A 57671-nucleotide genomic window follows, 5' to 3' on the forward strand; every position below is an offset into this window, starting at 1 on the left:
ATCGCCGATGGTAGTGTGGGGTTTCCCCATGTGAGAGTAGGTCATCGTCAAGATTAAATTCCGAAACCCCTATCTGCGTATGCAGGTAGGGGTTTTGTTTTTGTGCTTTAAAAACCTTGAACGCGGTCCCCTGATTTCCTGTAGGAGCGAGCATGCTCGCGAAGAACGCCAGGACACCACGGGGACCCAGACAGCCCGCGTAATCGTTGACGTTCTTCGCGAGCATGCTCGCTCCTACATACACATGAAGCAAGGCGCCTTCAATGCTAAAGTCGTCCATCGATTTTGCATTTTCCAGGAAGCCTTTATGCCGGATGCGACACCCCTCAGTGCTGGATTCATGGTGGTCCACGGCAACCGCCTGGACGAATTGCGCAGCCTGGTGGTCAGCTGGATGCGCCGCTACCCGCTGGCTCCCCTGGAAAACGAAATCGCCCTGGTGCAGAGCAACGGCATTGCCCAATGGCTGAAACTGGCCTTGGCGGAAGATGCCGAAGAGGACGACATGGGTGGCTGCGGAATCGCTGCGGCCATTGATGTTCAACTCCCCGGCAGTTTCATGTGGCAGCTCTATCGCATGGTCCTTGGGCGTGACGAAATCCCGGCCAAATCCCTGCTCGATAAGGCTCCGCTGACCTGGCGCTTGATGCGCCTGCTGCCACAACTTATTAACCAGCCACACTTCGAGCCCCTGCAGCGCTTCCTGACCCACGATGCCGACCTGCGCAAACGCTATCAGTTGGCCGAGCGTCTCGCGGACCTGTTCGACCAATATCAGGTGTACCGGGCGGACTGGCTCGAAGACTGGGCAGAAGGTCGTCATCAATTGCGCAACGGTCGCGGCGAAGCCAAAGCCCTTACTCCGGCCAACTGCTGGCAGGCAGAGTTGTGGCGCGCCCTGCTGCTGGATGTGGGGGCAGAAGGCATGGCGCAGAGCCGCGCCGGCGTCCACCAACGGTTTGTCGAACGGATCAACAGCCTCGACGTGGCACCCCATGGATTGCCCTCACGAGTGATCGTTTTCGGCATTTCCTCCCTGCCGGCCCAAGCCCTGGAAGCCCTCGCCGGACTGGCACGATTCAGCCAGGTCCTGCTGTGCGTGCATAACCCATGTCGTCACCATTGGGCGGACATCGTCGCCGATAAAGACCTGTTGCGGCATCAATACAAGCGCCAGGCACGCAAGAGCGGTATGCCGGTGGTGATCGATCCGCAGACCCTTCATCAGCATGCCCATCCGTTGCTGGCAGCATGGGGCAAGCAGGGGCGCGATTACATCAGTCTGCTCGACAGCTATGACGATCCCAACAGCTATCGCTCGGCATTTCGTGACGGGCGCATCGATCTGTTCAGCGACAGCCAGCCACTGAGCGTGCTCAACCAGTTGCAGGATGACATCCTCGAGTTGCGGCCGCTCAACGAGACCCGGGAGCGCTGGCCGGCCGTCGATCTGCAGCAGGACCCGTCGATCCGTTTTCACATTGCCCATAGCCCTCAGCGCGAAGTCGAGATTCTCCACGACCAACTGCTCGCGCGCTTCAGTGCCGATCCACACTTGCGTCCTCGGGATGTGATCGTGATGGTCCCGGACATCGACAGCTATGCACCGCATATACGTGCGGTGTTTGGCCAGCTCGACCGCCATGACCCGCGTTTCATTCCGTTTACCCTGGCAGACCAGGGCCAGCGAGGTCGCGATCCATTGCTGATTGCGGTCGAGCACCTGCTCAAGTTGCCGGACAGCCGATTCCCGGTCAGCGAGATTCTCGATTTGCTCGACGTGCCAGCATTACGGTCGCGTTTCGGCGTCGAGGAGCGCGACCTGGCGACACTGCACCGCTGGATCGAAGGCGCGGGCATTCGTTGGGGCATGAATGCCGAGCAGCGAGCCGGACTGGGGCTGCCCCACGAGCTGGAGCAGAACAGCTGGCGTTTCGGCCTGCGCCGGATGTTGCTCGGCTATGCCGTCGGCAGCGGCGAAGCCTGCGAAGGAATCGAACCCTACGATGAAATCGGTGGTCTGGATGCAGCACTGATCGGCCCCTTGGTGGCCCTGCTGGATGCGCTGGAAGTCGCTCACCAGGAACTCTCCCAGCCGGCACCGCCCAAGCAATGGGGCATGCGCTTGCAGGCATTGATGCAACTGTTCTTCCAGGCCAGCAGTGAGCACGACGACTACTTGCTGGCCCAACTTGAAGAGTTGCGCGAAACCTGGCTCGACACCTGTGAATCAGTCGGCTTGCACGACCCGTTGCCATTGACCGTCGTGCGTGAAGCCTGGCTTGCCGGTCTTGACCAGGGCCGCTTGTCCCAGCGCTTTCTCGCCGGTGCAGTCAACTTCTGCACCTTGATGCCCATGCGCGCCATCCCGTTCAAACTGGTTTGCCTGCTGGGCATGAACGACGGCGATTATCCGCGCGCGCAACCACCGCTGGACTTCGACCTGATGGGCAGTGATTACCGCCCCGGCGATCGCTCCCGCCGTGAAGACGACCGTTACCTGCTGTTGGAGGCGGTATTGTCGGCGCGTGATCAGCTCTATATCAGTTGGGTTGGTCGCAGCATCCGTGATAACAGCGAGCGTCCCGCATCGGTACTGATCGGCCAGTTGCGTGACCACCTGGCCAGCGGCTGGCGAATGCCTGATAGCGAAGAAGACTTGCTTGAGGCGATGACCCAGGAGCATCCGCTGCAACCCTTCAGCGCCCGATACTTTCATGAGGGAGATGAGCTGTTCAGCTACGCCAGCGAGTGGCAAGTCCTGCATCAGGCTACGCAGCAACCGGTGCAGATCGAAGTGCTTGAGCCCCATGTTCAGGATGAGCCGCTCAGCCTTGGTCAGCTTCAGGATTTCCTGCGCAATCCGGTGCGGCATTTTTTCAGCCAGCGCCTGAAGGTGTTTTTCGAAGCGGCTGAAGTGCCTTTGGCCGACGAAGAGCCATTTGTCCTCGACGCCTTGCAGCGCTATGGCCTCAGCGCCAGTTTGCTCGACGCAGCCCTGGGCAATATGCAGCAAACCGATCAGGCACTGAAGGCGCAGGCCAAGCGTCTGCAAAATAGCGGACTGCTGCCCATGGCCGGGTTTGGCGAGTGTCTGCAACAGGAATTGATCGAACCATTACCCGACCTGCTGCAGCGCTATGAACAGCTGCTGACCCTATGGCCAACAGCGCTCACCAGTGCCTTGCCGGTCAGTCTCGAGCTGCAAGGCTTACGCCTTGAGGGCTGGCTCAGCGGTCTGCATCAACGCGATGATGGTGGTTTGCTGTCCATTACTACCATCCCCAACAGTATCGGTTCGATCAAGTCGCGCAAATGGCATCGCCTCACCCGGCCATGGGTCAATCATCTGGCGGCTTGCGCCAGCGGCATGGCGATGACCACGGCCTTGGTGGCCAGTGATGACAGCCTGCTGCTCGGCCCGCTCGAAGAGAGTTCGGCGCGGCGGATTCTCGGTGACCTGCTGCTGGCCTGGCAATCGGGGATGCGCCAGCCGCTGCCGATCGCCGTCAAGACAGCCTTCGCCTGGCTCGGTCAGACCGATCCGCTCAAAGCCGAGGCCGCTGCGCGCAAGGCCTATGAAGGCGACGGGCTGACGACTGACGGAGAGCGTCGCGAAAGTCCGGCACTGCTGCGTCAGTTCACCGATTACGCTGCCTTGACCGCCGATGAGACGTTCTCCGGCTGGTGTGATGCGCTGTACCGCCCGCTGCTTGAAGCCCCATGGCGTTCATTGACCGGCGAGGAGCCGCGCTGATGACTACGAAGACACCTCTGGCGCTGGCATTCCCGCTGCGTGGCAGCCAACTGATCGAGGCCAGTGCCGGTACTGGCAAGACCTTCACCATTTCCGCCTTGTATCTGCGCCTGGTCCTTGGCCATGGCGGCGAGCCCACGGGTTTCGGCCGCGAGTTGTTGCCACCGCAAATCCTCGTCGTGACGTTCACCGACGCCGCCACCAAGGAGTTGCGCGAGCGTATTCGTACGCGGCTGGCTGAGGCTGCGCGATTCTTTCGCGAGGAGACACCGGCACCTGACAGCCTGATCACCGAGTTGCGCGAGCAGTACCTTCCCGAGCAGTGGGCCGGGTGCGCCAATCGGCTGGACATCGCGGCCCAATGGATGGACGAAGCTGCTGTATCAACCATCCACGGTTGGTGCCAGCGTATGTTGCGCGAACACGCATTCGACAGTGGCAGCCTGTTTACCCAGACCCTGGAAACCGACCACAGCGATCTGCTCGGCGAAGTCCTGCGCGATTACTGGCGACTGTTCTGCTACCCGATGCAGGGCGATGCCTTGAGCTGGGTGCGCAACAACTGGGGAGGTCCTGCGGCATTGCTGCCACGGATCCGCGCGCTGTTTGCCAGCGAGCGTGACACCCTCCAGGGAAAAGAACCTGCGGAGCTGATCACCGAGTGTCTGCAGGAGCGCCGCGCCGCGTTGATTGAACTGAAAATGCCCTGGCGGCAGTGGGCTGACGAGTTGCTTGCCATTTGTCATCAGGGCGTCGCCAGCAAGAGCGTCGACGGCCGCAAGATGCAGGCACGTTATTTCGAACCCTGGTTCGAAAAGCTCAAAGCCTGGGCCGAAGACGAAGCCCTTGAACAACTGGACATCGGTACCGGCTTCTCGCGCCTGACGCCCGACGGCATGGCCGAAGCCTGGAAAGGCGAAGCCCCTCGCCATCCGGGTCTGGATGCGATGGCTGCACTCAAGGCCTGTCTCGATGGACTGCCGACCCCCGACGCCGCCGTACTGCAGCATGCCGCCCGATGGGTCAGTGGTCGATTCGAGGAGGAGAAACGCCGCCGCGCGGAAATGGGCTTTGACGACATGTTGCTGCGCCTGGACGCAGCCTTGCAGTCCGACGGCGGTGAGCGCCTGGCAACTCTGATTCGCGAACAGTTTCCGGTTGCGCTGATCGATGAGTTCCAGGACACCGACCCGGTGCAGTACCGGATCTTCGAGAGCATCTACCGGATTGAGGACAACAGCCCGGAATGCGGGCTGTTCCTGATCGGCGACCCGAAACAGGCGATCTACGCCTTCCGTGGCGCCGACATCCATACCTATCTGCGCGCCCGCCAGGCGACCACCGGCCGCCTGCACACCCTGGGCACCAACTTCCGTTCCAGTCATGGCATGGTCAAGGCGGTGAACCATGTGTTCGAGCGTGCTGAAGTTCGTGATCTGGGACGCGGGGCTTTCCTGTTTCGCGAGCGCGATGGCGAGAACCCGGTCCCGTTCACCCCGGTTCAATCCCAGGGCCGCAAAGAAGTCCTGCAAATAAACGATCAAGCAGTACCGGCCCTGAACGTCTGGCACCTGTCGTCCGAGCAGCCGCTATCTGGTGCGGTGTACCGACAACAACTGGCTGCTGCCTGCGCCAGTGAAATCACCGCATTGCTTAACGGCGGTCAGCAGGGGCAAGTGGGCTTCGCCCAGGACGGCAAGGTTTTTCGGGGCCTGCGCCCGGCGGATATCGCGATCCTGGTGCGCGACGGCAAGGAAGCCCAGGCCGTGCGTGCCGAACTCTCCACCCGAGGTGTGCGCAGCGTCTACCTTTCGGACAAGGATTCGGTGTTCGCCGCCCAGGAGGCTCACGACCTGCTGACCTGGCTCAAGGCCTGCGCCGAGCCGGACGTGGAGCGGCCACTGCGGGCTGCGCTGGCCAGCGTCACCTTGAACCTGTCGTTGTCCGAACTGGAACAGTTGAACCAGGACGAACTGGCCTGGGAGTCGCGGGTCATGCAGTTCCGCGGCTATCGCGAGCTGTGGCGCAAACAGGGCGTGTTGCCGATGCTGCGCCGCTTGCTGCATGACTTCTGTCTGCCTCAGGCGCTGATCGCCCGCCATGACGGCGAGCGGGTGCTGACGAACCTGCTGCACCTGTCCGAACTGCTGCAGCAGGCCGCCGCCGAGCTGGATGGCGAGCAGGCCCTGATCCGCCATCTGTCCGAACATCTGGCACTGTCCGGGCAGGCAGGCGAAGAACAGATCCTGCGTCTGGAAAGCGACGAACAACTGGTCAAGGTCGTGACCATCCACAAGTCCAAAGGGCTTGAGTACCCCCTGGTATTCCTGCCGTTCATTTGCTCGGCGAAACCGGTGGACGGCAGCCGGCTGCCGTTGCATTACCACAATGCCGACGGCAAGGCCCAGGTGACGTTGAAGCCGACGGCGGAGTTGATTGCCCTGGCCGATGAAGAGCGACTGGCCGAAGATCTGCGCCTGCTGTATGTCGCCCTGACCCGGGCGCAACATGCCTGTTGGTTAGGCGTGACCGACCTCAAGCGTGGCAATAACAATGGCTCGGTGCTGCACCTCTCGGCACTGGGTTATCTGCTCGGTGGCGGCGCACCATTGGCCGAATCCACAGGCCTGCGGCGCTGGCTGCAAGACCTGCAACAAGACTGTCCGGCAGTGGCTTGCAGCGAGATGCCCGAAGCGACGGGCGCGCAGTACCAGCCACCGCAAAACGCTGCTGCATTGCTGGCTGTGCGGGTGCCAAAACGCAAGGCCAGCGAAAACTGGTGGATTGCCTCGTACAGCGCTTTGCGCATCGGCGACACCCTTGGCGTCGGCAGTGACGAAGCGCCCGAGAGCCCCCGGGCGCAGAAGCTGTTCGATGATGAACGCCTCGACCCGCAGGCGCCCAACGAAGTACTCGCCGGCGGTGCGGATATCCATCGATTCCCTCGTGGCCCAAACCCCGGGACCTTTCTCCATGGCTTGCTCGAGTGGGCCGGGGGCGAGGGGTTCAACGCCACGCCGCAAGAGGTGGAAGACGCTATCGCCCGGCGTTGTAACCGTCGTGGCTGGGAGGGCTGGATCAGCACGCTGAGCGAGTGGCTGCAGCATCTGCTCAAGTCGCCGTTGCATGTCGGTAGCGGTCAGCCGCCCGTGACGCTGGCGCAATTGAGCCAGTACCAGGTGGAGATGGAATTCTGGTTCGCCAGCCACAAGGTCGATGTGCTCAAGCTCGACGCGCTGGTGTGCCAATACACCCATGGTGGCGTCGCCCGGGTGGCCGCTGAACCGGTGTTGCTCAACGGCATGTTCAAGGGTTTTATCGACCTGACGTTCGAGCACGACGGCCGCTATTACGTGGCTGACTACAAATCCAACTGGCTCGGTGTCGATGATGCCGCCTATACCGCACAGGCCATGGAACAGTCGATTCTCGACAACCGATATGACCTGCAATACGTGTTGTACCTGTTGGCCCTGCATCGCCAGCTCAAGGCGCGTCTGGCCGATTACGACTACGACAGGCATGTCGGCGGTGCGTTGTACCTGTTCCTGCGGGGTACGCGCGCACCGGGCCAGGGCGTGTATTTTGCCCGCCCGCCAAGAGAACTGATCGAGCACCTGGACCGGCTGTTCCAGGGCAAGCCGCAACCCAAGGCGGAACCTGCCTGGGAACAGGGAGTACTGCTATGAGTCGTTCATTCGCCGATTTGCTGCCGACGTCGCTGGCAGACGAAAGCCTGGCCGACCTCGCGCCGTTGAGCCGCGCCGACGACCTGCTGCTGTTGCTCACCCGTTGGGTCGAGCGCGGTTGGTTGCGTGCACTGGACAAAGCCTTCGTGGCCTTCCTGCATGAACTGGCGCCGGAGGATGATCCGCTGGTGCTGCTGGCCGCTGCGCTGACCAGTCACCAGTTGGGTCATGGGCATGTCTGCCTGGACCTGTTCGAGACGCTCAAAGAGCCGGACTTCGCCCTGTCGCTGCCACCGGAGGGCGACCTGCAAGGCGGTGCGATGCTGTTGCCTTCGCAATTGCTCGAGACCCTGGACGGCGCCCATTGGTGCAAAGTCCTGGCGGCCAGTGACCTGGTCGCTTTGGCGGCAGACAGTCGGGACGCCGTGCAGCAACGGCCATTGGTGTTGTCGGGAAAACGTTTGTACCTGCGGCGCTATTGGGCGTATGAGCGACGGATCGATGTCTCGCTGCGCGAACGCCTGAGCGGGCACGAAGAGACGCCGAACGACTTGCCCCAACGCCTTGCGGGCCTGTTCGGCCCGGCCCGGCCAGGTGAGGTAATCGATTGGCAGAAACTCGCCTGCGCCCTCGCCACCCGCAGCGCCTTCAGCATCGTCACCGGCGGCCCGGGAACCGGCAAGACCACGACAGTGGTGCGCTTGCTGGCACTGCTTCAGGCGCCGGCGGTGGAGGCCGGCAAGCCCTTGCGCATTCGCCTCGCCGCGCCCACCGGCAAAGCGGCGGCGCGGCTGACGGAGTCCATCAGTCAGCAAGTCCAGAGCTTGAAAGTCACCGAAGAAATACGCGAAAAAATCCCGTCGGACGTCACCACGGTCCACCGCCTGCTCGGCAGTCGACCGGGTACTCGACACTTCCGCCATCACGCGGGCAATCGTTTGCCACTGGATGTACTGGTGGTGGACGAGGCCTCGATGATCGACCTGGAAATGATGGCCAACCTGCTCGATGCCTTGCCGGCCCATGCGCGCCTGGTGCTGCTGGGTGACAAGGATCAACTGGCATCGGTGGAGGCGGGTGCGGTGCTGGGAGATCTGTGTCGCGACGCCGAGGCCGGTTGGTACAGCCCGCAGACTCGTCAGTGGCTGGAGGCTGTCAGCGGTGAAAGCCTGCAAGCCAGTGGTTTGCAGGAGGACAACCAAGGCACTCATCCATTGGCCCAGCAGGTGGTCATGTTGCGTCATTCGCGGCGATTCGGCGAGGGCAGCGGTATCGGCCAACTGGCCCGCTGGGTCAACCAGCAGCAGCCCGAAGAAGCCCGCAAGTTGCTCGCTGCGCGCAGCCACGACGACGTGTATTCGTTATCCCTCAAGGGCGAACAGGATCGGGCGCTGGAGCGCCTGTTGCTCGAAGGCCATGGTGAAGGGCCGCAAGGTTATCGGCACTATCTGAGCCTGCTGCGCAATCAGCGCCCGGCGCTCGACAGCCCGCTGGAAGACGCGCGCTGGACCGACTGGGCCCGGGACGTATTGCAAGCCTTTGACAGCTTCCAGTTGCTCTGTGCCGTGCGCAAGGGACCCTGGGGCGTCGAGGGGCTGAACCAGCGAGTCACCGGCGCATTGCTCAAGGCGCGATTGATCGACAGTGACCAGCAATGGTACGAAGGCCGCCCGGTTCTGATGACCCGCAACGACTACGGCCTGGGGTTGATGAACGGGGATATCGGAATCGCCCTCAAACTTCCGGAGCGTGAGGGCCCCGAGGCCGGCAAGCTGGTCCTGCGAGTTGCCTTCCCGCGCAATGACGGCCAGGGCGGGGTGCGCTTTGTCCTGCCGAGCCGGCTCAATGATGTCGAAACCGTGTACGCCATGACCGTGCACAAATCCCAGGGCTCGGAATTTGCCCACACCGCATTGATCCTCCCCGATGCCCTGAACCCGGTGCTGACCAAGGAGCTGATCTACACCGGAATCACCCGGGCCAAGAACTGGTTCACCTTGATCGAACCGCGCACAGGGGTGTTCGAAGAGGCGGTGAGGCGCAAGGTCAAGCGCTTGAGCGGGTTGATGCTGGAGCTGGGCGCCGACTGATCGGCGAACAGCATCTCCCGGTCGCCATTGACTCCAAAGGGTGGATTGCGAGCGATAGAGAGCGGCCTGTGTAGCCGCTCCAGACTTGATGAAGGACTATGGGAGCCTCACAGGCTCCGATTTCCAGAATGGTCCAGGAGGGCAAGGCCAACCCCACCTTCGATGTAATCCTCTAATGCATCTATGCCCATGGGGCGACCAAAAAAATACCCCTGATAGTTACGGCAACCCAAAGCCGCCAGCATGTCACGCTGCGCTTGCGTTTCAACACCCTCAGCGATGACCGACAAGTTCATGCTGTTTGCCAATGCGACCACCGTTTTGGCGATTGCCGCATCGTTGGGGTCCACCAGGATATCGCGAACAAATCCCTGATCGATCTTGAGCTGGTCCAGCGGTAGTCGCTTCAAATACGACAGGGAGGAATAACCGGTGCCAAAGTCGTCCAGCGAAAAGCCAACGCCGATGGTTTTCAACGCATTCATCTTGGCAATCACATCCTCCACGTTGGAGGCCAGCATGCTTTCAGTAATTTCCAGTTTGAGGCGATGAGGATTGGCACTGTAGCGCTTGAGTACAGACCGTATTTCTTCGACAAAGCCATCCTGATTGAACTGCCGGGTACTGACGTTGACGGCGATGCTCAGGTGCGAGAACCCGGTTCGATTCGCCCATACGGCCAACTGGTGACAGGCCATTTCCAATACCTGCTGTCCTAGCGGAAAAATCAAGCCAGACGCCTCTGCCAGTTGAATGAACTCTGCGGGAAAGATCAGGCCACCGCGCGGGTCTTTCCAGCGCACTAACGCTTCCACGCCTGTAACGCGACCTTCTTCCGTGACCTGCGGCTGATAGTGCAAAACGATTCGGCGTTGCTTGATGGCCTCGCGTAAACCTTCCTCCATTGCGATTCGAGCGCTGACGTCCGCCTGCATCTGGGGGTCGAAAAAGCGTATGACGTTGCGTCCGCAGGCTTTGGCCTGGTACATGGCCAACTCGGCGCGTTTCAAGGGCTCGCTTGCATCCTCAGTCTGCTCGCCAAACAGGGTAATGCCTATGCTGCAGGTTCGATGCAGGGTGGACGAATACAGTTCATAAGGCTGCGCGAGTTCGCGCAGGGTTTTTTCGCCAACGGTTTCAGCATGGCTCGCTGCCTCTTGGGGATTGGTGCTCAGGCTTTCCAGAATGAGAGCGAATTTGTCGCCTCCCAAGCGAGCGACGGTGTCACCCTCCTGCACACACCGCCTCAATCGCTGAGCGATTTCACTCAGAAACAGGTCACCTCGGCCGTGCCCCAGGGTTTCGTTGATGGATTTGAAGTCATCGAGGTCGACAAACATCAATGCCCCCACCCATTGATGGCGAGCACTCGAAATCAGTGCCTGCTCCAGCCGATTCGTAAAAAGTCTGCGATTGGGCAACCCCGTGAGCTGGTCTGAGAACGACAGTCTCTGGATCTGCTGCTCGTCAGCCTTTCGGTCGCTAATGTCCCGGACGATCGCCTGAATGCACAAAGTGTCATCCAGGGTAATCACGTGCGCCGAAACCAGACCGGGCCACGTTCGGCCGTCCTTGCTTACAAACTCAGCTTCACGATCAATGAAGTATCCGTTTTGCTGCAAGATACGAACCGATGTACGACGCTCTTCCGGATAGCGCCAGATGTCGATATCAATAACCGTTTTGCCAACAGTATCTTCCCGTGTCCAGCCAAATACGGGCGTAAATCCGTCATTGACCTCAAGAAGTCGCCCATCCTCAAGACGGGTGATGACCTGGCTGTCCGGGCTGGTGCGGAACACGGTACGAAAGAGCTCCATTTTTTTCGCCTTGCGCGATTCAGTCTCACGCCTGTAGCTGGTGCGCGTGTAAACAAGAATCGCCAAGGTAAAAATGACCACCAGTAAAAGTGTTCTGAAAACTTCCTTTCGCCAGGGAGCAAGAAAGTCGTGGGTGCTTTTTGCGACGAAGATATAGAGAGGGTAATTGGCAATTTTTCGATAGCTGTAGATTCGCTCGATGCCGTCCACTGGAGCAACGGCGGTGTAGCTCCCTGAATTTGGGAACGCTCGAAGCATTTCTGTGGCTTTGGCTGAAACCAGCCTGGCGCCAACGGCCCCGCTTTCATTCTCTGCTTTTGGATGCCGGACTATGAGCGCCATCTGATCATCGCGAAGAGCAATGATCCCTTGTTTTCCAACATCAAAAGAGGAAAACATGGCGGTGAAATACTCCATCATGCGCAACGAGCCCAGCGCTACACCTGCAAAGGAGCCATCAGGGTGGTTGATGCGTCTGGACAGGAGGACCGACCAGGCTTTTGTGCTGCGTCCGATCACCGGCTTGGATACGACCATTCCGAGCTGCGAGTTCTCTTGCAGGCGCTGGAAATACTCTCTATCGGTTATGTTCGTTATTTTGCCGGGGGTCATTACTGTGCCCCAGGGGATATCACCTTTCTCATCCGACACCCACAGTCCTTCGCAATCGCGAATCTGCGCCTGTTGCTGTGTCAGATACCCGTCCAGCAACGCACCATTAACCCCTCCCGCAGCCATTTGCTGTTCTACTTCGCTGGCGACAGCAAGCAGGCCGATATCAACTTTATCAAGGATGCCGGAGACGTTGATCGCCAGGGATCGCGCCAGATTCTCCGTTGTGATGACCGCTTGAAGCTCATGCTGTTGTTTGCTCTGGTAGAGCGCCAGCCCTGCCAGCGCATAGACAAACAAAATGATGGCAACAATGCCTGCCATAAGGCGGACCGCCAAGGAATGTGATCGCCACTGCATGAGGGAGTCTCGACAAATCAATTGAGGGGCGTAGCGGGGCAAGTCATAGGTTAGCCGGTCAGAAAAAACGTGCCTTAGAAAATTTAACTATCTAGATAATTTGTGTGGTGGCGCGCAAAACTGATGTTTTCCCTCATGAAATTCCGTCAGTCGGCAAACAGCATCTCCCGGCTCTCACCCATCAACAGGCCCTGGTTCTGCTCAGTGACCGCGCGGATGTAGTCCCACAACAGGGTGATCCGCTTGAGCTTTCTCAGGTCCTCGCGGCAGTACATCCAGAACTGCCGTGTGATGTTGACGTCCTGTGGCAGTACGGGCAGCAAACGCGGGTCCTGAGCCGCCAGGAAGCACGGCAGAATCGCCAGCGAGCGCCCCTGCTGGGCCGCGATGAACTGCGCGATCACGCTGGTGCTGCGCAGGTTGGCGCTGGCGCCGGGCAATACGTTGGCCAGGTACAGCAGCTCCGAGCTGAAGGCCAGGTCGTCGACATAACTGATGAACGAATGCTTGGCCAGATCTGCCGGGCGGCGGATCGCCGGGTGTTTGTCGAGGTATTCCTGGGTCGCGTACAGCTGCAACCGGTAGTCGCAGAGTTTGCAGCACACGTATGGACCATGCTCCGGACGTTCCAGGGCAATGACGATGTCGGCTTCGCGCTTGGACAGGCTGATGAAGTGCGGCAGCGGCAGGATATCCACCGAGATCGCCGGGTAGGTGTCGACGAAGTGGCTCAGCTGCGGGGTGATGAAAAAGCTGCCGAAGCCTTCGGTGCAGCCCATGCGCACATGACCGGACAGCGCCACACCGGACCCCGACACCTGCTCGCACGCCATGTGCAAGGTGCTTTCAATCGACTCGGCATAACCCATCAGACGCTGGCCTTCTGCGGTCAGAACGAAGCCGCTGGTCCGGGATTTCTCGAACAGCAAGGTGCCCAGTGCCGCTTCCAGGGAACTGATGCGCCGCGACACGGTGGTGTAATCCACCGCCAGGCGCTTGGCCGCGGTGCTGGCCTTGCGGGTGCGGGCGACTTCGAGGAAAAACTTGAGGTCGTCCCAGTTCAGTGAGCCTAATGAGGTGATGTTTTTTTGCATGTTGGACCGGTTTTTATGTGCGTTCTTATTAGAAGTTTGCACATCTATACTCCAAAAACAGCCCGACAACCAATTCGCGGCACACGCCTCATTGCAGGGCGACCTTTTCGCCCTGGCTCCTGAAACAAGAACAAGCATCCGGAGACCCACATGAACGCATCGCTCACGCCCAACGACACCACCGTACACAAGGTCAAACTGCTGATCGACGGTGAGTGGGTCGAATCCCAAAGCACTGAATGGCACGACATCGTCAACCCGGCGACCCAGCAAGTGCTGGCAAAAGTACCGTTCGCGACCGCAGAAGAAGTCGACGCCGCCATCAGCGCCGCCCACCGCGCCTTCCAGACCTGGAAGCTGACGCCGATCGGCGCGCGGATGCGCATCATGCTCAAGCTCCAGGCGTTGATTCGCGAACACTCCAAGCGTATCGCCGTGGTCCTGAGCGCCGAGCAGGGCAAAACCATTGCCGACGCTGAAGGTGACATTTTCCGTGGCCTGGAAGTGGTCGAGCACGCCTGCTCCATCGGCAGCCTGCAAATGGGCGAGTTCGCCGAGAACGTCGCTGGAGGCGTCGACACTTACACCCTGCGCCAGCCGATCGGCGTGTGTGCCGGCATTACCCCGTTCAACTTCCCGGCGATGATTCCGCTGTGGATGTTCCCGATGGCCATCGCCTGCGGCAACACCTTCGTGCTCAAGCCGTCCGAACAGGATCCGATGTCGACCATGCTCCTGGTGGAACTGGCGATTGAAGCCGGTGTTCCGGCCGGTGTGTTGAACGTCGTGCATGGCGGCAAGGATGTGGTGGACGCACTCTGCACCCACAAAGACATCAAGGCTGTTTCTTTCGTCGGTTCGACTGCGGTCGGTACTCACGTGTACGACCTGGCCGGCAAGCACGGCAAGCGTGTGCAATCGATGATGGGCGCCAAGAACCACGCCGTGGTGCTGGCGGATGCCAATCGCGAACAAGCGCTGAACGCGCTGGTGGGTGCCGGTTTCGGCGCTGCGGGTCAGCGCTGCATGGCGACCTCCGTGGTGGTGTTGGTCGGCGCGGCCAAGCAATGGCTGCCAGACCTCAAGGCGCTGGCGCAGAAACTCACGGTGAATGCCGGCAGCGAGCCGGGCACCGATGTCGGGCCGGTCATCTCGAAGAAAGCCAAACAGCGGATTCTCGATCTGATCGAAAGTGGCATCAAGGAAGGTGCGAAACTGGAGCTGGATGGCCGCGACATCACGGTGCCAGGTTACGAGAAAGGCAACTTTGTCGGCCCGACCCTGTTCTCCGGCGTGACCACCGACATGCAGATCTACACCCAGGAAATCTTCGGCCCTGTGCTGGTGGTGCTGGAGGTCGATACCCTCGACCAGGCCATTGCCCTGGTCAACGCCAACCCGTTCGGCAACGGCACCGGCCTGTTCACCCAAAGCGGCGCGGCGGCGCGCAAGTTCCAGAGCGAAATCGATGTCGGCCAGGTCGGCATCAACATCCCGATTCCGGTGCCGGTGCCGTTCTTCAGCTTCACCGGTTCCCGTGGTTCCAAGCTCGGCGACCTCGGCCCGTATGGCAAGCAAGTGGTGCAGTTCTACACTCAGACCAAGACCGTCACCAGCCGCTGGTTCGATGACGACAGCGTCAATGACGGTGTGAACACCACCATCAACCTGCGATAAGGAGCCGGACATGAAAATCGCATTTATCGGTCTCGGCAACATGGGCGCGCCGATGGCGCGCAACCTGATCAAGGCCGGTCATTCGTTGAATCTGGTCGACCTGAACAAAACCGTGCTGGCGGAACTTGAGCAACTGGGTGGCCGCATCGGCGCATCGGCCCGGGAAGCGGCCGAGGGCGCGGAACTGGTGATCACCATGTTGCCCGCTGCCGTGCATGTGCGCAGCGTCTGGCTCGGCGAAGACGGCGTACTGGCCGGTATTGGCAAAGGCGTACCGGCGGTTGATTGCAGCACCATCGATCCGCAGACTGCCCGTGATGTGGCGGCTGCGGCTGCCAAACAGGGCGTGGCCATGGCCGATGCGCCGGTCTCCGGTGGCACTGGCGGTGCAGCTGCCGGCACCCTGACCTTCATGGTCGGCGCCACCGCGGAACTGTTCGCCACCCTGCAACCGGTACTGGCGCAGATGGGCCGCAATATCGTGCACTGCGGCGAAGTCGGCACCGGGCAAATCGCCAAGATCTGCAACAACCTGCTGCTGGGTATTTCCATGGTCGGCGTCAGCGAAGCCATGGCATTGGGTGATGCGCTGGGCATCGACACCAAGGTGCTGGCCGGGATCATCAACAGCTCCACCGGACGTTGCTGGAGTTCCGAGATGTACAACCCGTGGCCGGGCATCGTCGAAACGGCACCAGCCTCGCGCGGCTACACCGGCGGCTTCGGTGCCGAACTGATGCTCAAGGACCTGGGGCTGGCCACCGAAGCGGCACGCCAGGCGCACCAGCCGGTGGTACTCGGCGCGGTGGCTCAGCAGCTGTATCAGGCGATGAGTTTGCGTGGGGAAGGGGGGGATGACTTCTCGGCGATCATCAACAGCTATCGCAAACCGCAATAATCGCGCGGAAAACCTGTGGGAGCGAGCCTGCTCGCGATAGCGGTAGGTCAGTCACCGTTGATGTTGAATGTGCTGGCCTCATCGCGAGCAGGCTCGCTCCCGCAGGGGGGTAGCATGTACCCACAGATATTTACCGGGAAATCACATGAAGTGATCTCCCGGTTTTTTTGTCAGGCAAACACGAAATACTTACGCACGGTTTCCACCACTTCCCAAGTGCCTTTCATCCCAGGTTCAACGACGAAAATATCGCCGGCGCGCAGATGAATCGGCGCCATCCCTTGCGGGGTGATGATGCAGTAGCCTTCCTGGAAATGGCAGTACTCCCACTTCACGTATTCCACGTACCACTTGCCCGGCGTGCAAATCCAGGTGCCCATGATCTTGCTGCCGTCTTCGCTGGTGTAGGCGTTGAGGTTGACGGTGTGCGGGTCGCCTTCGAGTCTTTCCCACTTGCAGGCGTCGAGAACGGGCAGCGGGTGGGTGTCGCGAAGAACGGTGATGGGTGCGGACATGATGACTCCGGGCGTCAGGGAGAACCGAAGTTGCACCCTATAGGGCCTGTGGCGGCATCAGTTGTCTGTATTCGACATCGGGGTATCCAGAAACGCAGCCGCCATCACTCGCTCGATGCCGGGTACCGGCTGTGGCCTCATTGAAATTTCCACTCGATAAACCGCCGGTATCTGGCAGTTCGTGCGAAAGCTCCGGGCTTTTCCGAGCGTTTTTGCAAGAACATGCACAGGTATCGCTCGTATCATTCACATCGGAAAAGGCCGAGAGCTGTGCAATGAAAAAAACAATGTCGTGGTGGGACATCAGCCCGCCCTTGAGTACCGCAACACCGACCTGGCCGGGAGATACACCGTTTCAGGAAGAACGCGTCTGGACGCTGGGGCCTGAATGCCCGGTGAATGTCGGGCGCATCACGCTGTCGCCGCACACTGGCGCCCATGTTGACGCACCGTTGCACTACAGCGCAGACGGCGCGGCCATTGGCGAAGTGTCGCTCGATGTCTATATCGGGCCTTGCCGGGTGCTGCATTGCCTGGACAGCGATGGGCTGGTGCAACCCGGGCAACTGCAAGGTCGCTTGGCCAACCTGCCCGAACGCGTGCTGCTACGTACCTATCAACAGGCGCCGCTGACCGCCTGGGACCCCGAATTCACCGCGGTCGGCAAAGACACCGTCGACCTGCTCGCCAGTCTCGGCGTGCGCCTGATCGGTATCGACACGCCGTCGCTGGACCCGCAGCAATCCAAGACCATGGATGCGCACAACGCCGTGGCACGCCACGGTATGGCCATTCTCGAGGGCATCGTGCTTGATGACGTCCCGGAGGGGGACTACGAGTTGATCGCGCTGCCGCTGCGCTTTGCCAACCTCGACGCCAGCCCGGTCAGGGCTATCTTGCGTCCACTGAATTCATCGCCACATGAGGAGCCTGCTCAATGAGCCAATGTCCGTATTCGCCTGGCAATCAAACAGCGGAGTGGCATAACGCCGAGCTGAATTTTGCCGACTCCATGAGCTACGGCGACTATCTGGACCTGGGGCGTATTCTCAGTGCCCAGCACCCGTTGTCGCCGGACCACAACGAGATGCTGTTCATCATCCAGCATCAGACCTCCGAGCTGTGGATGAAGCTGATGCTGCACGAGCTCAAGGCCGCCCGCGAACACGTTCGGCTGGGTGAGCTGGCGCCGGCGTTCAAGATGCTGGCGCGGGTTTCGCGGATCTTCGACCAGCTGGTGCATGCGTGGACGGTGCTGGCCACCATGACGCCCACCGAGTATCACTCGATCAGGCCTTTCCTGGGGCAATCGTCGGGCTTCCAGTCGTTCCAGTACCGGGAAATCGAGTTCATCCTCGGCAACAAGAGCGCGACGCTGTTGCGCCCCCACGCCCATCGGCCGGAGCTGTTGCAGGAACTGGAAAAAGCCATCGCCACCCCTTCGTTGTATGACGAAGCCATACGCTTGATGGCCAACGCCGGACTGGCGATCGACCCGCAGCGTTTCGAGCGTGATCCGAGCGCCCCGACGCAGCATGACGCCTCGGTCGAGGCGGCCTGGCGCGTGGTCTACAAGGATCCGACGCGTTATTGGGATCTCTACCAACTGGCCGAGAAGTTCATCGATCTCGAAGACTCGTTCCGCCAGTGGCGCTTCCGCCACGTCACCACGGTCGAGCGGATCATCGGCTTCCAGCCTGGCACTGGCGGCACTGAAGGGGTCGGTTATCTGCGCAAGATGCTCGATACCGTGCTGTTCCCGGAGTTGTGGCGGGTGCGTTCGACACTTTGATCCAGCAAGCATAAAAAAGCCCCGGTATTGCCGTAATGCTGTTCACTTTAGGTTGGAGGGCTCCAGGTGGATATTTGGATTAGGTGCATATCCATTCCTGCGGTAACGGCCACCTATGGTTTCGCTCTTACAGCGAGTCACTTGGAAAAGCCCCAAGTAACCAAGGGCTCTTGCCCCTGACGTTCGGTGCCTCGCCTAGGCTCGGCATGCCCTCGCTCCGGTCCTGCTCCGTGGGCCCGCCGCGATGGGCCATCCATGGCCCAGCGCGGCTAACCCGGCATCCATGCCGGGTTGCCCACTGCGCAGAACCTCCACTCGGCCTCTCGAGGGGGCAAGAAAATCAAAAGCCAAAGCCAAAGCGAGGCGGCCTGACAGCCGACCTGATTAAGGGACCTGTCTACGATCCAATTGTGGGAGCGAGCCGGCTCCGGGCGGCGTTCCGATGATGTACGTCCAGATAGCGCGATCCTCCAGACAGGGCGCGATATCGTTGACGTCCATCGTCGGAACGCCGCCCGGAGCAAACATCGCTCCTACAGGGGAACGTGCTCACTAGAATTCAGGTCGGCTGTCAGGCCGCCTCGCTTTGGCTTTAGATTTGGGCGCCCCGTTAAACCACGATGGCCGAACGCAGGCATTGCGCAGTGGGGAAACCGGCAGGACGCCGGTTTAGCCGCGCTGGGCCAGGGATGGCCCATCGCGGCGACCCACGGAGCAATGCCGGAGAGAGGGCATGCCGAGCCACAGCGAGGCACCGAGTGGTGGGGCAAGAGCCTTTTGGTTCCTTTTTGGCGTTTGAAAAAGGGACTCGCCGTAAGGGCGAAACCATAAGTGGCCGTTACCGCAGCAATGGATATCCCCCCAATCCAGTTTTTAACAACCCCATGCTTAACTGAACAGCATTGCGCTCCCACAGGGGGGCTTTCTTCATTGGCGAGGTGACAGGCATATAAAAAAACGGCCCGAAGGCCGTTTTTTCTTGTTCAGCGCAAAGGCTTAACCGCCAAGGTACGCTTCGCGCACTTTCGGGTCGGTCAGCAGCGCTTCACCGGTGCCTTGCATCACTACCCGGCCGTTCTCCAGAACGTATGCGCGGTCTGCGATCTTCAGCGCCTGGTTGGCGTTCTGCTCGACCAGGAACACCGTTACACCGTCCTTGCGCAGCTGTTCGATGATGTCGAAGATCTGCTGGATGATGATCGGTGCCAAGCCCAGCGACGGTTCGTCGAGCAGCAACAGCTTGGGCTTGCTCATCAGCGCACGGCCGATGGCGAGCATTTGCTGTTCGCCACCGGACATGGTGCCGCCGCGTTGGTTGAAGCGCTCTTTGAGGCGCGGGAAAAGTCCCAGGACCTTGTCCATTTGTTCCTGGTAGTCGCCCTTCGCGGTGAAGAAACCGCCCATGGACAGGTTTTCTTCCACGGTCAGACGGGAGAACACCCGACGACCTTCCGGAACCACTGCGATGCTCTTGCGCATGATCTGCGCCGAGGTCTGCCCCACGAGCTCTTCACCCATGTAGCGGATGCTGCCACTGTGGGCTTGCGGCGAGCCGCAGAGTGTCATCAGCAGGGTGGATTTGCCTGCGCCGTTGGCGCCGATCAGGGTGACGATTTCACCCTGACGGATTTCCACGTTGACGCTGTGCAGGGCCTGGATCTTGCCATAGAAGGTGGAAACGTTTTCGAACTGCAGCATTTACGCTTCCCCCAGGTAGGCTTTGATCACTTCAGGATTGTCGCGGATCTGTTCCGGCGTACCGTCGGCCAGAGGCGTGCCCTGGTTGATCACGACGATGTGGTCGGAAATGCTCATGACCAGTTTCATGTCGTGTTCGATCAGCAGCACGGTGACGTTGTGCTCTTCACGCAGCACGCTGATCAGCGCCTTCAGATCTTCGGTTTCCTTCGGGTTCAGGCCGGCGGCCGGTTCGTCGAGCATGAGGATCCGCGGGCGGGTCATCATGCAGCGGGCGATTTCCAGGCGACGTTGCTGACCGTAGGCCAGGGTGCCGGCCGGACGGTTGGCGAACTCCTTGAGGTTGACCTTTTCCAGCCAGTACTCGGCGAACTCCATGGCCTCGCGTTCGCTCTTGCGAAAGCCCGGCGTCTTGAACAGGCCAGCCAGGAAGTTGGTGTTCAGGTGACGGTGCTGGGCGATCAAGAGGTTCTCGACCGCGGTCATGTCCTTGAACAGCCGCACGTTCTGGAAGGTACGCACCACGCCTTTGAGGGCGATCTTGTGGCCCGGCAGGCCTTCGATCGGCTCACCGTCCAGCAGGATGCTGCCGCCGCTCGGCTTGTAGAAGCCGGTCAGGCAGTTGAACACGGTGGTCTTGCCGGCACCGTTCGGGCCGATCAGCGCAACCACTTGTTTCTCTTTCACGCTCAAGGCAACGCCGTTGACCGCCAGCAAACCGCCGAAGCGCATGCTCAGGTTTTCTACTTTAAGGATCTCGCGGCTCATTTGCGCAGCTCCATGTGAGGACGTTGCATGGGCAGCAGACCCTGAGGGCGCCAGATCATCATCAGAACCATCAAGGCACCGAACATCAACATGCGGTACTCACTGAACTCACGCATCATTTCCGGCAACAGGATCATGACCACCGCTGCCAGGATCACGCCCAGCTGCGAGCCCATGCCACCCAGAACGACGATGGCGAGGATGATCGCCGACTCGATGAAGGTGAAGGACTCCGGCGTCACCAGGCCCTGACGGGCAGCGAAGAAGCTGCCGGCGAAACCGGCGAAGCTCGCACCCAGGGTGAAGGCCGACAGCTTGATGAGGGTTGGATTCAGGCCCAGCGCACGGCAAGCGATCTCGTCTTCACGCAACGCTTCCCAGGCACGGCCCAAGGGCATGCGCAGCAAACGGTTGATGACGAACAGCGCAGCCAGTGCCAGGAACAGGGCAACCAGGTAAAGGAAGATCACCTTGTTGATCGAGTTGTATTCCAGGCCGAAGTACTCGTGGAAGGTTTGCATGCCTTCCGCGGCTTTGCGTTCGAAGGTCAGGCCGAAGAACGTCGGTTTCTCGATGTTGCTGATACCGTTCGGACCGCCGGTGATATCGGTCAGGTTACGCAGGAACAGTCGGATGATTTCACCGAAGCCCAGGGTCACGATCGCCAGGTAGTCACCGCGCAGACGCAGCACCGGGAAGCCCAGCAGGAAGCCGAAGGTGGCCGCCATCAGGCCGGCGATAGGCAGGCAGATCCAGAAGCTCAGACCGAAGTAGTGCGACAGCAGCGCATAGCTGTAGGCGCCGACGGCGTAGAAACCGACGTAACCGAGGTCGAGCAGGCCAGCCAGGCCGACCACGATGTTCAGGCCCAGGCCCAGCATTACGTAGATCAGCACCAGCGTGGCGATATCCACCGCACCGCGAGAGCCGAAGAACGGCCAGACCAGAGCGCCGGCGATCAGCGCAATGATGATCCAGCGTTGAGTGGTCGGCAGGGTCAGGAAGTCGCTGGCCTTGGCCGGAATCAGCGGCATGCCTGGCGAGGAACGCCAGACCGAACTGATCTGCCGGTCGAACAGCACGCGCAGGAACATCAGCACCGAACATACGGCGATGGTGATCAGGGTGGCGTTACTGGTGCCATGAACTTCGAGGTTGATGCCGACGATGGTCAGCTTCAGACCGAGTACCGGATAGGCCACGGCCCACACCAGCAGGGCGCTGAACAGCGCCTGTTTAAGATTCCTAGTCATACTTTTTCAACCTCCGGGCGGCCCAGCAGGCCGGTTGGCCGGAACAACAACACCAAAACCAGGAGACCGAAGGCCACGACGTCCTTGTACTGGTCGCCGAAGATATCGGCACCGAAGGCTTCTGCCACGCCAAGGACCAGCCCGCCGAGCATGGCGCCCGGGATGCTGCCGATACCGCCCAGTACCGCTGCGGTGAAGGCCTTGAGACCGACCAGGAAGCCGGCGTTCGGGTTGATCACGCCGTATTGCATGCTCAACAGCACGGCTGCGATGGCCGCCAGTGCCGCACCGATGACGAAGGTCAGGGCGATGATGTTGTTGGTGTTGATACCCAGCAGGTTGGCCATCTTGATGTCTTCGGCACAGGCGCGGCAGGCGCGGCCAAGGCGAGAGCGGGAGATGAACAGCGTCAGGCCGAGCATGGCGACCAGGGTCACCACGAACACCACGATTTGCATGTAGGAAATCAGCACTTCATGTGCGCCACCTGGCCCGAAGGTAAAATTACCCGGAATCAGGTTGGGAATGGATTTGTCCTTGGAGTCTTGCGCCAGCAGAACGGTGTTCTGCAGGAAGATCGACATACCGATGGCGGAGATCAGCGGGATCAGACGGTTGCTGCCGCGCAGGGGGCGGTAGGCGATCCGCTCGATGCTGTAACCGTAGGCACTGGTCACCACGATGGTGGCGATGAAAGCGGCGGTCATCAACAGCGGAACGCTGTCGAGTCCCATCATGGTCAGCCCGGCGATGGCGATGAACGCCACGTAGGAACCGATCATGTACACCTCGCCGTGGGCGAAGTTGATCATTCCAATGATGCCGTAAACCATCGTATAGCCGATGGCGATCAGGGCATACGTGCTGCCAATGGTCAGACCATTAACCAGCTGTTGGAAGAAGTGATAGATGTCAGGCATTACAGCGCTCCTAAAAACCTGATACGCATTTCACTGGTGGAGTCATTTTCCCGCTCGGGCCCCGTGGATCTGCATCCACTTCGAATCCGAGGTTTGCCAGCGAACCGCTGATGACGGTTTTGAGATTTTCAGGTGGGGAGACTGGCGGATCTCGCCAGCGCGGCCCAATACGTTCTAAAACAAAGCCCACGGCACGCCGTGGGCTTTATTGGCAGTCAGTCAGGCAACGCCTTACTGAGGCTTGGCTTCAGTTTTTGGTTTGCCGAAGTGCCACTCGTAAACCACAAATTTGAAGTCTTTCAGGTCGCCCTTGGCGTCGAAGCTCAGGTCGCCAGTAGGAGTCTTGAAGGTACCGGCGTGGATGGCTTCAGCCACTTTGGCGGCGTCTTCGGACTTGGCAGCCTTGATGCCTTCGGCAATGACGGTCACAGCCGAGTAGGCCGGGAACACGAACGGGCCGCTTGGGTCTTCTTTCTTGGCTTTGAACGCATCAGCCAGGGCGATGTTGGCCGGATCCTGGTCGAAGGATTTCGGCAGGGTCACCAGCAGGCCTTCGGATGCGTCCTTGGCGATCTGCGAAATGGAGTCGTTACCCACGCCTTCCGGACCCATGAATTTGGCCTTCAGGCCTTTTTCCTGGGATTGACGCAGGATCAGGCCCAGCTCCGGGTGGTAGCCGCCGTAGTAGACGAAGTCGACGTTGGCTTGCTTGAGCTTGGCGATCATCGACGAGAAGTCCTTGTCGCCGGCGTTGACGCCTTCGAACACGGCAACTTTCACGCCTTTGCCTTCCAGAGTGGTCTTCACGGCGGTGGCGATGCCTTCACCGTATTGCTGTTTATCGTGCAGCACAGCAACGATTTTCGGTTTTACGTAATCGGCAATGTAGTTACCGGCGGCAGGGCCCTGGGCGCTGTCCAGACCGATGGTGCGGAACACCATTTTGTAACCACGTGCGGTGATGTCCGGGCTGGTGGCAGCCGGGGTGATCATGATCACGCCTTCGTCTTCGTAAATGTCCGAAGCCGGTTGAGTGGAGCTGGAGCACAGGTGGCCGACCACGAATTTCACGCCGTCGTTGACGACCTTGTTCGCAACCGCTACCGCTTGTTTTGGATCACAGGCGTCATCATATTCAACGGCTTCGAGTTTCTTGCCGTCTACGCCGCCTTTGGCGTTGATCTGTTCAATGGCCATTTTGGCGCCGCTGAACTGCATGTCGCCGTATTGGGCTACAGGACCGGTTTTAGGGCCGGCGATGCCGATCTTGATGGTGTCAGCTGCGAACGAATGGCTGGCAACCCCGGCCAGAACCATAGCGGCAAACAGTTTGGAAATCTGCTTAGTAGCCTTAGTCATAGTGCTCCACTCTTACTGTTGTAGTTTTTATAGTCCTGGCGCCTTGGGCAGCAGAACCGGGTCAGAAATTGCAACATTCCCCGGAAAAGCCCCTCGGCAACTGTACCGGTACAGTGTAGAGCGCCGATTGTCAGCCTGGGAAGGCGGCGCCGGGGGGCAAAACCTGCGAGTGTCGCTTAATTGAAATAAAAAGACAGAATTGCGGCGGGGCTTTGACGGGCTTATAGCTGAATTCCGTGCTTTCCTTGGCTTTCCTGCGCTTTTCATCTCGGTGACTCAATTGCATCCGGGTTTTTCTGCCGGACCACCGACGTTATCATTCGCGTCGATTTCTTTTCCGGACAGTCCCATGAATCAAGAACCTAGCACCCTCTATGCCAAACTGCTTGGTGAAACAGCATCTATTACCTGGAAGGAGCTGGAGCCATTCTTCGCCAAGGGTGCCCTATTGTGGGTCGACCCGGGCCTGGATTTGATCGCGGCCGCCGAGGCCGTGGCCTTGGACGAAGGCGAGAAAGTGGCCGCCTGGCTGGCCGCAGACACGCTGGCCAAGCTGTCTGAAACGCGGGCGCTGGATCTTTTTGAGCGTGATCCCGAGCTTTGGGCGGTGGTGGTTTCGCCGTGGATTCTGATCCAGGAAAGGGCGACGAACTGAATCCATGCGCCCATTTGGTGCGTCATGCGCGCGAGCAAAAGTGTGTAGGTGAGTAGCGTGATGGCACCTTGCCGTGGAGAAAGGCCACAGCCTAACGGTGACGTAAACGTAACGGGAACAGTTGGGAGGGCAATTGAGCGTCTGATCAATTGTTTCCGAATGTTGAAATGTGTTGTTTTCATTACCGCTTTCGCGAGCAAGCCCGCTCCCACATTCGACTGCGTTCTTCCTGAAGAACACCGTTAAATGTGGGAGCGGGCTTGCTCGCGAATGGGAACGACGCTTAGTTAGCGGTCTTGCCCGTATGGTTATTAAGAGAAATAACCTTGGTCTTGCCAATGCGATGGCGGTAGATCTCGCGCAGGTACTTGATCGCTTTCTTCACGCAATCCCGGGACAGGCGGATGTCGTTGATCGAGACGAACTTGTCCTTGTCGTTGATCAGCTCACGGTATTTTTTCTCGTACATCGGCTTGATCGCGTACCAGTTGGTATCGAGGATCTTCGCCGGGTTCTCGAATTCGTTGAGCAGGTCGTCGATGCGGTCTTCGTCGAAGTCTTCATTGATGATGAAGTCGAGGATCGAGTTGTCCAGAGTGTCATCGAAGCGGTACGGGTTGCGTGCAAAACAACGCTTGATGAAGGCCACGATGAGCGTCAGGAAGTCGTCCGACAGGCACGGGCTCTTGGCAATCAGCGTGGTCAGCGACAGGTTGGCCGAGGCCCCGATCACCAACGCATAGCGCTTGAGCGTGGTATTGGGGAACAGGCTGTTGAGGTGCGTCTTCAACCGGTTCAGGTCCATGTACGACAGCTTGTAGTCCTTGGGCAGCGAGACGATCGACACCACCGACGAGCAGTTCTTGAAGAAGTGCAGGTCGTGCAGCGCAGCCGCGTCGTAGCCCGAATTCTTGTACTGCTCCAGCGATGCGCGATAGCGCTTGGATTCGATCGGCAACAGGCTGATGCCTTCGATGGCCTGGGTGACCTTGTTGAAGTGCGGCAGGTCGATCGAGCGGAAGAACAGGTCGTCGATGTTCAGGCGCTGCGGCTCTTTCTCGAACACCTTGAATTTGTCGCTGCTTGGTGGCGGGGTCTCCGGCACCACGGATTCGGCGTAGGCAATCGCCACCGGCCCGGCCAGGCTCATGAACAGGTCGTTGGCGTCCAGGCGAATGGTTTCGCCGATGTCGATGCCGGCGCGACGGAAATAGTTCTGGTCGTAGTCGGTCGTGACCGCCTGAGCCGTCAGAATGTTGAAGATCTGTTGGGAGATGTACTGGTTGGCGTGCTTCTCCATGGCATTGACGTCGATGTTCTGGATGTTGCCGTCATCGTTTTCTTCGGCGTAACGCATGATGTCGTTGGAGATCAGCATCATGGCGTTCCATGGGCGGATACGGCCCATGACGCTGGCTTCGCTGCTGTCTTCATTGGCGAAGTTGTAGGAGAAGTCCCACTCTTCCGACAGGTATTTACACAGCAGGCGACCGGCGTTGATGTGTAGCGCTTCGGACATTTCACTGCGGTGATCGGAAATGTTCGGCAGTACGCAGATGCCGCTGGTGAAAATCGGTTCGAAGACGAAGGAATGGCCGCTTTTGCCGTCGTGCTCGTCCATCGGCTTGGTGTCGAACGTTTTGTTCATGTACGAGTGTTGCTGGGCCAGGCCGAATTCCGAGGCCATGCCAGAACCGGTACCGCCGCCGGCACTGAAGATCGAGAAGTACAGGCGTGACTGGTTGGCCTTGATACCGCAGCTGTCGATCAGGTACGAGTGAATCATTTTCCAGTCGGGGCTGGAGAAACGCTGGGTGTCCTTGTTCAGGATGATCTTGGCCAGATACTGGCCGAGGATCGGCGCGTTACCGGCACCACCGGCGTGGACTTCCGACAAGTCCATGATTTTCATTTTGCTGTAGTCGCGCAGGAAGCCGCTTTTTTCGCCCTTGCGCGAAAAACGGATGCGCCCGGCGATGTCTTTGTCGAGGTCGCCGAGCATCACCAGTGGTTCGACCAGAAACACTGGCTTGGAGGCTTTGTTCGAGCCCAGGCGCAGGTTGTTGCGGATCCATTGGGCCGGGCTGTAGCCCTTCTCGGCGTAGCGTTTGTCCGGCGACAGGCGATCTTCGTTGTTGAATTCGTTGAGGTAGAACTTGCGGGCGTTGTACACCAGTTCCGCGACATCCAGCGCGATGTTCGAGCCGCAGCGACCCAGGCCGATCAGGCACACCGACGGGAATTCCTGATCGCTGTGCTGTTCGTTGTCGCCTTCCAGATGCGGCGGGCGTGGGAACACCATGTCGCGCAGACCGTCGAGGTTGTCGAGGATGCGGTCGGTGTTGGTTTCGGTGAAGTACAGGTATTGCTGGCTTGCCAACGGGCGGGAAGGGGGCAATGGCTTCAAGGATGAAGGGCTGTTGGCCGCGGGGCTCAACGTCAGATCGGATACCGCAGTGGCCGGATTGTTTTTAGAAGTCATTGTTCGCCATGTACCTGGGCTGGTTGGTTGGCCGACTTGTTGTCGTCCAACCGTCACGGATTGAATCGCGTCTTTTTTTCAGCGCGTATTGGGCCCTACCCTCGGGCTGCAACCTGAGCATCACTCGGGGGAATCCTTTCCTAAGTCATGATGAATCGGCCAATATCAGGCGATCTTTAATCAAAAGGAGGCCAAATGATGTCAATGCTACCTTCGCTGGGTTTTGCCGGGATCGGTCTGATGGGGCTGCCGATGTGCCGGCGGCTGCTCGCGGCGGGTTACCCGTTGACGGTGTGGAACCGAAATCCGGCCAAGTGCAAGCCACTGGTGCAAGCGGGTGCGCGCCAGGTCGCTACCCCGGCCGAGTTGTGCCAGCACGCGGATGTGGTGATGTTGTGCCTGGCGGACACCGCGGTGGTGCGTGAAGTGGTTTTTGGTTCAGCGGGTGTTGCCCAGGGGGCGCAAAGCGGCCAGCTGTTGGTGGATTTTTCCAGCCTGGAGCCAAACGCCACGCGGGAAATGGCGGCCGAGCTTGCCGGCAGGACCGCCATGGGTTGGCTGGACGCGCCGGTGTCCGGAGGCGTGGTGGGTGCCGAAGCAGGCAACCTGGCGATCATGGTCGGTGGCGAAGCCCGGGACCTGGAGCGGGTTCGACCGGTGCTGCTTGAGCTGGGTCAGCGCGTGACACACATGGGCGGTGTCGGGGCAGGGCAAGTCACCAAGGCCTGCAACCAGATGATCGTTGCCTGTAACGCATTGGTGATTGCCGAAGTGGTTGCACTGGCGGAACGCTCCGGTGTTGATGCCAGCCTGATCGCCGAAGCGCTGGCCGGTGGATTTGCCGATTCCAAACCGCTGCAGATCCTCGCCCCGCAAATGGCCGACAATCGTTTCGAGCCAGTCAAATGGCACGTACGAACCCTGCTCAAGGATCTGGACACTGCGGTGAAGTTTTCCCGCGAGCAAGGCAGTGCGACGCCGATAACGGGCTTGGCTGCGCAGTTGATGCGCCTGCATGGGAGCCAGGGATTCCTTGAACAAGACCCTTCTACATTAGTGCGGATGTACCGTGAGCCAGGCGCAAGCGTGTAAGGCTGCCGGGGGACTTGCGCTGGTTGATTTCGTCCAGCACCGGACGCAGTTCGGCGAGTGGCACCGGGCGGCTGAGCAGGTAGCCCTGAACGAAGTCGCAGCCATGGTCCTCCAGGAACTGGTATTGCTCGAAAGTTTCGACGCCTTCGGTGACCACCTCCAGGTGAAGGGTGTGCGCCATGACGATAATCGCCTGGACGATCTCCATATCCTGGATGGACTTGGGAATGTCCTGCAGGAAAGAACGATCGATTTTCAGGGTGTTGAGCGGCAGGCGCTTGAGGTAGGCCAGGGACGAGTAACCGGTACCGAAGTCATCGATCGACAGCGACACGCCGAGGGCGCGAATCTGGCCCAGTAACACCAGTGTCTCGGTGATGTTGCCCATCAATGCATTTTCGGTCACTTCCAGTTCCAGCCGATCGGGCGCCACACCCGTGGCCCGCAGTGCGTGTTCGATTTCAGTTGCCAGTTCTTCACGTGCCAGGTTCAGGGCCGAGCAGTTCACTGTGATGCGCAGTTCTTCACAGCCTTGGCGCGATAGATCGGCCAGGTCTTCGCAAGCCTTGCGCAGTACCCAGTTGTCGAGTTCTGCGATCAGGCCGTTGGCCTCGGCGATGGCGATGATGCGGTCCGGCACGAGGAACCCGTGAACCGGGTGGTGCCAGCGAACATGCCCACGTAGTGCATGGCCGCGATGCCCAGGCCTGCCCCTGTCGAAGATTCCACGCATTGGCGGATTGTCGGATCGGGCAGGGCGAAGGTGTTCATCGCCAGCCATGAAGCGCACAGGGCTGTGATCAGGGAAAGCAGCGTCACTGGCAGGTGGTAGTGAATATCGATAGCTGACTGCAAAGCCAGTATACCGATCAAATGCATGGCCCAGATTCCGCCTGCCATGCACACGGTGCCGACCCAGCGCCAGCGTCGCTTGGAAACCGGATGTTCGGCATGGGCAACCCGCTCGGCCATGCCTGGCGTGGCAAAGCAGCCGACGCAGGCGACCAGATACGCCAGCAGCACGAGGAATCGATCATGTGTGAAATTGAGTATGACCTGCCCACTCTCTGGTAAAGAAGTAGTGAAATGCAGACCAAGCCACTCCATAGCATGCCCCGTTGTGGTCATCTGGCCGGGGCAATGAGCGCCGGCGAATTTCATGCAGTATAGAGGGCATGCATGGAGCGCAAATCGATAGTGGCATATTGGTGCCAAACATTTGGTTATTTCAATTATAGCGATTAGTGCTATTGATCCGGCGCTTCTCTTTTCAGGCATCTGTTTGCAACGCTGCAAGACAGAACACCGCACGTTTCGGCCCTTGCGGGGCCCCGGGAGCCAGCATTCACGTGGTCTTCGCCATGGGCTGGTATCAGCCTTACGAATAATTACAGACAGCTGTGACCGGCCTGTCTAGATTGCAGGTTCCGGGGACAGTGAGGCCCCAATAACAATAAAACGAGACGGACCCATGCAGAACTCGACCCAAGCGGCGAATGCCTGGCGCATTCTGTTCCTGTTGTTCCTGGCCAACCTGTTCAACTTTTTCGACCGTACCATCCCGGCCATCATCATCGAACCGATCCGCATGGAATGGCACCTCAGTGACTTCCAGATCGGCATCATCGGCACCGCTTTCACCCTCGTCTACGCGATCGCCGGTCTGCCACTGGGGCGTATGGCCGATACTGGCTCGCGCAGCAAGCTGATGGGCTGGGGCCTTGCGGTGTGGAGCGGGCTGACGGCGGTCAACGGCATGGTCGGCAGTTTCTGGAGCTTCCTGGTCGTGCGCATGGGTATCGGCATCGGTGAAGCCAGTTATGCACCGGCTGCCAACTCGCTGATCGGCGATCTGTTTCCGGCTCATCGTCGGGCGCGAGCCATGGGCATTTTCATGCTCGGGCTGCCGTTGGGCCTGCTGCTGGCGTTCTTCACCATCGGCGCGATGGTCAAGGCATTCGACAGCTGGCGTGCGCCTTTCTTCATCGCAGCGGTGCCGGGGCTGATCCTCGCAATCTTCATGTTCTTCATCAAAGAGCCAAAACGCGGCGCCGCCGAGAGCGTGCAGGTTTCGCAAGAACGCGTGGACCGGCCGATCCGCCGGGTACTGGCGGTGCCTACGTTCCTTTGGCTGGTAATGGCCGGCCTCTGCTTCAATTTCGCCACCTATGCCTGCAACTCGTTTCTGGTGCCGATGCTCCAGCGCTACTTTTTGATGCCGTTGCAGGAAGCTGCGGTGGCAACGGGTGTAATCGTTGGTGTCACCGGTTTGTTCGGACTGACCATCGGCGGCTGGGTCGCTGACAAGATTCACCAGCGGGTAGCCAACGGGCGGCTGCTGTTTGCGGCGTTCAGTTTGATTATCTCGACCGTATGCACGGCGTGGGCGCTGCACTCAGGTCGCATAGAAATCGGCGTGTTCGTGGCGGTGTTCAGTCTGGGCTGGCTGTTTGCCTATAACTTCTATACCTGCGTTTACACGGCAATTCAGGATGTGGTCGAGCCGCGCTTGCGGGCCACCGCCATGGCTTTGTTCTTTGCCGGGCTATACCTGTTGGGCGGTGGGTTGGGGCCAGTGGTGGTCGGTGCCTTGTCCGATCACTTTGCCCACACGGCGATGCTGGCGGCGGGTGCCGAACAGATGACCGAGGCGTTCAAGGCCGTAGGCCTGCATGACGCGATGTACCTGATTCCTGTGGCGCTGTTTTTCACCATGGTGTTTCTGGTGTTGGCGTCTCGGTGTTTTGTACGCGATGCCAAGCGGATGAAAGAGGGGCTGGGGGCGGTGGTTGAGCCCGAGGTTGCTGCGGCGACGGCATAAGATCAAAAGATCGCAGCCTGCGGCAACCACAGGGAACACTCGATCTCCTGTAGGAGCGAGCCTGCTCGCGATGGTCGTTAACGATAACGCGGGCTTTCTGAATGCCCGCGTTGTCTGGGCGCTGGTCAGAAGCTGCGATCTTTTGATCTGAAAAAAAGCCCGCATCACTGCGGGCTTCTTGTTACTGCGATGCAGATGGGGACTTAACCCGCCACCAACACCCGAATCGCTTCCAGTCGCAGCGCAGCCTTGTCGAGCATCGCCAGGCCTTGCTCGCGCTGTTTGCGCAGGGCAACCAGTTCGCTGTCACGCACGGTCGGGTTGACTGCTTGCAACGCGGTCAGGCGCGCCAGTTCTTCGTCGGTATCGGCGGCCAGGCGACGCTGCGCTTCAGCCACGCGCTCGGCGTGACGAGGCAGGATTTTCGCTTCACCGGCATTGATCCGTGGCGTCAGCTGATCGCGCTGGGCCTGGATGAACTTGTTGGCGCTGGCACGCGGCACGCTCTCCAGCTGATCGTTCAGGGTTTCGAACGAGACGCGCGCCGCCAGGTCGTTGCCGTTGGTGTCGAGCAGGCAGCGCAGGGCGGCCGGCGGCAGGTAACGGCCCAGTTGCAGCGAGCGCGGGGCAACCACTTCGCTGACATACAGCAGTTCCAGCAACACGGTGCCAGGCTTGAGCGCCTTGTTCTTGATCAATGCCACGGCGGTGTTGCCCATGGAGCCGGACAGAACCAGATCCATGCCACCCTGGACCATCGGGTGTTCCCAGGTGATGAACTGCATGTCTTCGCGAGACAGCGCTTGGTTGCGGTCGTAAGTGATGGTCACGCCTTCGTCGTCACCCAGCGGGAAGCTGGCGTCGAGCATTTTTTCGCTCGGCTTGAGGATCAGGGCGTTTTCCGAATGGTCTTCGCTGTCGATGCCGAATGCGTCGAACAGGGTTTCCATGTAGATCGGCAGAGTGAACTGGTCGTCCTGCTCAAGAATGTCCTCCACCAGGGCATCGCCTTCGCCCGCGCCGCCGGAATTGAGTTCCAGCAGACGGTCACGACCGGTGTGCAGATCGGCTTCCAGGCGCTCACGTTCGCTGCGAGCTTCGTCGATCAGCGCTTGCCACTCGCCGTCGTCGGCTTCTTCGAGCAGCGGCAACAGGCGTGGGCCGAACTGATGCTGCAGGGCGTTGCCGGTCGGGCAGGTATTGAGGAACGCGTTCAGCGCTTCGTGGTACCACTGGAACAGGCGCTCTTGCGGGCTGGTTTCCAGGTATGGCACGTGCAGTTCGATCACATGTTTCTGGCCGATCCGGTCCAGACGACCGATACGTTGTTCCAGCAGATCCGGGTGGGACGGCAGATCGAACAGCACCAGGTGATGAGAGAACTGGAAGTTGCGACCTTCACTGCCGATTTCCGAGCAGATCAGCACTTGTGCGCCAAACTCTTCGTCCGCGAAGTAGGCGGCGGCGCGGTCACGCTCGAGGATGTTCATGCCCTCGTGGAACACCGTGGCCGGGATGCCGGAGCGCACGCGCAGGGCATCTTCCAGGTCCATGGCGGTTTCCGCATGGGCGCAGATCACCAGCACCTTGGTGCGCTTGAGCATCTTCAACTGGTCGATCAGCCACTCGACGCGCGGGTCGAATTTCCACCAGCGTTCTTCTTCGTTGGCGTCCGGCTGGGCCTGAAAGCTGACTTCCGGATACAGTTCGGCGTGATCGCCCAGTGGCAGCTCAAGGTATTCGTCGGGGCACGGCAGCGGGTACGGGTGTAGCTTGCGCTCCGGGAAACCCTGCACGGCAGCACGGGTGTTACGGAACAGCACGCGGCCGGTGCCATGACGATCCAGTAATTCGCGGACCAGGCGGGCGCTGGCTTCGATATCGCCATCGTTGACCGCGGCCAGCAGGGCTTCGCCTTCGTTGCCGAGGAAGCCGTGAATGGTCTGGTGCGCTTCAGGCGACAGGCGCCCCTTGTCCAGCAATTCCTGAACGGCTTCGGCCACCGGACGATAGTTTTCGCTCTCGGCACGGAAGGCGTGCAGGTCATGGAAACGGTTCGGGTCGAGCAGGCGCAGACGGGCGAAGTGGCTGTCCTGACCCAGTTGTTCCGGTGTCGCGGTCAGCAGCAGCACGCCCGGGATCGTTTCAGCGAGCTGCTCGACCAGTGTGTATTCCGGGCTGGCCTTGTCTTCGTGCCACACCAGGTGGTGCGCTTCGTCGACCACCATCAAATCCCAGCCGGCCGCGAACAGGGCGTCCTGGGCTTTCTCGTCATCGACCAGCCACTCGAGTGCAACCAGGGCAAGCTGGGTGTCTTCGAACGGGTTGGTGGCATCGCTTTCGATGAAGCGTTCTTCGTCAAACAGCGCGACCTGCAGGTTGAAGCGGCGACGCATCTCCACCAGCCATTGGTGCTGCAGGTTTTCCGGAACCAGGATCAGCACACGGCCGGCACGGCCCGAGAGCAGTTGGCGATGGATCACCAGGCCTGCCTCGATGGTTTTACCCAGGCCTACTTCGTCGGCCAGCAGAACACGTGGCGCGATTCGGTCGGCCACTTCACGGGCGATGTGCAGTTGGTGCGCGATCGGTTGCGCACGCACGCCACCCAGGCCCCAAAGGGCAGACTGCAACTGCCGGCTGGTATGTTCCAGGGTGTTGTAGCGCAGGGAGAACCAGGCGAGCGGGTCGATCTGTCCGGCGAACAAACGGTCGCTGGCCAGACGGAACTGAATGAAGTTCGACAGCTGGGTTTCCGGCAGGGTGACCACTTCGTTCTGCGCGTTGAGGCCGTGGTAGACCAGCAGGCCGTCGACGTCGTCGACTTCCTGTACGGTCAGTTTCCAGCCCTCGAAGTGAGTGATGGAGTCACCCGGCGAAAATCGCACGCGGGTCAGGGGCGCATTCCGTAGCGCGTACTGGCGAGTCTCGCCAGTGGCCGGGTAGAGCACGGTCAACAAGCGGCCGTCCTGTGCCAGAACGGTGCCCAATCCCAGCTCGGCTTCGCTGTCACTGATCCAGCGTTGCCCCGGTTGATACTGCTGCGCCATGCTGCCTGACTCCCACCTTGAAAAAGCGGGCTATCTTAACGGAATCGCGGCTGCAGACCAAAGGAATACTCATGTGGAAGCTGGCGCAGGCTACGATCTTCGGTTCTTCGATACCTCAAAAGATCGTAGCTTGCGCCAGCTCCACAGGTGCCAACCGCATCACAGTTTGCGACCGAAGGCTCAAGTCGACATCCCCGCAGCCGACAGCCTGCTGACAGGAGACTGATAACCATGCTGCTACCGATGCTGCCTTTGAGTGCCGTGCCGATCACCTCGCAACATGACCCGATCCGCCAGCGTCCGGACATTCCTCCGGTGGTACCGGCGCAGGAAAGCTCCAGTGACAGCACGATTAACCTGCAAAAGCGCGATCCAGAAGAGGCCGCGTTACTTCTGCGTGAGGAGCAGCGCCGCAAGCAAGAGCAGGAACGGCGCCGTCGAGAAGCCGACGAAGATCCCGAGGCGTATCTGGCGATTCCCGGCGACGAGCTCAATGCTGACAACACCGTGCCCGTGGCCCCCCTGATGGAGGAGCAGCCACGTCAGGGGTTGTGGGTCGATATCGAGATTTGATCACACGGCTGGTCAGCGCTGCCGTCAGACCGCATTATTGGGCTATAGCTGCCGGACAACGTGCTGGCTGAATTTCATCTCTTGTGATGCACAGATTGCCATGAGCCAAGACGACAAGCTGATCGACCTCAATGCTGAACGCGCCAAACGTGTTCATGACCTCAACGAAAAGCGGCTCAATGAAGTACGCCAGGCGTTCGAACAGGCCATGCCGCTGGGCAAGGCGAAGAAAAAGCCGAAAAACAAACCGAAAAAACGCTGAAATCCCCCCGCATTTATTGATGCGGGTCAAACTTTTCCCTTCCTCCTTCCCTGTTATGGCCGACATTGATCCCGGTCAATATTTTCTCCTGCCTGATTGTTTAACTTAGCTCCATCGCAACAAGGCAGATGCAGGAGACGAGTCATGTTTTTCGACAACGTTGTGTTCGCCGGAGTGCTGACTGTCAGCCTCATGTTTGTATTTTTTGCAGGATTCGGATTGTTTATCTGGAAAGATTCGCAAAAGCGGAAATAACCGCCAGCCTTTCTGGATGTAATGGGCACGCAAGGCATTTTGGGCAACTTCGGTTGCCTTTTTTTTTGCCTGTTATTTGCAGTCGACGATTCTTTGCAGGAGCCGGCTTGCCGGCGATGACAATCTTGCAAGCGCTAACGTCCGCAAGCCGGCTACTGCAACAGGAAAATGACAATAAAAAAGGCGCGGTCCTTGCGGAGCGCGCCTTTTTCATTGCAGCGATGAATCAGCTACCCAATGCCTTCGACGCCAGCCAGAACAATCCGGCGGACAAGGCCACGGTAGCCGGCAGGGTCAATACCCAGGCCAGCAGGATCGTCTTGACGGTACCGCCTTGCAGGCCGCTCTTGTTGGCGACCATGGTGCCGGCCACGCCCGAGGACAGCACGTGGGTAGTCGATACTGGCAGGCTGAAGATGTTGGCCATGCCGATCAGGGTGGCGGTGGTGATCTGTGCCGACATGCCCTGGGAGTAAGTCATGCCTTGCTTGCCGATCTTCTCGCCGATGGTCAGCACGACTCGCTTCCAGCCCACCATGGTGCCCAGGCCCAGGGCCAGGGCAACCGCCAGAATCACCCAGAACGGAGCGTATTCGGTGGTGGTGGTCAGGTCTTTGCGCAGCTTGTCCAGGTCAGCCTTTTCCCGGGCCGAAAGTTCAGGCAACTTGCTGACTTTTTTCGCCGTGTCGTCCAGGCAGAGCAGGTAACGACGCACCTCGATGCGGCTTTCCGCCGGCATCGAGTGGTAGTCGGCTACACCCTTGAGGGTGCCGAGCAAAGCGGCGATGGTCGGCTCAGTCTGTTTCGGGTTGCAGCGGAACTTCTCCGGCAGATCGCCTTCCACACTTTTGCCCAAGGCGAGGAATTCACCCAGGGTTGCCTCATTACGCTTATAGAACTGGCTCAGATGCAGGGTAGCGTCGCGAGTCCGCTCGATCTGATAAGTAGTGCTGTTCAGGTCGAGTACGAACTGTGCCGGTACGATACCGATCAACACCAGCATGATCAGGCCGATACCTTTCTGGCCATCGTTGGAACCGTGCACAAAGCTCACGGCCATTGCCGAAATCACCAGGACCAGGCGGTTCCAGAATGGCGGATGCTTTTTGTCGTCGATCTTGCGGCGTTGTTCCGGTGTCTTGTGCATCTTCGACAGCGGACGCCACCATTTCAACGCAATCAGCACCAGGGCCGCGATGAGGAAGCCGGCCATTGGCGAGAACACCAGCGAGGCGCCGATATCGATCGCTTTCTGCCAGTTCACACCATCGGCCAACGGAATGTCGTTGATCAGGGCGTTGGCCAGGCCGACACCGAGGATCGAACCGATCAGGGTGTGCGAGCTGGAAGCCGGGATACCGAAGTACCAGGTGCCCAGGTTCCAGGCGATGGCGGCGGCGAGCAACGAGAACACCATGGCCAGCCCGTGTCCGGTATTCACATTGATCAGCAGCTCTACCGGCAACAGGTGGACGATGGCATACGCCACGCCGACCCCGCCCAGCAGCACGCCGAGGAAGTTGAACACACCGGAAAAGAACACCGCCAGATGAGGCGGCATGGCTTTGGTGTAGATAACAGTTGCCACCGCGTTTGCGGTGTCATGAAAGCCGTTGATGAACTCGAAGGCGAGGACAAAGGCCAGGGCGAGCAAGAGGCTCACAAGCACCCAAGCATCCAGTCCGCTGAATAAATCGATCATGAAGGTTTTCTGACCCGGTCATAAGGGGGCGCGATTATGCCAGAAAAGACTGCAAATCGATGCACTAGCTGCTCATCGGTAACATCCATCAACGATTTTTTTTGCAGATGAGCCCCAAGGCAAAGGGGTTTGCCCTGGTTTTCAACGCTTTGATTTAATTAAAAAAAGCGTCTGAAACCGGGTTTTTTAGGCGCTGACGCGGGGGCATCAATGCTTGTATGAAATATCTGAGAAGGCAGTCAGATATCAGCATTTTGTTTGATCTGGCGCAGCAAGAGACCACCGCCCGCTCGTAGCGGGCGCGAAAGGCAACGTCGATACATCCCGCTTTTAACGAGCGCAGAGGCTGCCCTTTTAAGGATCAGGCCCAAGAGATCATGGCTCTTCGGCTTTGAGTTCCTTTTCCATTTTTTGCAATTCTTGAGTGAATGCCTGGTCCTGAACGGTGGCGCGTTTACGCCAGGGTTTGCGCTCCGGTTCGGGCTGAGCGGCGTAAGTGGTGACTTCTCCGCCGTAAACTTCCTTGTAACGTTGTTCCTGGCGCTCAAGTTCCGCGCGCAGTTCGTCTTTCGTCACAGTGCTACCTGATTGAGTTGAGATGATTCTGGTGAAACGCGCTGCATCCAATGCATTGACCACGCTCATCGATACGACAACGCCCTTCAGGGCATCGGTTTAACGACAGTGTGAGCAATACTTCCATGTCGCAGGCGGCTACGGCACCAGAGATAAATAGCTGACGCAGCGTCAGATTCCTGTTTCAGCGAACGCACTGGCAAAACTTGTACAGTGAGTGTCAGGCGCTTGCCGGGGGGCAGCAGCGATGGAACATCCTGCTGCCGGATAACGTATTCGGCATGTAAAAAACCGAATCGTTCCTGAGTTCTATTATAGCGTCCGATTTGAAGAACACTATCTCTGACGAGTTAAAAGTCAATCATGATGTGTGAGCCTGTGTCTGCTGGCAACTATCGGCTAACTAGCCCAGCGGGGGATTTCTACTTCTGGCGATGCGTTTCTGACGCCATTAAGTCGAACAAGTTACGAAAGCTTGATCATCCGATTAATTTTTTCCGCACCGTTGTGAAAAATTGTAAGAAGGCTGCCGGGCGTGTCGCACCGGGCCCTTGTAAATGGCAGAATGCGATTATCGGACGGTGGTTCGATAATCGCCCAATTATGGCCGGGGCAGACTTGCAGGGGCGGGCATCAGACTCTTGTAATGGCCGCTGATTCGAATGGGAAAGTACCTGGTATGAACGATCAAATGCGTAACTCCTTCACTTCAGTGGCTCCACCCATCGTTGCTTCGCCAGCCAAGCGGATTCAAGCGCTCACCGGCGACCCCGACTTCATGACGTCGCTGGCCCGGGGCCTGGCGGTAGTGCAAGCGTTTCAGGAGCGCAAGCGCCACCTGACCATCGCGCAGATCAGCCATCGTACGGAAATCCCCCGTGCCGCGGTGCGACGTTGCCTACACACCTTGATCAAGCTCGGTTACGCCACCACCGACGGCCGCACCTACTCGTTGTTGCCCAAAGTGCTCACTCTCGGCCATGCCTATGTGTCTTCGACTCCGCTGGCAGTATCCGCCCAGCCTTATCTGGACCGCATGAGCGAACAACTCCATGAGGCCTGCAACATGGCCACCCTGGAGGGTGACGATATTTTGTACATCGCCCGGTCGGCGACCACCCAGCGCCTGATTTCCGTGGACTTGTCGGTAGGTGGGCGCTTGCCGGCCTACTGCACGTCGATGGGGCGGATCCTGCTTGCCGCACTGGATGACACGTCCCTGGGCGAATACCTCGATCATGCCGAACTGCAAGCCAAGACCAGCCGCACCATCCATACCCCCGAGGCGTTGCTCGAATGCCTGCAAGAGGTACGGCAGCAGGGCTGGTGCATCGTCGATCAGGAGCTTGAGCAGGGGCTGCGGTCGATTGCCGTCCCGGTGTACGACACATCGGGCCAGGTAGTTGCCGCCCTCAATGTCAGTACCCATGCCGGTCGGGTCAGTCGAAATGAACTGGAGCAACGTTTCCTGCCTGGCCTGTTGAGTGCCAGCCGTGAACTCAGCGCTCAACTGTTCGCCTAAGCTGTTCGATAATCGCACGCAGTTGCGTTTATCGAATTGACGCTATTTCCTCTGGCTCATTAATGTCGCGGCAGCGCCAGCTTCGGTTGGCACCCGTTCGACCGCGATCCGTGGAATAAAAACAATGAACCAGCCTCAGTCTGCTGTTGGAAACTGCCTCGACGTGCAGTCTTTCATCAATGCCCAGCCCATCTCGCGCTACCAGTGGCGAGTGGTAATCCTGTGTTTCCTGATTGTCTTTCTCGATGGCCTCGACACTGCCGCCATGGGTTTCATTGCGCCGGCCTTGTCCCAGGACTGGGGCATAGACCGCGCCAGCCTCGGGCCGGTGATGAGTGCAGCCTTGATCGGCATGGTCTTCGGCGCATTGGGCTCGGGCCCGCTGGCGGACCGCTTCGGGCGAAAACTGGTACTGGTCGGGGCAGTGCTGCTGTTTGGTGCTTTCAGCCTGGCTTCGGCCTATAGCACTAACGTCGAACAGTTGTTGGTGTTGCGCTTCCTCACCGGCCTTGGGCTGGGCGCCGGTATGCCAAACGCCACGACCCTGCTGTCGGAGTACACCCCGGAGCGCAAGAAATCCCTGCTGGTGACCAGCATGTTCTGCGGCTTCAACCTGGGTATGGCCGGTGGTGGATTCATTTCGGCCAAACTCATACCGGCGTTCGGCTGGCACAGTCTGCTACTGATCGGCGGGGTCCTGCCGCTGATCCTGGCTTTCATTTTGCTGCTCTGGCTGCCGGAGTCGGCGCGTTATCTGGTTGTGCGCAACCGCGGTACGGACAAAGTGCGCAAGGCGCTGGCGCCAATAGATCCGAAGGTAGTGGCCCAGGCATCGAGCTTCAGCGTGCCGGAACAGAAAACCGTGAAGGCGCGCAATGTGTTTGCGGTGATCTTTTCCGGCACCTATAGCGTCGGCACCTTGTTGCTATGGCTGACTTACTTCATGGGCCTGGTGATCGTTTATCTGTTGACCAGTTGGTTGCCGACCCTGATGCGTGACAGCGGCGCGAGCATGGAGCAGTCGGCGTTCATCGGCGCGCTGTTCCAGTTCGGCGGTGTATTGAGCGCGGTGGGTGTGGGTTGGGCGATGGACCGGTTCAATCCGCACAAGGTCATCGGCTGTTTCTACTTGTTGGCCGGGGTATTTGCCTACGCGGTAGGGCAGAGCCTGGGCAATATCACACTGTTGGCGACCCTGGTGCTGGTGGCCGGAATGTGTGTCAACGGCGCGCAATCGGCCATGCCGTCGCTGGCGGCGCGATTCTATCCGACCCAGGGACGCGCCACCGGGGTGTCGTGGATGCTCGGGATCGGCCGCTTTGGTGCAATCCTTGGCGCCTGGATGGGCGCGACGTTGTTGGGCCTGGGCTGGAACTTCGAGCAAGTGCTTACGGCACTGGTGATTCCGGCGGCGCTGGCGACTACTGCGGTGGTCATCAAGGGCATGGTCAGTCATGCGGATGCGACCTGATGTTCTAATCCGCTATCTCTAGTGATTTTGATGGCCTCTTCGCGGGCAAGCCCGCTCCCACAAGGATTACGCGTCAACCTGTGGGAGCGGGCTTGCCCGCGATGCTATTCAAAGGATCGATAGCCAAACAACAATTTGTTCGATTATCGAACGGTTAGTCGATTATCGGATTGTTTGCGCTTTTTCAGAAGCTTAACCTTCAGGCATTCCGGAGCGCGCATCGCGCCTTTTTCTTCGACTGGCAGTTAATAACAACGGGAGCCTGCCCCATGGCTGAAATCCTTTCGCTGCACGACGCGGTGAAGCAATTCGTAAACGACGGCGATACCGTCGCGCTCGAAGGCTTCACTCACCTGATCCCGACAGCTGCGGGCCACGAAATCATTCGCCAGGGCAAGAAAGACCTGACGCTGGTACGCATGACCCCTGACCTGATCTACGACCAGTTGATCGGTGCTGGCTGTGCCCGAAAACTGATTTTCTCCTGGGGTGGCAACCCGGGTGTCGGTTCGCTGCACCGTCTGCGTGATGCAGTGGAAAAGCAGTGGCCGCACGCGCTGGAAATCGAAGAACACAGCCATGCCGACCTGGCCAACGCCTACGTCGCTGGCGCTTCCGGTTTGCCGTTCGCGGTATTGCGTGCCTACGCCGGTTCCGATTTGCCGAAGGTCAACCCGCTGATCAAAACCGTTACTTGCCCGTTCACCGGTGAAGTGCTGGCCGCCGTGCCTTCGGTTCGCCCGGATATCACCGTGATTCACGCGCAGAAAGCTGATCGTAAAGGCAACGTGTTGCTCTGGGGCATTCTCGGCGTGCAGAAAGAAGCTGCCCTGGCTGCCAAGCGCTGCATCGTCACCGTTGAAGAAATCGTCGACGACCTCAATGCGCCGATGAATGCTTGCGTATTGCCGACCTGGGCGTTGAGCGCGGTCTGCCATGTGCCAGGTGGCGCGCATCCGTCCTACGCACACGGTTACACCGAACGTGACAACCGCTTCTATCAGGCCTGGGACCCGATTGCCCGCGATCGTGAAACCTTCACCGCGTGGATCAACGAGTTCATCCATGGCAGCGCTGACTTCAGCGAGTTCCAGGCCAAACTGGCCGCCGCTTCGGAGGCGAAGTAATGACTTACACCACCAATGAAATGATGACCGTCGCCGCCGCTCGCCGTTTGAAGAACGGTTCGGTGTGTTTCGTGGGTATCGGCCTGCCGTCGAAAGCGGCCAACCTGGCGCGGCTGACTTCTTCGCCGGACGTAGTCCTGATCTACGAATCGGGTCCGATTGGTGCCAAGCCGAGCGTACTGCCGCTGTCGATCGGTGACGGTGAGTTGGCGGAAACCGCTGACACCGTGGTTCCGACCGGTGAGATTTTTCGCTACTGGCTGCAGGGCGGTCGCATTGACGTTGGCTTCCTGGGTGCTGCGCAGGTCGACCGTTTCGGCAACATCAATACCACGGTGGTGGGTGACTACCACTCGCCGAAGGTCCGCCTGCCGGGTGCCGGTGGCGCGCCGGAGATTGCCGGTTCCGCCAAGAGCGTACTGATTATCCTCAAGCAGTCGGCGCGTTCATTTGTCGACAAGCTCGATTTCATTACCTCGGTCGGTCATGGCGAGGGCGGCGATTCGCGCAAGCGTCTCGGCCTGCCGGGCGCGGGTCCGGTCGGCATCATTACCGACCTGTGCATCATGGAACCGGAGGAGGGCACCCATGAGTTCGTGGTCACCGCGCTGCACCCGGGCGTGACCCGCGAGCAAGTGGTAGCCGCCACCGGTTGGGCCATTCGTTTTGCTGACAGCGTTGAACAAACCGCTGAGCCGACCATCGTTGAGCTGACAGCATTGCGTGATCTGGAAGCCCGCACCGCGGCCGCCCACGGTCAAGCCCCCGGAGAAGCGTGATGCGTGACGTTTATATCTGCGACGCGATTCGTACCCCCATCGGCCGTTTCGGCGGTGGTTTGTCGACGGTTCGCGCCGATGACCTGGCCGCCGTGCCGATCAAGGCACTGATGGAGCGCAACCCGTCGGTGGACTGGAGTGCAGTGGACGAGGTGTTCCTCGGCTGCGCCAACCAGGCCGGTGAAGACAACCGCAACGTGGCGCGCATGGCGCTGCTGTTGGCGGGGCTGCCGGACACTATTCCGGGCGTGACCCTCAATCGCCTCTGCGCTTCGGGCATGGACGCTATCGGCACCGCGTTCCGCGCCATTGCCAGCGGCGAAATGGAGCTGGCGATCGCCGGTGGCGTCGAGTCGATGTCCCGTGCGCCGTTCGTGATGGGCAAGGCTGATGCTGCGTTCTCGCGCAACATGAAGCTTGAAGACACCACCATTGGCTGGCGTTTTATCAACCCGCTGATGAAGGCCCAGTACGGCGTCGACGCAATGCCGCAGACCGCTGACAACGTCGCCGATGACTACGAAGTTTCTCGCGAGGATCAGGACGCTTTCGCCCTGCGCAGTCAGCAGCGCACTGCCGTCGCACAAGCCGCCGGATTCTTCGCCGAAGAAATCGTCGAAGTGCGCATTGCCCACAAGAAGGGTGAAACCGTGGTCAGCCAGGATGAACATCCGCGCGCCGACACCACCCTCGAAGCCCTGACCAGGCTGAAGCCGGTCAACGGCCCGGACAAAACCGTTACGGCGGGCAATGCCTCGGGTGTCAACGACGGTGCTGCCGCGTTGATCCTGGCTTCGGCTGAAGCCGTGAAGAAACACGGTCTGACTGCTCGTGCCAAAGTGTTGGGCATGTCCAGTGCCGGTGTGGCTCCGCGAGTCATGGGCATCGGTCCGGTGCCGGCCGTGCGCAAACTGACCGAGCGCCTCGGTCTGGCGGTCAGCGACTTCGACGTGATCGAGCTCAATGAAGCCTTCGCCAGCCAGGGCTTGGCGGTGCTGCGGGAATTGGGTCTGGCGGACGACGCACCTCAGGTCAACCCGAACGGTGGCGCGATTGCCTTGGGACACCCGTTGGGCATGAGCGGTGCACGGCTGGTACTGACGGCGTTGCATCAGCTGGAAAAAACCGGTGGCAAGAAAGGTCTGGCGACCATGTGCGTCGGCGTCGGCCAAGGTCTGGCTTTGGCTATCGAGCGCGTCTGACGAGCTCTGATGGCGGATTATCAAGGTCAAGATCAAAAGATCGCAGCCTGCGGCAGCTCCTACAGGGTGAATGCCGTACCCATGTAGGCGCTGCCGCAGGCTGCATCTTTTGATGTTTCAGTGCTGCGGAACGGGACTGTTGCAAAGTGTGTCTAGACTCTCACGGTCCCCATTGAGAAAGTAAACAATGACTACTCCCACCGCTACTCCAGCTCTCTACACGGGCGAAGAACGCAGCAAGCGGATCTTCGCGATTGTCGGCGCCTCGTCCGGCAACCTGGTCGAATGGTTCGACTTTTACGTCTACGCCTTTTGCGCGATCTATTTCGCCCCGGCTTTTTTCCCGTCCGACAACCCCACGGTACAACTGGTCAACACCGCCGGCGTATTCGCCGCCGGGTTCCTGATGCGCCCGATTGGCGGCTGGATCTTCGGTCGTGTTGCGGACAAGCACGGGCGCAAGAATTCGATGCTGATTTCAATTCTGATGATGTGCTTCGGCTCGTTGCTCATCGCTTGCCTGCCGACCTACAAGGACATCGGCGTCTGGGCACCGATCATGTTGCTGTTTGCTCGTCTGCTGCAAGGTCTGTCGGTAGGCGGCGAGTACGGCACTACCGCCACCTACATGAGCGAAGTCGCCCTCAAGGGCCAACGAGGGTTCTTCGCCTCGTTCCAGTACGTCACGCTGATTGGCGGGCAACTGTTGGCGGTGTCGCTGGTGGTGATCCTGCAACAATTCCTCAATGAAGATGAATTGCGCGCTTACGGCTGGCGGATTCCATTTGTGGTCGGTGCCGTGGCGGCGTTGATCTCGTTGTTCTTGCGTCGTTCGCTGAAAGAAACCTCCAGCAAGGAAATGCGCGAAAACAAGGACGCCGGCAGCATCCGTGCGCTGTTTCGCGACCACAAGGCGGCGTTCATTACCGTGCTTGGCTACACCGCCGGTGGCTCGCTGATTTTCTATACGTTCACCACCTACATGCAGAAATACCTGGTGAACACCGCTGGCATGCACGCCAAGACCGCCAGCTACATCATGACCGGCGCGCTGTTCCTGTATATGTGCATGCAGCCGATTTTTGGCATGCTTGCGGACAAGATCGGTCGACGCAACTCGATGCTGTGGTTCGGCGCCCTCGGCACACTGTGCACCGTGCCGATTCTGCTGAGCCTCAAAAGTGTCAGCAGTCCGTTCCTGGCCTTTGTGCTGATTACCGTGGCGCTGGCGATCGTCAGTTTCTACACCTCGATCAGCGGCCTGGTAAAAGCCGAGATGTTTCCGCCTGAAGTCCGCGCCCTGGGTGTCGGCCTGGCGTATGCGGTAGCGAATGCTATTTTCGGCGGTTCGGCGGAGTATGTTGCCTTGAGCCTCAAAGCGGTAGGCATGGAAAACTCCTTCTACTGGTACGTGACGGTGATGATGGCCATAGCGTTCCTGTTCAGCCTGCGCCTGCCCAAGCAGGCGAAGTATTTACATCACGACCTTTGATCCATACCCGCGGGCCCGAGCGGCCCGCGCCTGCAGGAACTGTTTATGAATCAGCGACCGGGCAATCAATTGTTCGATGCCTATTTCACTGCTCGCGATATGCGTGACGTGTTTTGCGATCAGGGCCGGGTTCAGGCCATGCTCGATTTTGAAGCGGCGCTGGCCAGGGCCCAGGCGCGGGTCGGGCTGATTCCGCACACGGCGGTGGCACCGATCGAAGCGGCCTGCCAGGCCGGGCATTACGATTTTTCGGCCCTCGGCGAGGCGATTGCCACGGCCGGTAATTCGGCGATCCCATTGGTCAAGGCGCTGGGCAGGCACATCGCCGCGAGCAATGCCGAAGCCGAGCGCTATGTGCATCTGGGCGCCACCAGTCAGGATGTGATGGACAGCGGATTGGTGTTGCAACTGCGCCGCGCACTCGAGTTGATCGACAGCGATCTGGCCCAACTGGGCCAAACCCTGGCCACCCAGGCTCAGCGTTACGTGGCCACGCCACTGGCCGGACGCACCTGGTTGCAGCACGCGACGCCGGTCACCCTCGGCATGAAAATCGCCGGTTGGCTGGGCGCGGTGACCCGCAGCCGTCAGCGACTGCAGGAACTCAAACCGCGTCTGCTGGTGCTGCAATTTGGCGGCGCCTCTGGAACCCTCGCGGCCCTCGGCAAGCAGGCGATGCCGATAGCGCAAGCGCTGGCCGAGGAGCTGAAACTGACGCTGCCCGAGCAACCCTGGCACACCCAGCGAGATCGCTTGGTGGAGTTCGGATCGGTACTCGGGCTGATCGCCGGCAGCCTGGGCAAACTCGGGCGCGACATCAGTCTGTTGATGCAGACCGAAGCCGGCGAAGTGTTTGAGCCTTCGGCGCCGGGCAAGGGCGGATCTTCAACCATGCCGCATAAACGCAATCCAGTCGGCGCGGCGGTGCTGATCGGTGCGGCGACGCGCGTGCCGGGCCTGATCTCGACCCTGTTCAGCGCCATGCCCCAGGAGCACGAGCGCAGCCTCGGCCTGTGGCATGCCGAGTGGGAAACCCTGCCGGAGATTTGTTGCCTGGTATCCGGCAGCCTCAAGCAGGCGCTGCTGGTGACGGGCGGGCTGGAGGTGGACGCCGAACGCATGGCCCGCAACCTCGATTTGACCCAGGGCCTGGTGCTCGCCGAAGCGGTGAGCATCGTCCTTGCGCAAAGGGTGGGGCGCGACACCGCGCATCATCTGTTGGAACAATGCTGCAAACGCGCCGTGGCCGAACAACGTCATCTGCGCGCGGTACTCGGCGACGAGCCGCAAGTGACTGCCGAATTGTCGGCGGTCGAACTCGATCATCTGCTGGACCCCGCACATTATCTCGGTCAGGCCAGAACCTGGGTCGAGCGAGCGGTGGCCGAACATTCTGCATTGACTGCCTGAAGGAGATTGCTGTGGCTTTTGTACAACTCGCCGAGGGCGAACTGCACTACCAATTCGACGGACCGGTCGATGCGCCGGTACTGGTGCTGTCCAACTCCCTGGGTACCGACCTGCATATGTGGGACGCGCAAACTGCCGCGTTCACCGAGCATTACCGTGTGCTGCGTATCGACACTCGCGGTCACGGAAAATCGCTGGTAACCCCGGGGCCTTACAGCATCGAGCAACTGGGCCACGATGTTTTGGCGCTGCTGGATGCGCTGCACATCGAACGCGTACATTTCTGCGGTCTGTCCATGGGCGGTTTGATCGGCCAGTGGCTGGGGATCAACGCCGGCGAGCGTCTGAACAAATTGGTGGTGTGCAACACCGCAGCGAAAATCGGCGATCCGTCGATATGGAATCCGCGCATTGAAACCGTGCTGCGTGATGGCCAGGCAGCCATGGTCGCCTTGCGCGATGCGTCGATCGCGCGCTGGTTTACCCCGGACTTTTCCGAGGCGAATCCGGCGGCCGCCAAGCGCATTACCGATATGCTCGCGGCCACTTCGCCAGAAGGCTATGCCGCCAATTGCGCGGCCGTACGCGATGCCGATTTTCGCGATCAGTTGTCCTCGATCAAGGTGCCGTTGCTGGTGATCGCCGGTACTGAAGATGCGGTGACGCCACCGTCCGGTGGGCACTTCATCCAGGAGCACGTAGCAGGCGCCGAATACGCCGAGTTCTACGCTGCACACCTGTCCAACGTCCAGGCCGGCGACGCGTTCAGCGAGCGGGTACTGGCTTTTTTGCTGGCTGACTGAGGGGTATTTCGTGGACGAGAAACAACGCTACGACGAGGGTATGAAAGTCCGCCGCGCGGTACTTGGCGATGCCCACGTTGACCGCAGTCTGACGACTCTGACCGAGTTCAACTCGGAGTTTCAGGAGATGATCACCCGCCACGCCTGGGGTGACATCTGGACCCGCCCGGGCCTGCCGCGCCATACCCGCAGCCTGATTACCATCGCCATGTTGATTGGCATGAATCGCGAAGGTGAGCTCAAGCTTCATTTGCGCGCGGCCGCCAACAACGGCGTCAGCCGCGGCGAGATCAAGGAAGTGATCATGCAGAGCGCGATCTACTGCGGCATCCCGGCGGCCAACGCGACGTTCCACCTGGCGGAGTCGGTGTGGGATGAGTTGGGGGTTGAATCGCGGGAGTGATCCCCGAGATTTTCGGTGACTGAACTGACGTCATCGCGGGCAAGCCACGCTCCCACAGTTTTGCGGTGTCATGCCAGTGTTGTGTTCACTGAAGAACCCTGTGGGAGTGTGGCTTGCCCGCGATGGCGGCGGTACATCAAACGTTGATGTCGCGCAAAGAATGCCATCGCGAGCAGGCTCGCTCCCACAGGTAACCGGGTTTTTGCAGAAAAAATGCGGTCGAATGTGGGAGCCAGCCTGCTGGCGATGGGGCCATAAAGAACAACTCTCCTTTTCCCGCAACCAACAAAAAGCCCACCAATCGGTGGGCTTTGTGTTTTCACAGCGCTATCAGAAGTACTTCATCTTCGGCGCTTCTTCTTTCACCGGCTCGTTTTTCGCGGTCTGTTCGTTCCAGCCACCACCGAGGGCCTTGTACAAATTGACTGCGCTGACCAGTTGCGCCAGACGGTCGGTGATCAGCACCTGTTGGGCACTGAACAGCTGGCGCTGGGCATCGAGGAAGGTCAGGTTGCTGTCGACGCCGATGCGGTAGCGACGCTCGGCCAGGCGGTAGTAATCCTGGTTGGCGCTGACGAAATCACGCTGAGCCTGCAACTGCTGGGTGTAGGTCTGGCGTGCGGCCAGGCCGTCGGCGACTTCCTGGAAGGCGGTCTGGATGGACTTCTCGTAGTTCGCCACGCCGATGTCTTTCTGGATTTTCGAGTAATCCAGGCTGGCACGCAGGCTGCCGGCGTTGAAGATCGGCAGGTTGATCTGCGGCTGGAACAGCCAGGTGCCGGAACCGCCATTGAATAGACCGGACAGGTCGGGGCTCAGGGTTCCGGCATTGGCGGTCAGGCTGATGCTCGGGAAAAACGCTGCCCGCGCCGCGCCAATGTTGGCGTTGGCGGCCTTGAGGTTATGCTCGGCCTGGAGGATGTCCGGGCGACGCTGCAGCAGGTCCGATGGCAGACCTGGTGGAACGTCGCTCAGCAGGTCGTCGTTCAGCGGTTTGGCCGCCTGCAGATTGGCCGGGATGCCGGTGCCGAGCAGCAGTACCAGGCTGTTTTCATCCTGGGCGACCTGGCGGGTGTACTTGGCCAGTTGCGCCCTGGCGTTTTCAACCGAGGTGCGCGACTGGGCCAGGTCCAGCGCCGAGGCGACGCCCACTTCGTTGCTTCGGGCAGTGAGCTTGTAGCTCTCTTCGAATGCGGCGAGGGTGTCCTGAGTCAGCTTCAGCAGTTCCTTGTCGGCCTGCCAGGTCAGGTAGGCATTGGCGACGTTGGCCACCAGGCTGATTTGCGTGCTGCGCCGACCTTCTTCAGTGGCGAAGTACTGCTGCAGCGCTTCTTCATTCAGGCTGCGAACCCGACCGAACAGGTCAAGTTCATAGGCGCTGACGCCGACAGTGGCCGAGTAGGAACTGGTGATGCCGGCTTCGCCGGTCTGCGAGGCATCCGCCGGCAGACGCTGGCGGTTGCCAGTGCCATTGGCCGAGACCGCCGGGAACAGATCGGCACGGGAGATGCGATATTGCGCGGCGAAGGCGTCGATGTTCAGCGCCGCGACACGCAGGTCGCGGTTGTTTTCCAGGGAAACCTGGATCAGTTGCTGCAGCGCCGGGTCATGGAAAAACTGCTTCCAGCCTTGTTCCGCCGCAGCCTGGGCAGGCGCCTGGTTCGGCGAATACGCCGGGCCCTGCGGGTACTGGCCCGTCACCGGCGCTTGCGGCTGCTGATAATCAGGTATCAGCGAGCAGCCACCGAGCACGAAGGCGGCGACTGCCAGGGAGAGTAGCGACTTGCTCATTAGCCAGCCTCTTTAGGGGTTTCAGTAGCGTCATCCTGGTCGACCTGCTTGCGCTGGCCAATGGACGATACGGTGACAAAGAACAGCGGGACCCAGAAAATCGCCAGAACAGTGGCCGTGATCATACCGCCAATCACCCCGGTGCCGATGGCATGCTGGCTACCGGAACCTGCGCCCGTGGATATGGCCAGTGGTACCACACCGAGAACGAACGCGAGCGAGGTCATGATGATCGGTCGCAGACGCATGCGGCAGGCTTCGATCGCCGCGTCGCGCAGGGTGCGCCCTTGCTCGTGCAGTTCCTTGGCGAATTCGACGATCAGAATGGCGTTTTTCGCCGCCAGACCGATGGTCGTCAACAGGCCCACCTGGAAGTACACGTCGTTGGACAGGCCACGCAAGCTGGTCGCCATCAGTGCACCAATGATCCCCAGCGGCACCACCAGCATCACCGCAATCGGAATCGACCAGCTTTCATACAGCGCCGCCAGGCACAGGAACACCATCAGCAGCGACAGGGCGTACAGCGCCGGTGCTTGCGAGCCGGACAGCCGTTCCTCATAGGACAGTCCGGTCCAGGAAATACCGACACCCTTCGGCAGTTTGGCGGCAATGGCTTCAACTTCGGCCATCGCTTCACCGGTGGAATAACCCGGAGCCGGGGCGCCGAGGATTTCCATCGCCTCTACGCCGTTGTAGCGGGCCAGTTTCGGCGATCCGTAGATCCACTCGCCCTTGGCGAACGCCGAGAACGGAACCATGGTGCCGACGCTGTTGCGCACGTACCACTTGTTGAGGTCTTCGGGGCTCATGCGTGAACCCGGCTGACCTTGCACGTAAACCTTCTTCACCCGACCACGGTCGATGAAGTCGTTGACGTAGCTACTGCCCAGGGCGATCGACAGGGTGTTGTTGATATCGGCGATGGTAATGCCCAGGGCACTGGCCTTCTCGTCGTCGATTTCCAGTTGGAATTGCGGTTCGTCGCTCAGGCCGTTCGGACGGACCTGAGTGAGAATCTTGCTTTGCGCTGCCATACCGAGGAACTGGTTGCGCGCTTCCATCAGCTTGGCGTGCCCGATACCGGCGCGGTCCTGCAGGAACACGTCGAAACCGGTGGCGTTACCCAACTCCAGTACCGCCGGTGGCGCGAAGGCAAACACCATGGCGTCACGGAAGGTGAAGAAGTGCTGCTGGGCACGGGCCGCGACCTTGAACACGTTGTTGTCGGCGTTACGTTCGTCCCACGGGCGCAGCATGATGAACGCCATACCCGAGCTCTGGCCACGACCGGCGAAGTTGAAGCCGGTCACGGTAAACACCGAGTTCACCGCATCACCTTCACCACCATCCTTGCCCGGACGCAACAGGAATTCGCGCATCTCGTCCACGACCACCTGGGTACGCTGGGACGTCGAACCGGCCGGTGTCTGCACCTGGGCGAACAGTACGCCCTGGTCCTCTTCCGGCAGGAACGCCGTCGGGATACGGGTGAACAGCCAGATCATGCCGACGATGATGAGCAGGTAGGCCAGCAGGTACGGGGCCTTGTGCGTGAGCATGCTGCCCACACCGCGTTCGTAGCTTTTGACGCCGCGGTCGAAGTTGCGGTTGAACCAGCCAAAGAAACCGCGTTTGGGCGTATGGTGCTCGCCCTTCGGAATGGCCTTGAGCATGGTGGCGCAGAGCGCCGGGGTGAAGATCAGTGCAACCAGTACCGACAGGGCCATGGCCGAGACGATGGTGATCGAGAACTGCTTGTAGATCACGCCGGTGGAGCCGCTGAAGAACGCCATCGGCAGCAGAACCGCCGACAGCACCAGGGCGATACCCACCAGGGCGCCCTGGATCTGGCCCATGGATTTCTTGGTGGCTTCCTTGGGCGACAGACCTTCTTCGCTCATCACCCGTTCGACGTTTTCCACCACGACGATGGCGTCGTCCACCAGCAAGCCGATGGCGAGCACCATACCGAACATGGTCAGGGTGTTGATGCTGAAGCCGGCTGCCGCGAGGATCCCGAATGTACCCAGCAATACCACCGGCACGGTCATCGTGGTGATGATGGTGGCGCGGAAGTTCTGCAGGAACAGGAACATCACCAGGAACACCAGCGCAACCGCTTCGACCAGCGTGTTAACCACACCCTTGATCGACTCGGTCACCACCGGGGTGGTGTCGTACGGGAATACCACTTCCATGCCTTCAGGGAAGAACGGCTTGAGGCTGTCGATCGTCGTGCGCAGCGCCTTGGCGGTATCCAGGGCGTTGGCGCCGGTGGCCAGTTTCACTGCCAGGCCGGAAGCCGGAGCGCCGTTGAACTGGGCGTTGATGCTGTAGTTTTCACCACCCAGGCCGACCTCGGCGACATCCTTCAGGCGAACCTGGGAGCCATCCTTGTTGACCTTGAGCAGGATTTTATTGAATTGCTCGGCGGTCTGCAGGCGGGTCTTGCCGATGATCGTGGCGTTCAACTGTGTGCCGGGCAGGGCGGGCAGGCCGCCGAGCTGGCCGGACGATACCTGGACGTTCTGCGCAGCGATGGCGGTCTTGACGTCCACCGGGGTCAGGTTGAAGTTGTTCAACTTGGCCGGGTCGAGCCAGATACGCATGGCGTACTGGGAACCGAACACCTGGAAGTCACCGACACCGGCTGTCCGCGAGATCGGGTCCTGCATGTTCGACACGATGTAGTTGGACAGGTCGTCCTTGGTCATGCTGCCGTCACGCGACACCACGCCGATCACCAGCAGGAAGTTCTTCACTGCCTTGGTCACCCGGATACCCTGCTGCTGCACTTCTTGCGGCAGCAGCGGGGTGGCCAGGTTCAGCTTGTTCTGGACCTGTACCTGCGCGGTATCGGAGTTGGTGCCTTGCTCGAAGGTCGCGGTGATGGTCATGGTGCCGTCGGAGTTACTTTCCGAGGACACATACCGCAGGTGGTCGATACCGTTGAGTTGCTGTTCGATCACCTGCACCACGGTGTCCTGCACGGTTTGCGCAGAAGCGCCCGGGTAGGTCACGGAGATGGCGATCGCCGGAGGCGCGATGCTCGGGTATTGGTTGATCGGCAGTTTGAGGATCGATAGTGCCCCGACCAGCATGATCACCAGGGCAATTACCCAGGCGAAAATCGGACGGTCAATGAAGAATTTTGACATGAGTTACTCCCCTTTGCCGCCGGACGCTTTGTCAGCTGTCTGGACGGGGGCCGGGTTCTTTGCGCCTACGTTGACGTTAGTCGCCTCACTGGCCTTGACTTCGATGCCAGGGTGGACGAATTGCAGCCCTTCGGTAATCAGGCGATCGCCCGCCTTCAGGCCGTCTTCGATCAGCCATTGGTTGCCGACAGTGCGGTTGGCCTTGAGCTGACGCAGTTGGACCTTGTTGTCGGGACCGACGACCAGTGCGGTCGGGGTGCCTTTGAGGTCGCGGGTCACGCCTTGCTGCGGGGCCAGGATGGCGGCGCTGTTCACACCGGCCTGCAACTGGGCGTGTACGAACATGCCCGGCAGAAGCGTATGGTCAGGGTTCGGGAACACGGCGCGCAGGGTAACGGAGCCGGTGGTCTGGTCAACCGAGACTTCGGAGAACTCCAGCTTGCCGTCAAGTTGGTACTGGCTGCCGTCTTCGAGGGTCAGCTTGACCTTCGCGGCATTGTCGCCGGCTTTTTGCAGGCGACCGCTTTCCAGTTCGCGGCGCAGTTGAAGCAGCTCGACCGAAGACTGGGTAACGTCGACGTAGATCGGGTCCAGTTGCTGGATGACTGCCATCGCTTCGGTCTGACCGTTGGCGACCAGCGCACCTTCGGTAACTGAAGAGCGACCGATACGGCCGGTCAACGGCGCATACACCTTGGTGTAGCGCACGTTGATCTGCGCCGTTTGCAGCGCGGCTTCCGATTGCAGGCGGTTGGCCACGGCGGTGTCGTATTCCTGACGGCTTACGGCCTGTTCGTCGACCAGTTGCTTGTAGCGGTCGGAGATCGATTTGGTCGAACGCAGGTTGGCTTCGGCGCTTTTCAATGTAGCGTCATAGACAGACGGGTCGATCTGATACAGCTGCTGGCCGGCTTTGACGTCGCCACCTTCCTTGAACAGGCGCTTGAGGATGATGCCGTTGACCTGTGGGCGAACTTCGGCGATGCGGAACGCGCTGGTACGACCTGGCAGTTCGGATGTCAGGGTGAAGGCTTGCGGTTGCAGAGTCACGACGCCGACCTGAGGGGGTGGGGCGACCGGTGCTGCCTCTTCCTTTTTGCATCCGCTGAGTAGCGATGCCAGGGCGACGGCGGCGACCAGAGCGGTAACAGCTGGCTTGAATTGCATGAAAATCCTCGGGTCAGGCGCGCAAAGTGCGCACAAGAAAGGTGGAAGGTTTGAAAATGTTTACCGAGTGGATAAGTAGCTTGCTAAGGAATATACTTACGTACATGGTTGTTTGTAAATACCTTGGCTGTGTATCCCCGCCGTTACAGCAGCCATATAAAGGTTCGAATTGTAGGCCGGGGACGGCGACCAAGAGCGCTCGTTCCACTTTTATTCAGCTGATATTCAGACATCACTGAAGCACCCTGATTGAGGTTGTACTGCCATGGTCCGTCGCACCAAAGAGGAAGCTCAGGAAACCCGCGCGCAAATACTCGTGGCGGCCGAAAAAGCCTTTTACGAGCGAGGCGTGGCGCGCACGACCCTGGCGGACATCGCGACCCTGGCCGGCGTCACTCGGGGAGCCATCTACTGGCATTTCAGTAACAAGGCGGATCTGGTTCAGGCCATGCTCGACACCTTGCATGAGCCGCTGGAGGAGATGGCCAAGGCCAGCGAAAGCCCCGACGAACCCGATCCCCTGGGCTGCATGCGCAAGCTGTTGGTTCATTTGTTTCATCAAATTGCACTGGACCCGAAAACCCGGCGCATCAACGAAATTCTGTTTCATAAGTGCGAATTCACCGATGAAATGAGTGACCTGCGCCTGCAGCGAGTGGCGGCCAGCCTCGATTGCAATGTGCGGATCGGCCTGGCCCTGAAAAATGCAGTGAACCGGGGGCAGTTGCCGGAAAATCTTGACACTGCCCGCGCGGCCATCAGCTTGCATGCTTACATCGACGGCATCCTGTACCAGTGGTTGCTGGCTCCAGAGAGCTTTGAACTGCACATCGAAGCCGAACGCTGGGTCGATACGGGGCTGGACATGCTGCGCTTGAGCCCCAGCCTGCGCAAATGAAACTAAATGCAGAATTTGCACCGGGTGTGTCAAATGAGGCTTTGATGTCACCGGGTGTGCCGTGGTGGGGTACTTTTATATACGCACCGTCGTCAAGATGACAGGTAGCGAACTATGTATTTTGTAGGGATTTTGTTTCACGCCTGTGAATGAGGAGAAAAGAACCCCGGTGGTTTGCGGGGGCATTCATCCAGGCAAGTTTTTGCGGGAATGGTCTGGTTTGCGGCTGATGACATTTGCGCCCCCCCCGCGTGGTCAATCCACGTGATAGTGGACCGACAGCGTCCCTTTCTTTTGTGCAACTGAACCGATCGAAACCCTTTGCAGGTCCTTCAGGCTGCGCACATGAGTGCCGCCACAGCCATAGGCAGGCAGGTCGCCGAAACCGATTTCCCTGGCACCTTCACGCACGGAGGTCAGGCGCGGCAGGTCAGCGGCGATCCATTGTTCGATGCCGTGCTCAACGGTCAGTGCCTCGATATCCTGAGCCGAATTTGTCGGTTTGAATTGCACGCGTCCTTCCCCCGGCCAGTGATGTGCCTTGATCGGCATCCAGCCCATGGCCTGGACGAAGTGGCCGATCAGGTGGCCAGCGGAATGCATGCGTGTGTTGAACAGCCGACGCTGTTCGTCGACGCGGATCTGCGCCATGCCGAGTCTGACCGGGTGGTCGACGAAGTGAACGATCCGTTGCGCTTCCTGGACCACCCTCAACACCTGACTTTCTCCGATCCAGCCAGTGTCGCAGGGTTGCCCGCCGCCCTGTGGGTGAAACAGGGTTGCGCGTAGCACCACTGCAAACTCGTTTTCGTGAGGTGTGCAATCGAGGACTTCCACGTTGGCCTTGAGGTCATCGCTATGGAAAAAAAGGCGCAGCGTCATATCCAGGCTCGTATTGAATTTCCTTTTTTATTATAGAAATGCAGTAAGTGCGTGATAATCCGGTCAAACATCAAAGGACTGTTGCGCTGTGAACACAAATCTCCCGCTGCCCCTGCTCGGTGAAATGGCGATATTCGTCAAGGTCGTCGAGACGGGAAGCTTCTCCGAGGCGGCTCGTCAGATGGGCTCTTCCCCCTCGGCAATCAGTCGCAGCATTTCGCGACTGGAAAAGGCGCTTGCGACCCGCCTGCTGCAACGCACCACGCGCAAGCTGCGCCTGAGCGATGGCGGCGAGGAGGTGTTCAAGCGTTGCCAGGAGATGGTTAACGCTGCCCGGTCAGTGATGGAAGTCAGTGGGCAGTTCACTGATGAACCCGAGGGCCTGGTGCGCATCAGCGTACCAAAAGCGGTAGGCAGAATCGTGATTCACCCGCATATGCCGGAGTTTTTGCGCCGCTATCCCAAAGTGGATGTGGAACTGTTGCTTGAAGATCGCCAGGTCGATTTGATTGACGATCATGTCGACCTGGCGATTCGCATCACCGATAGGCCACCTGCGGGGCTGGTGGGGCGGCAGTTGCTGACGATTGACCATTTACTCTGCGCGACGCCGCAGTATCTGGCCGAGCATGGTACGCCGACTCACCCCCATGACTTGCTCAACCACAGTTGCATTTACCTGGGCGAGACCCCGAGTGATGCGCGCTGGAAATTCAAGAAGGGTAATAAATCGGTTACCGTCGGTGTGCGTGGGCGATATGCGGCCAATCACACTGGCGTACGTTATGGCGCGGTATTGCAGCACATCGGCATTGGCAGCTTGCCGTATTTCACTGCGCGCCATGCCCTGGAAAAGGGGTTGATGGTGCAGGTTCTGCCCGACTGGACCTTTTTGGCGTCCTATCACGGAGGCGCCTGGCTGCTGCATTCCCCAACCCGATACCTGCCTCCCAAGCTGCGGGTGCTGATTGATTACCTGGTGGAGTGCCTTGCTAAAGAGCCGACTTTGGGGAAACCGGGTAAGACCAATGGCCCTAGCTGGACCCCATCGGAGTATGAACTGCCCGAAAGTGACGGGTTGTTCTGAACGCAAAAAAATGGATCTTGGCGCAACCCCGGGAAATACGGATAACCCAATACCTGTAGGAGCCGGCTTGCTGGCGATGGTCTCAAGTACGCCGCGTTCATTCAGCTCATACGCTTTATCGTTAACGACCATCGCCAGCAAGCCTGCTCCTACAGAGAGACGCGAACTCCACCAGATCGGCATTTTTGTCTCCCGAGATTCCGTGAAGAACCCAAAAAAATAGGCCCGCATGTTCATCCATGCGGGCCTTTTTGCATTGCGGGTCGTAGATCAGTGCTTGCTGTCCTGATTCGACATCGCCAGCAGCTGTTTTTCCTGGTTCCAGTCGAAAGGTTCGTCGTTCTGTTGGGCTTCGAAGCGACGTTCTTCCAGTGCCTGATACAGGTCGATTTCATCATCGGGCATGTAGTGCAGGCAGTCGCCGGCGAAGTACCACAGCAGGTCGCGCGGGACCAGGTGAGCGATTTGCGGGTAGCGGGTGATGACCTGGCACAGGATGTCCTGGCCCAGATACTGGCTTTCGATCGGATCGACCGGCAGTAGTGCAAGCAGTTCGTCGAAGCGCTCGAGGAACAAGGCATGACTTTCGTCGGGAACCTGCTCGGCCTCACCTACGGCGACCAGGATGCTGCGCAAGTGGTCGAGTAAAACGAGATGATCGGCAACGATGTTGGACACGAGATAAGTCCTCAAGAGCAAAACGGGC

At 59.7% G+C, this 57671-nt stretch carries 41 protein-coding genes and 3 pseudogenes; 24 read left to right on the top strand and 20 right to left on the bottom strand.

All coding sequences use genetic code 11. The features are described from left to right. A pseudogene (locus AC07OG_RS11380) lies at positions 1 to 226 on the bottom strand (hypothetical protein); the annotation flags it as partial. Positions 227 to 307: 81 nt separating this feature from the next. On the opposite strand from AC07OG_RS11380, the gene recC reads away from it, so the two are divergent. The 3 genes from recC to recD are packed head-to-tail and all read left to right on the top strand — an operon-like array spanning position 308 to position 9536. Further along, positions 308 to 3757 carry an exodeoxyribonuclease V subunit gamma gene (gene recC, locus AC07OG_RS11385; protein ID WP_495067072.1) on the top strand — a complete coding sequence of 1150 codons (3450 nt, stop codon included), beginning with the start codon at positions 308 to 310 and terminating at the stop codon, positions 3755 to 3757. Then, positions 3757 to 7446: an exodeoxyribonuclease V subunit beta gene (gene recB, locus AC07OG_RS11390; protein WP_495067073.1), complete on the top strand. Its 3690-nt coding sequence runs from the start codon at positions 3757 to 3759 to the stop codon at positions 7444 to 7446. The genes recC and recB overlap by 1 nt, the downstream gene beginning before the upstream one ends. After that, positions 7443 to 9536: an exodeoxyribonuclease V subunit alpha gene (gene recD / locus AC07OG_RS11395; protein WP_495067074.1), complete on the top strand. Its 2094-nt coding sequence runs from the start codon at positions 7443 to 7445 to the stop codon at positions 9534 to 9536. The genes recB and recD overlap by 4 nt, the downstream gene beginning before the upstream one ends. A 107-nt stretch (positions 9537 to 9643) precedes the next feature. Here the strand turns inward: recD and AC07OG_RS11400 are convergent, their stop codons facing one another. Next, complete coding sequence (locus tag AC07OG_RS11400) at positions 9644 to 12292, bottom strand: bifunctional diguanylate cyclase/phosphodiesterase (RefSeq protein WP_495067075.1); 2649 nt, start codon at positions 12290 to 12292, stop codon at positions 9644 to 9646. A gap of 182 nt (positions 12293 to 12474) precedes the next feature. Then, the gene (locus AC07OG_RS11405) at positions 12475 to 13422 is read right to left on the bottom strand and encodes a LysR family transcriptional regulator (protein ID WP_060541950.1); all 948 of its coding nucleotides are present in this window, start codon (positions 13420 to 13422) and stop codon (positions 12475 to 12477) included. Between the two features lie 150 nt (positions 13423 to 13572). On the opposite strand from AC07OG_RS11405, the gene AC07OG_RS11410 reads away from it, so the two are divergent. Beyond that, the gene (locus AC07OG_RS11410) at positions 13573 to 15099 is read left to right on the top strand and encodes a CoA-acylating methylmalonate-semialdehyde dehydrogenase (RefSeq protein WP_060541951.1); all 1527 of its coding nucleotides are present in this window, start codon (positions 13573 to 13575) and stop codon (positions 15097 to 15099) included. Between the two features lie 10 nt (positions 15100 to 15109). After that, the gene (mmsB, locus tag AC07OG_RS11415; RefSeq protein WP_060541952.1) at positions 15110 to 15997 is read left to right on the top strand and encodes a 3-hydroxyisobutyrate dehydrogenase; all 888 of its coding nucleotides are present in this window, start codon (positions 15110 to 15112) and stop codon (positions 15995 to 15997) included. A 170-nt stretch (positions 15998 to 16167) separates the two neighbouring features. Here mmsB and AC07OG_RS11420 read toward each other — a convergent pair whose 3' ends face one another. Continuing rightward, complete coding sequence (locus AC07OG_RS11420) at positions 16168 to 16512, bottom strand: cupin domain-containing protein (RefSeq protein ID WP_060541953.1); 345 nt, start codon at positions 16510 to 16512, stop codon at positions 16168 to 16170. Between the two features lie 275 nt (positions 16513 to 16787). On the opposite strand from AC07OG_RS11420, the gene kynB reads away from it, so the two are divergent. Next, positions 16788 to 17453 (top strand): arylformamidase, encoded by a 666-nt coding sequence (gene kynB / locus AC07OG_RS11425; RefSeq protein WP_060541954.1) that lies wholly within the window; start codon positions 16788 to 16790, stop codon positions 17451 to 17453. After that, positions 17450 to 18304: a tryptophan 2,3-dioxygenase gene (gene kynA, locus AC07OG_RS11430; RefSeq protein WP_060541955.1), complete on the top strand. Its 855-nt coding sequence runs from the start codon at positions 17450 to 17452 to the stop codon at positions 18302 to 18304. The genes kynB and kynA overlap by 4 nt, the downstream gene beginning before the upstream one ends. A 996-nt stretch (positions 18305 to 19300) precedes the next feature. Here kynA and AC07OG_RS11435 read toward each other — a convergent pair. The 5 genes from AC07OG_RS11435 to AC07OG_RS11455 all read right to left on the bottom strand — a co-directional run bounded on the left by AC07OG_RS11435 (position 19301) and on the right by AC07OG_RS11455 (position 24302). Next, complete coding sequence (locus tag AC07OG_RS11435) at positions 19301 to 20002, bottom strand: ABC transporter ATP-binding protein (RefSeq protein ID WP_060541114.1); 702 nt, start codon at positions 20000 to 20002, stop codon at positions 19301 to 19303. Next, a complete protein-coding gene (gene livG / locus AC07OG_RS11440) occupies positions 20003 to 20770 on the bottom strand; it encodes a high-affinity branched-chain amino acid ABC transporter ATP-binding protein LivG (protein WP_060541115.1) in 768 nt (255 codons plus the stop codon). Continuing rightward, on the bottom strand, positions 20767 to 22023 hold the full coding sequence (locus tag AC07OG_RS11445) for a high-affinity branched-chain amino acid ABC transporter permease LivM (RefSeq protein ID WP_495067076.1): 1257 nt from the start codon (positions 22021 to 22023) through the stop codon (positions 20767 to 20769). The genes livG and AC07OG_RS11445 overlap by 4 nt, the downstream gene beginning before the upstream one ends. Further along, positions 22020 to 22943, bottom strand: coding sequence for a high-affinity branched-chain amino acid ABC transporter permease LivH (gene livH, locus AC07OG_RS11450; RefSeq protein WP_495067077.1), 924 nt, complete (start codon positions 22941 to 22943; stop codon positions 22020 to 22022). Before livH ends, AC07OG_RS11445 begins: the two co-directional genes overlap by 4 nt. Before the next feature lie 231 nt (positions 22944 to 23174). Next, on the bottom strand, positions 23175 to 24302 hold the full coding sequence (locus AC07OG_RS11455; protein WP_060541118.1) for a branched-chain amino acid ABC transporter substrate-binding protein: 1128 nt from the start codon (positions 24300 to 24302) through the stop codon (positions 23175 to 23177). A 349-nt stretch (positions 24303 to 24651) separates the two neighbouring features. Between AC07OG_RS11455 and AC07OG_RS11460 the strand changes: the two genes are divergently transcribed. Next, on the top strand, positions 24652 to 24957 hold the full coding sequence (locus AC07OG_RS11460; protein ID WP_060541119.1) for a DUF2288 domain-containing protein: 306 nt from the start codon (positions 24652 to 24654) through the stop codon (positions 24955 to 24957). A gap of 283 nt (positions 24958 to 25240) precedes the next feature. On the opposite strand, the gene AC07OG_RS11465 is transcribed toward AC07OG_RS11460, so the two are convergent. Next, entirely contained in the window at positions 25241 to 27439 is a 2199-nt protein-coding gene (locus AC07OG_RS11465) for a hypothetical protein (protein WP_060541120.1), read from the bottom strand. A gap of 195 nt (positions 27440 to 27634) precedes the next feature. Here AC07OG_RS11465 and AC07OG_RS11470 point away from each other — a divergent pair, with 195 nt between their 5' ends. After that, positions 27635 to 28531, top strand: a complete 897-nt coding sequence (locus tag AC07OG_RS11470; RefSeq protein WP_218424743.1) for an NAD(P)-dependent oxidoreductase — start codon at positions 27635 to 27637, stop codon at positions 28529 to 28531. On the opposite strand, the pseudogene AC07OG_RS11475 reads toward AC07OG_RS11470, so the two are convergent. Both AC07OG_RS11475 and AC07OG_RS11480 read right to left on the bottom strand, forming a co-directional pair. Then, positions 28488 to 29303: pseudogene (locus AC07OG_RS11475) on the bottom strand (EAL domain-containing protein); the annotation flags it as partial. The gene AC07OG_RS11470 and the pseudogene AC07OG_RS11475 overlap by 44 nt on opposite strands. Before the next feature lie 17 nt (positions 29304 to 29320). Then, positions 29321 to 29809 (bottom strand): annotated as a pseudogene (locus AC07OG_RS11480) (MHYT domain-containing protein); the annotation flags it as partial. Positions 29810 to 30002: 193 nt separating this feature from the next. Between AC07OG_RS11480 and AC07OG_RS11485 the strand changes: the two are divergent. After that, entirely contained in the window at positions 30003 to 31352 is a 1350-nt protein-coding gene (locus tag AC07OG_RS11485) for a spinster family MFS transporter (RefSeq protein ID WP_495067078.1), read from the top strand. A gap of 203 nt (positions 31353 to 31555) precedes the next feature. Here AC07OG_RS11485 and rapA read toward each other — a convergent pair whose 3' ends face one another. Further along, positions 31556 to 34402 (bottom strand): RNA polymerase-associated protein RapA, encoded by a 2847-nt coding sequence (rapA, locus tag AC07OG_RS11490; protein ID WP_495067079.1) that lies wholly within the window; start codon positions 34400 to 34402, stop codon positions 31556 to 31558. A 231-nt stretch (positions 34403 to 34633) separates the two neighbouring features. Between rapA and AC07OG_RS11495 the strand changes: the two genes are divergently transcribed. From AC07OG_RS11495 to ccoM, 3 genes are all read left to right on the top strand, one after another. Beyond that, on the top strand, positions 34634 to 34975 hold the full coding sequence (locus AC07OG_RS11495; RefSeq protein WP_060541124.1) for a hypothetical protein: 342 nt from the start codon (positions 34634 to 34636) through the stop codon (positions 34973 to 34975). Positions 34976 to 35075: 100 nt separating this feature from the next. Then, the gene (locus AC07OG_RS11500) at positions 35076 to 35237 is read left to right on the top strand and encodes a hypothetical protein (RefSeq protein ID WP_008074569.1); all 162 of its coding nucleotides are present in this window, start codon (positions 35076 to 35078) and stop codon (positions 35235 to 35237) included. 144 nt (positions 35238 to 35381) lie between these two features. Then, on the top strand, positions 35382 to 35492 hold the full coding sequence (gene ccoM, locus AC07OG_RS11505) for a cytochrome c oxidase subunit CcoM (protein WP_060541125.1): 111 nt from the start codon (positions 35382 to 35384) through the stop codon (positions 35490 to 35492). A 226-nt stretch (positions 35493 to 35718) separates the two neighbouring features. Here the strand turns inward: ccoM and AC07OG_RS11510 are convergent, their stop codons facing one another. Both AC07OG_RS11510 and AC07OG_RS11515 read right to left on the bottom strand, forming a co-directional pair. After that, positions 35719 to 37194, bottom strand: coding sequence for an inorganic phosphate transporter (locus AC07OG_RS11510; RefSeq protein WP_495067080.1), 1476 nt, complete (start codon positions 37192 to 37194; stop codon positions 35719 to 35721). A 375-nt stretch (positions 37195 to 37569) separates the two neighbouring features. After that, positions 37570 to 37770, bottom strand: a complete 201-nt coding sequence (locus AC07OG_RS11515) for a hypothetical protein (protein ID WP_007935837.1) — start codon at positions 37768 to 37770, stop codon at positions 37570 to 37572. Between the two features lie 679 nt (positions 37771 to 38449). On the opposite strand from AC07OG_RS11515, the gene pcaR reads away from it, so the two are divergent. From pcaR to pcaC, 9 genes are all read left to right on the top strand, one after another. Further along, entirely contained in the window at positions 38450 to 39292 is an 843-nt protein-coding gene (gene pcaR / locus AC07OG_RS11520; RefSeq protein WP_060541127.1) for a pca regulon transcriptional regulator PcaR, read from the top strand. Between the two features lie 124 nt (positions 39293 to 39416). Then, entirely contained in the window at positions 39417 to 40763 is a 1347-nt protein-coding gene (gene pcaK / locus AC07OG_RS11525; protein ID WP_495067081.1) for a 4-hydroxybenzoate transporter PcaK, read from the top strand. Between the two features lie 269 nt (positions 40764 to 41032). Further along, a complete protein-coding gene (locus AC07OG_RS11530; RefSeq protein ID WP_495067082.1) occupies positions 41033 to 41890 on the top strand; it encodes a CoA transferase subunit A in 858 nt (285 codons plus the stop codon). Beyond that, a complete protein-coding gene (locus AC07OG_RS11535) occupies positions 41890 to 42669 on the top strand; it encodes a CoA-transferase subunit beta (protein ID WP_060541130.1) in 780 nt (259 codons plus the stop codon). The genes AC07OG_RS11530 and AC07OG_RS11535 overlap by 1 nt, the downstream gene beginning before the upstream one ends. Beyond that, a complete protein-coding gene (gene pcaF, locus AC07OG_RS11540; RefSeq protein WP_495067083.1) occupies positions 42666 to 43871 on the top strand; it encodes a 3-oxoadipyl-CoA thiolase in 1206 nt (401 codons plus the stop codon). Before AC07OG_RS11535 ends, pcaF begins: the two co-directional genes overlap by 4 nt. A 187-nt stretch (positions 43872 to 44058) precedes the next feature. Further along, positions 44059 to 45363, top strand: a complete 1305-nt coding sequence (locus tag AC07OG_RS11545) for an MFS family transporter (RefSeq protein WP_060541132.1) — start codon at positions 44059 to 44061, stop codon at positions 45361 to 45363. Between the two features lie 45 nt (positions 45364 to 45408). Next, entirely contained in the window at positions 45409 to 46773 is a 1365-nt protein-coding gene (locus AC07OG_RS11550; protein WP_495067084.1) for a 3-carboxy-cis,cis-muconate cycloisomerase, read from the top strand. 11 nt (positions 46774 to 46784) lie between these two features. Further along, positions 46785 to 47576 carry a 3-oxoadipate enol-lactonase gene (gene pcaD, locus AC07OG_RS11555; RefSeq protein WP_495067085.1) on the top strand — a complete coding sequence of 264 codons (792 nt, stop codon included), beginning with the start codon at positions 46785 to 46787 and terminating at the stop codon, positions 47574 to 47576. A 10-nt stretch (positions 47577 to 47586) separates the two neighbouring features. After that, positions 47587 to 47979, top strand: coding sequence for a 4-carboxymuconolactone decarboxylase (gene pcaC / locus AC07OG_RS11560; protein WP_007976697.1), 393 nt, complete (start codon positions 47587 to 47589; stop codon positions 47977 to 47979). A gap of 330 nt (positions 47980 to 48309) precedes the next feature. On the opposite strand, the gene emhC is transcribed toward pcaC, so the two are convergent. From emhC to emhA, 3 genes are read right to left on the bottom strand one after another with little or no spacing between them, the layout of a single operon-like run. Continuing rightward, positions 48310 to 49770, bottom strand: a complete 1461-nt coding sequence (gene emhC / locus AC07OG_RS11565) for an efflux RND transporter outer membrane subunit EmhC (protein ID WP_060541135.1) — start codon at positions 49768 to 49770, stop codon at positions 48310 to 48312. Further along, the gene (gene emhB, locus AC07OG_RS11570) at positions 49770 to 52931 is read right to left on the bottom strand and encodes an efflux RND transporter permease subunit EmhB (protein WP_495067086.1); all 3162 of its coding nucleotides are present in this window, start codon (positions 52929 to 52931) and stop codon (positions 49770 to 49772) included. Before emhB ends, emhC begins: the two co-directional genes overlap by 1 nt. A gap of 3 nt (positions 52932 to 52934) precedes the next feature. Beyond that, a complete protein-coding gene (emhA, locus tag AC07OG_RS11575; RefSeq protein WP_495067087.1) occupies positions 52935 to 54098 on the bottom strand; it encodes an efflux RND transporter periplasmic adaptor subunit EmhA in 1164 nt (387 codons plus the stop codon). Positions 54099 to 54363: 265 nt separating this feature from the next. On the opposite strand from emhA, the gene emhR reads away from it, so the two are divergent. Next, entirely contained in the window at positions 54364 to 54996 is a 633-nt protein-coding gene (gene emhR, locus AC07OG_RS11580; RefSeq protein ID WP_060541138.1) for an efflux system transcriptional repressor EmhR, read from the top strand. Positions 54997 to 55251: 255 nt separating this feature from the next. Here emhR and AC07OG_RS11585 read toward each other — a convergent pair whose 3' ends face one another. Next, positions 55252 to 55878: an alanyl-tRNA editing protein gene (locus tag AC07OG_RS11585; RefSeq protein ID WP_495067088.1), complete on the bottom strand. Its 627-nt coding sequence runs from the start codon at positions 55876 to 55878 to the stop codon at positions 55252 to 55254. A gap of 88 nt (positions 55879 to 55966) precedes the next feature. Here AC07OG_RS11585 and AC07OG_RS11590 point away from each other — a divergent pair, with 88 nt between their 5' ends. Continuing rightward, on the top strand, positions 55967 to 56965 hold the full coding sequence (locus AC07OG_RS11590) for a LysR family transcriptional regulator (RefSeq protein WP_495067089.1): 999 nt from the start codon (positions 55967 to 55969) through the stop codon (positions 56963 to 56965). A gap of 270 nt (positions 56966 to 57235) precedes the next feature. On the opposite strand, the gene AC07OG_RS11595 is transcribed toward AC07OG_RS11590, so the two are convergent. Continuing rightward, the gene (locus AC07OG_RS11595; protein WP_060540797.1) at positions 57236 to 57643 is read right to left on the bottom strand and encodes a PA2817 family protein; all 408 of its coding nucleotides are present in this window, start codon (positions 57641 to 57643) and stop codon (positions 57236 to 57238) included. Positions 57644 to 57671 lie beyond the last annotated feature (28 nt).

The organism is Pseudomonas sp. GW821-FHT09H03 (assembly GCF_059415945.1).

Coding starts and splice junctions, on each gene's coding strand:
- recC (WP_495067072.1), top strand. CDS start 308: ATGCCGGATGCGACACCCCTCAGTGCTGGATTCATGGTGGTCCACGGC.
- recB (WP_495067073.1), top strand. CDS start 3,757: ATGACTACGAAGACACCTCTGGCGCTGGCATTCCCGCTGCGTGGCAGC.
- recD (WP_495067074.1), top strand. CDS start 7,443: ATGAGTCGTTCATTCGCCGATTTGCTGCCGACGTCGCTGGCAGACGAA.
- AC07OG_RS11400 (WP_495067075.1), bottom strand. CDS start 12,292: ATGGCAGGCATTGTTGCCATCATTTTGTTTGTCTATGCGCTGGCAGGG.
- AC07OG_RS11405 (WP_060541950.1), bottom strand. CDS start 13,422: ATGCAAAAAAACATCACCTCATTAGGCTCACTGAACTGGGACGACCTC.
- AC07OG_RS11410 (WP_060541951.1), top strand. CDS start 13,573: ATGAACGCATCGCTCACGCCCAACGACACCACCGTACACAAGGTCAAA.
- mmsB (WP_060541952.1), top strand. CDS start 15,110: ATGAAAATCGCATTTATCGGTCTCGGCAACATGGGCGCGCCGATGGCG.
- AC07OG_RS11420 (WP_060541953.1), bottom strand. CDS start 16,512: ATGTCCGCACCCATCACCGTTCTTCGCGACACCCACCCGCTGCCCGTT.
- kynB (WP_060541954.1), top strand. CDS start 16,788: ATGAAAAAAACAATGTCGTGGTGGGACATCAGCCCGCCCTTGAGTACC.
- kynA (WP_060541955.1), top strand. CDS start 17,450: ATGAGCCAATGTCCGTATTCGCCTGGCAATCAAACAGCGGAGTGGCAT.
- AC07OG_RS11435 (WP_060541114.1), bottom strand. CDS start 20,002: ATGCTGCAGTTCGAAAACGTTTCCACCTTCTATGGCAAGATCCAGGCC.
- livG (WP_060541115.1), bottom strand. CDS start 20,770: ATGAGCCGCGAGATCCTTAAAGTAGAAAACCTGAGCATGCGCTTCGGC.
- AC07OG_RS11445 (WP_495067076.1), bottom strand. CDS start 22,023: ATGACTAGGAATCTTAAACAGGCGCTGTTCAGCGCCCTGCTGGTGTGG.
- livH (WP_495067077.1), bottom strand. CDS start 22,943: ATGCCTGACATCTATCACTTCTTCCAACAGCTGGTTAATGGTCTGACC.
- AC07OG_RS11455 (WP_060541118.1), bottom strand. CDS start 24,302: ATGACTAAGGCTACTAAGCAGATTTCCAAACTGTTTGCCGCTATGGTT.
- AC07OG_RS11460 (WP_060541119.1), top strand. CDS start 24,652: ATGAATCAAGAACCTAGCACCCTCTATGCCAAACTGCTTGGTGAAACA.
- AC07OG_RS11465 (WP_060541120.1), bottom strand. CDS start 27,439: ATGACTTCTAAAAACAATCCGGCCACTGCGGTATCCGATCTGACGTTG.
- AC07OG_RS11470 (WP_218424743.1), top strand. CDS start 27,635: ATGATGTCAATGCTACCTTCGCTGGGTTTTGCCGGGATCGGTCTGATG.
- AC07OG_RS11485 (WP_495067078.1), top strand. CDS start 30,003: ATGCAGAACTCGACCCAAGCGGCGAATGCCTGGCGCATTCTGTTCCTG.
- rapA (WP_495067079.1), bottom strand. CDS start 34,402: ATGGCGCAGCAGTATCAACCGGGGCAACGCTGGATCAGTGACAGCGAA.
- AC07OG_RS11495 (WP_060541124.1), top strand. CDS start 34,634: ATGCTGCTACCGATGCTGCCTTTGAGTGCCGTGCCGATCACCTCGCAA.
- AC07OG_RS11500 (WP_008074569.1), top strand. CDS start 35,076: ATGAGCCAAGACGACAAGCTGATCGACCTCAATGCTGAACGCGCCAAA.
- ccoM (WP_060541125.1), top strand. CDS start 35,382: ATGTTTTTCGACAACGTTGTGTTCGCCGGAGTGCTGACTGTCAGCCTC.
- AC07OG_RS11510 (WP_495067080.1), bottom strand. CDS start 37,194: ATGATCGATTTATTCAGCGGACTGGATGCTTGGGTGCTTGTGAGCCTC.
- pcaR (WP_060541127.1), top strand. CDS start 38,450: ATGAACGATCAAATGCGTAACTCCTTCACTTCAGTGGCTCCACCCATC.
- pcaK (WP_495067081.1), top strand. CDS start 39,417: ATGAACCAGCCTCAGTCTGCTGTTGGAAACTGCCTCGACGTGCAGTCT.
- AC07OG_RS11530 (WP_495067082.1), top strand. CDS start 41,033: ATGGCTGAAATCCTTTCGCTGCACGACGCGGTGAAGCAATTCGTAAAC.
- AC07OG_RS11535 (WP_060541130.1), top strand. CDS start 41,890: ATGACTTACACCACCAATGAAATGATGACCGTCGCCGCCGCTCGCCGT.
- AC07OG_RS11545 (WP_060541132.1), top strand. CDS start 44,059: ATGACTACTCCCACCGCTACTCCAGCTCTCTACACGGGCGAAGAACGC.
- AC07OG_RS11550 (WP_495067084.1), top strand. CDS start 45,409: ATGAATCAGCGACCGGGCAATCAATTGTTCGATGCCTATTTCACTGCT.
- emhC (WP_060541135.1), bottom strand. CDS start 49,770: ATGAGCAAGTCGCTACTCTCCCTGGCAGTCGCCGCCTTCGTGCTCGGT.
- emhB (WP_495067086.1), bottom strand. CDS start 52,931: ATGTCAAAATTCTTCATTGACCGTCCGATTTTCGCCTGGGTAATTGCC.
- emhA (WP_495067087.1), bottom strand. CDS start 54,098: ATGCAATTCAAGCCAGCTGTTACCGCTCTGGTCGCCGCCGTCGCCCTG.
- emhR (WP_060541138.1), top strand. CDS start 54,364: ATGGTCCGTCGCACCAAAGAGGAAGCTCAGGAAACCCGCGCGCAAATA.
- AC07OG_RS11585 (WP_495067088.1), bottom strand. CDS start 55,878: ATGACGCTGCGCCTTTTTTTCCATAGCGATGACCTCAAGGCCAACGTG.